This window comes from Rhizobium beringeri (assembly GCF_004306515.1).
Classification (GTDB): domain Bacteria; phylum Pseudomonadota; class Alphaproteobacteria; order Rhizobiales; family Rhizobiaceae; genus Rhizobium; species Rhizobium beringeri.
The window spans coordinates 687800-745470 of the sequence record NZ_SILG01000002.1 but is presented as its reverse complement, the minus strand read 5'-3'; the positions used below and the strand labels follow the sequence as shown (position 1 = coordinate 745470).

At 61.3% G+C, this 57671-nt stretch carries 52 protein-coding genes (1 of these 52 cut by a window edge); 32 read left to right on the top strand and 20 right to left on the bottom strand.

Going from position 1 to position 57671, the window contains the following annotated elements:
- The 5 genes from ELH03_RS27110 to ELH03_RS27090 all read left to right on the top strand — a co-directional run.
- Positions 1–572, top strand: the 3' portion of a protein-coding gene (locus ELH03_RS27110) for a type VI immunity family protein (RefSeq protein ID WP_128403409.1). The gene continues 418 nt to the left of window position 1, outside the view; the window shows 572 of its 990 coding nt (coding positions 419–990); the start codon falls outside the window, past its left edge; its stop codon occupies positions 570–572.
- Between the two features lie 60 nt (positions 573–632).
- Complete coding sequence (locus tag ELH03_RS27105) at positions 633–866, top strand: GAD-like domain-containing protein (RefSeq protein ID WP_128403408.1); 234 nt, start codon at positions 633–635, stop codon at positions 864–866.
- Entirely contained in the window at positions 757–1386 is a 630-nt protein-coding gene (locus ELH03_RS27100; RefSeq protein ID WP_165420530.1) for a hypothetical protein, read from the top strand. The genes ELH03_RS27105 and ELH03_RS27100 overlap by 110 nt, the downstream gene beginning before the upstream one ends.
- A 419-nt stretch (positions 1387–1805) precedes the next feature.
- Positions 1806–2402 (top strand): beta propeller repeat protein, encoded by a 597-nt coding sequence (locus tag ELH03_RS27095; protein ID WP_128411129.1) that lies wholly within the window; start codon positions 1806–1808, stop codon positions 2400–2402.
- A 244-nt stretch (positions 2403–2646) separates the two neighbouring features.
- The gene (locus ELH03_RS27090; protein ID WP_233943412.1) at positions 2647–3741 is read left to right on the top strand and encodes a hypothetical protein; all 1095 of its coding nucleotides are present in this window, start codon (positions 2647–2649) and stop codon (positions 3739–3741) included.
- A 156-nt stretch (positions 3742–3897) separates the two neighbouring features.
- Here ELH03_RS27090 and ELH03_RS27085 read toward each other — a convergent pair whose 3' ends face one another.
- The 8 genes from ELH03_RS27085 to ELH03_RS27050 form a co-directional block, all read right to left on the bottom strand.
- Positions 3898–5343, bottom strand: coding sequence for an aldehyde dehydrogenase (locus ELH03_RS27085; RefSeq protein WP_128403405.1), 1446 nt, complete (start codon positions 5341–5343; stop codon positions 3898–3900).
- Between the two features lie 23 nt (positions 5344–5366).
- Positions 5367–6152, bottom strand: a complete 786-nt coding sequence (locus ELH03_RS27080) for a coniferyl-alcohol dehydrogenase (protein ID WP_128403404.1) — start codon at positions 6150–6152, stop codon at positions 5367–5369.
- A gap of 40 nt (positions 6153–6192) precedes the next feature.
- Positions 6193–7230, bottom strand: a complete 1038-nt coding sequence (locus ELH03_RS27075) for a branched-chain amino acid ABC transporter permease (RefSeq protein ID WP_128403403.1) — start codon at positions 7228–7230, stop codon at positions 6193–6195.
- Entirely contained in the window at positions 7227–8141 is a 915-nt protein-coding gene (locus ELH03_RS27070; RefSeq protein ID WP_128403402.1) for a branched-chain amino acid ABC transporter permease, read from the bottom strand. Before ELH03_RS27070 ends, ELH03_RS27075 begins: the two co-directional genes overlap by 4 nt.
- Positions 8138–8866, bottom strand: a complete 729-nt coding sequence (locus ELH03_RS27065) for an ABC transporter ATP-binding protein (protein WP_128403401.1) — start codon at positions 8864–8866, stop codon at positions 8138–8140. Before ELH03_RS27065 ends, ELH03_RS27070 begins: the two co-directional genes overlap by 4 nt.
- The gene (locus ELH03_RS27060) at positions 8863–9630 is read right to left on the bottom strand and encodes an ABC transporter ATP-binding protein (RefSeq protein WP_128403400.1); all 768 of its coding nucleotides are present in this window, start codon (positions 9628–9630) and stop codon (positions 8863–8865) included. The genes ELH03_RS27065 and ELH03_RS27060 overlap by 4 nt, the downstream gene beginning before the upstream one ends.
- Complete coding sequence (locus ELH03_RS27055) at positions 9623–10942, bottom strand: ABC transporter substrate-binding protein (protein ID WP_128411132.1); 1320 nt, start codon at positions 10940–10942, stop codon at positions 9623–9625. The genes ELH03_RS27060 and ELH03_RS27055 overlap by 8 nt, the downstream gene beginning before the upstream one ends.
- A 69-nt stretch (positions 10943–11011) precedes the next feature.
- Positions 11012–12475 carry an aldehyde dehydrogenase gene (locus ELH03_RS27050; protein WP_128403398.1) on the bottom strand — a complete coding sequence of 488 codons (1464 nt, stop codon included), beginning with the start codon at positions 12473–12475 and terminating at the stop codon, positions 11012–11014.
- A 232-nt stretch (positions 12476–12707) separates the two neighbouring features.
- Between ELH03_RS27050 and ELH03_RS27045 the strand changes: the two genes are divergently transcribed.
- Both ELH03_RS27045 and ELH03_RS27040 read left to right on the top strand, forming a co-directional pair.
- Complete coding sequence (locus ELH03_RS27045) at positions 12708–13607, top strand: helix-turn-helix transcriptional regulator (RefSeq protein WP_128403397.1); 900 nt, start codon at positions 12708–12710, stop codon at positions 13605–13607.
- A gap of 248 nt (positions 13608–13855) precedes the next feature.
- Positions 13856–14389, top strand: coding sequence for an orotate phosphoribosyltransferase (locus tag ELH03_RS27040; RefSeq protein WP_130766944.1), 534 nt, complete (start codon positions 13856–13858; stop codon positions 14387–14389).
- Positions 14390–14934: 545 nt separating this feature from the next.
- On the opposite strand, the gene ELH03_RS27035 is transcribed toward ELH03_RS27040, so the two are convergent.
- Both ELH03_RS27035 and ELH03_RS27030 read right to left on the bottom strand, forming a co-directional pair.
- Entirely contained in the window at positions 14935–16341 is a 1407-nt protein-coding gene (locus tag ELH03_RS27035) for an adenylate/guanylate cyclase domain-containing protein (protein ID WP_128403395.1), read from the bottom strand.
- 123 nt (positions 16342–16464) lie between these two features.
- The gene (locus ELH03_RS27030) at positions 16465–16950 is read right to left on the bottom strand and encodes a MarR family winged helix-turn-helix transcriptional regulator (RefSeq protein ID WP_128403394.1); all 486 of its coding nucleotides are present in this window, start codon (positions 16948–16950) and stop codon (positions 16465–16467) included.
- Between the two features lie 200 nt (positions 16951–17150).
- Here ELH03_RS27030 and ELH03_RS27025 point away from each other — a divergent pair, with 200 nt between their 5' ends.
- From ELH03_RS27025 to ELH03_RS26995, 7 genes are all read left to right on the top strand, one after another.
- The gene (locus ELH03_RS27025; RefSeq protein ID WP_128403393.1) at positions 17151–18737 is read left to right on the top strand and encodes an AMP-binding protein; all 1587 of its coding nucleotides are present in this window, start codon (positions 17151–17153) and stop codon (positions 18735–18737) included.
- A gap of 42 nt (positions 18738–18779) precedes the next feature.
- Positions 18780–19604 carry a p-hydroxycinnamoyl CoA hydratase/lyase gene (locus ELH03_RS27020; RefSeq protein ID WP_128403392.1) on the top strand — a complete coding sequence of 275 codons (825 nt, stop codon included), beginning with the start codon at positions 18780–18782 and terminating at the stop codon, positions 19602–19604.
- Positions 19605–19660: 56 nt separating this feature from the next.
- Entirely contained in the window at positions 19661–20767 is a 1107-nt protein-coding gene (locus ELH03_RS27015; protein ID WP_128403391.1) for an NAD(P)-dependent alcohol dehydrogenase, read from the top strand.
- Positions 20768–20788: 21 nt separating this feature from the next.
- Positions 20789–22228, top strand: a complete 1440-nt coding sequence (locus tag ELH03_RS27010; protein WP_128403390.1) for a coniferyl aldehyde dehydrogenase — start codon at positions 20789–20791, stop codon at positions 22226–22228.
- Between the two features lie 410 nt (positions 22229–22638).
- Positions 22639–24567 (top strand): diguanylate cyclase, encoded by a 1929-nt coding sequence (locus ELH03_RS27005; protein ID WP_128403389.1) that lies wholly within the window; start codon positions 22639–22641, stop codon positions 24565–24567.
- Between the two features lie 82 nt (positions 24568–24649).
- Positions 24650–26944 (top strand): FdhF/YdeP family oxidoreductase, encoded by a 2295-nt coding sequence (locus ELH03_RS27000; RefSeq protein WP_130766943.1) that lies wholly within the window; start codon positions 24650–24652, stop codon positions 26942–26944.
- Positions 26941–27225 carry a hypothetical protein gene (locus ELH03_RS26995; RefSeq protein ID WP_130766942.1) on the top strand — a complete coding sequence of 95 codons (285 nt, stop codon included), beginning with the start codon at positions 26941–26943 and terminating at the stop codon, positions 27223–27225. The genes ELH03_RS27000 and ELH03_RS26995 overlap by 4 nt, the downstream gene beginning before the upstream one ends.
- A 27-nt stretch (positions 27226–27252) precedes the next feature.
- On the opposite strand, the gene ELH03_RS26990 is transcribed toward ELH03_RS26995, so the two are convergent.
- From ELH03_RS26990 to ELH03_RS26955, 7 genes are all read right to left on the bottom strand, one after another.
- Positions 27253–28254 (bottom strand): AraC family transcriptional regulator, encoded by a 1002-nt coding sequence (locus ELH03_RS26990; RefSeq protein ID WP_128403386.1) that lies wholly within the window; start codon positions 28252–28254, stop codon positions 27253–27255.
- Between the two features lie 999 nt (positions 28255–29253).
- Entirely contained in the window at positions 29254–30258 is a 1005-nt protein-coding gene (locus ELH03_RS26980) for an Ldh family oxidoreductase (protein WP_128403385.1), read from the bottom strand.
- A gap of 221 nt (positions 30259–30479) precedes the next feature.
- Positions 30480–31559, bottom strand: coding sequence for a quaternary amine ABC transporter ATP-binding protein (locus tag ELH03_RS26975; protein WP_128403384.1), 1080 nt, complete (start codon positions 31557–31559; stop codon positions 30480–30482).
- The gene (locus tag ELH03_RS26970; protein ID WP_128403383.1) at positions 31552–32439 is read right to left on the bottom strand and encodes an ABC transporter permease; all 888 of its coding nucleotides are present in this window, start codon (positions 32437–32439) and stop codon (positions 31552–31554) included. The genes ELH03_RS26975 and ELH03_RS26970 overlap by 8 nt, the downstream gene beginning before the upstream one ends.
- A 95-nt stretch (positions 32440–32534) precedes the next feature.
- Positions 32535–33536, bottom strand: coding sequence for an ABC transporter substrate-binding protein (locus ELH03_RS26965; protein WP_128403382.1), 1002 nt, complete (start codon positions 33534–33536; stop codon positions 32535–32537).
- Positions 33537–33603: 67 nt separating this feature from the next.
- A complete protein-coding gene (locus tag ELH03_RS26960; RefSeq protein ID WP_128403381.1) occupies positions 33604–34398 on the bottom strand; it encodes a pyrroline-5-carboxylate reductase family protein in 795 nt (264 codons plus the stop codon).
- Positions 34399–34409: 11 nt separating this feature from the next.
- On the bottom strand, positions 34410–35039 hold the full coding sequence (locus ELH03_RS26955) for a TetR/AcrR family transcriptional regulator (protein ID WP_128403380.1): 630 nt from the start codon (positions 35037–35039) through the stop codon (positions 34410–34412).
- A 147-nt stretch (positions 35040–35186) separates the two neighbouring features.
- Between ELH03_RS26955 and ELH03_RS26950 the strand changes: the two genes are divergently transcribed.
- The 18 genes from ELH03_RS26950 (at position 35187) to ELH03_RS26860 (ending at position 53955) form a co-directional block, all read left to right on the top strand.
- Positions 35187–37223, top strand: a complete 2037-nt coding sequence (locus ELH03_RS26950) for an NADH:flavin oxidoreductase (protein WP_128403379.1) — start codon at positions 35187–35189, stop codon at positions 37221–37223.
- A gap of 48 nt (positions 37224–37271) precedes the next feature.
- Positions 37272–37874: a dimethylsulfoniopropionate lyase gene (locus ELH03_RS26945; protein ID WP_128403378.1), complete on the top strand. Its 603-nt coding sequence runs from the start codon at positions 37272–37274 to the stop codon at positions 37872–37874.
- A 34-nt stretch (positions 37875–37908) separates the two neighbouring features.
- The gene (locus tag ELH03_RS26940) at positions 37909–38658 is read left to right on the top strand and encodes an electron transfer flavoprotein subunit beta/FixA family protein (protein WP_128404929.1); all 750 of its coding nucleotides are present in this window, start codon (positions 37909–37911) and stop codon (positions 38656–38658) included.
- A 25-nt stretch (positions 38659–38683) separates the two neighbouring features.
- Entirely contained in the window at positions 38684–39613 is a 930-nt protein-coding gene (locus ELH03_RS26935; RefSeq protein WP_128404930.1) for an electron transfer flavoprotein subunit alpha/FixB family protein, read from the top strand.
- A 14-nt stretch (positions 39614–39627) separates the two neighbouring features.
- Positions 39628–40323 carry a dimethylsulfonioproprionate lyase family protein gene (locus ELH03_RS26930; RefSeq protein ID WP_128405654.1) on the top strand — a complete coding sequence of 232 codons (696 nt, stop codon included), beginning with the start codon at positions 39628–39630 and terminating at the stop codon, positions 40321–40323.
- A gap of 152 nt (positions 40324–40475) precedes the next feature.
- Entirely contained in the window at positions 40476–41603 is a 1128-nt protein-coding gene (locus ELH03_RS26925; protein ID WP_130766941.1) for an S-(hydroxymethyl)glutathione dehydrogenase/class III alcohol dehydrogenase, read from the top strand.
- A 3-nt stretch (positions 41604–41606) separates the two neighbouring features.
- Positions 41607–42443, top strand: coding sequence for an S-formylglutathione hydrolase (gene fghA / locus ELH03_RS26920; protein WP_128402184.1), 837 nt, complete (start codon positions 41607–41609; stop codon positions 42441–42443).
- A gap of 55 nt (positions 42444–42498) precedes the next feature.
- Positions 42499–43071, top strand: a complete 573-nt coding sequence (gene gfa / locus ELH03_RS26915) for an S-(hydroxymethyl)glutathione synthase (protein ID WP_128402183.1) — start codon at positions 42499–42501, stop codon at positions 43069–43071.
- 498 nt (positions 43072–43569) lie between these two features.
- Positions 43570–44286, top strand: coding sequence for a GntR family transcriptional regulator (locus ELH03_RS26905; protein ID WP_128402181.1), 717 nt, complete (start codon positions 43570–43572; stop codon positions 44284–44286).
- Positions 44283–45194, top strand: a complete 912-nt coding sequence (locus ELH03_RS26900) for a dihydrodipicolinate synthase family protein (RefSeq protein WP_128402180.1) — start codon at positions 44283–44285, stop codon at positions 45192–45194. The genes ELH03_RS26905 and ELH03_RS26900 overlap by 4 nt, the downstream gene beginning before the upstream one ends.
- Positions 45187–46704: an aldehyde dehydrogenase gene (locus ELH03_RS26895; protein ID WP_128402179.1), complete on the top strand. Its 1518-nt coding sequence runs from the start codon at positions 45187–45189 to the stop codon at positions 46702–46704. The genes ELH03_RS26900 and ELH03_RS26895 overlap by 8 nt, the downstream gene beginning before the upstream one ends.
- The gene (locus ELH03_RS26890) at positions 46701–48047 is read left to right on the top strand and encodes an NAD(P)/FAD-dependent oxidoreductase (RefSeq protein WP_130766940.1); all 1347 of its coding nucleotides are present in this window, start codon (positions 46701–46703) and stop codon (positions 48045–48047) included. Before ELH03_RS26895 ends, ELH03_RS26890 begins: the two co-directional genes overlap by 4 nt.
- Before the next feature lie 77 nt (positions 48048–48124).
- Positions 48125–48976, top strand: coding sequence for a glycine betaine ABC transporter substrate-binding protein (locus tag ELH03_RS26885; RefSeq protein WP_128402177.1), 852 nt, complete (start codon positions 48125–48127; stop codon positions 48974–48976).
- A gap of 85 nt (positions 48977–49061) precedes the next feature.
- Positions 49062–50168: a quaternary amine ABC transporter ATP-binding protein gene (locus tag ELH03_RS26880; RefSeq protein WP_419150350.1), complete on the top strand. Its 1107-nt coding sequence runs from the start codon at positions 49062–49064 to the stop codon at positions 50166–50168.
- A gap of 5 nt (positions 50169–50173) precedes the next feature.
- Positions 50174–51022, top strand: a complete 849-nt coding sequence (locus tag ELH03_RS26875) for an ABC transporter permease (protein WP_128402175.1) — start codon at positions 50174–50176, stop codon at positions 51020–51022.
- Positions 51019–51870: an ABC transporter permease gene (locus ELH03_RS26870; protein ID WP_128402174.1), complete on the top strand. Its 852-nt coding sequence runs from the start codon at positions 51019–51021 to the stop codon at positions 51868–51870. Before ELH03_RS26875 ends, ELH03_RS26870 begins: the two co-directional genes overlap by 4 nt.
- 16 nt (positions 51871–51886) lie before the next feature.
- Entirely contained in the window at positions 51887–52885 is a 999-nt protein-coding gene (locus tag ELH03_RS26865) for a 4-hydroxyproline epimerase (protein ID WP_128402173.1), read from the top strand.
- A 56-nt stretch (positions 52886–52941) separates the two neighbouring features.
- Positions 52942–53955: a GlxA family transcriptional regulator gene (locus tag ELH03_RS26860; RefSeq protein WP_128402172.1), complete on the top strand. Its 1014-nt coding sequence runs from the start codon at positions 52942–52944 to the stop codon at positions 53953–53955.
- Positions 53956–53961: 6 nt separating this feature from the next.
- On the opposite strand, the gene ELH03_RS26855 is transcribed toward ELH03_RS26860, so the two are convergent.
- The 3 genes from ELH03_RS26855 to ELH03_RS26845 are packed head-to-tail and all read right to left on the bottom strand — an operon-like array spanning position 53962 to position 57624.
- A complete protein-coding gene (locus tag ELH03_RS26855; RefSeq protein ID WP_130766939.1) occupies positions 53962–55242 on the bottom strand; it encodes a M24 family metallopeptidase in 1281 nt (426 codons plus the stop codon).
- 47 nt (positions 55243–55289) lie between these two features.
- Positions 55290–56381, bottom strand: coding sequence for an FAD-binding oxidoreductase (locus tag ELH03_RS26850; RefSeq protein ID WP_128402170.1), 1092 nt, complete (start codon positions 56379–56381; stop codon positions 55290–55292).
- Positions 56371–57624 (bottom strand): aromatic ring-hydroxylating oxygenase subunit alpha, encoded by a 1254-nt coding sequence (locus ELH03_RS26845; protein ID WP_128402169.1) that lies wholly within the window; start codon positions 57622–57624, stop codon positions 56371–56373. The genes ELH03_RS26850 and ELH03_RS26845 overlap by 11 nt, the downstream gene beginning before the upstream one ends.
- Positions 57625–57671: the final 47 nt, after the last annotated feature.

Genomic DNA, 57671 nt, shown 5'->3' with positions numbered 1-57671 from the left:
TGATCTGCGCCTATTTTCCGGCATCCTTTGTGGCAGAACGCGGCTACGGCATTTTGTTCGATCTCACGAAGCGGTGGGCGTCATCGGTCGAGCTACTTCATGGCAGCGCGGGCTATAGTCTTTTGTTCGAGCATGGGGTTTTTGCGGGCAGCAATACTGTCGCAGAGACCGTGCTGCCCCCCCTCAAACGTTTCCCTGGATTGGATTTTTCCGATCCACTTCATTTCGAAGTAGAATCGGATCTCGGCGATGGCCGTCAGATCAAGTCAATCAACTGGCTGACCGTCATCAACGAAGAGATTGTCGGGAAGCTGGGAGGGCAGGGCGCCCTTGCCAAAGAACTCGGTGAGTCTTGCCCGATCCACGGGATCGACGGCGGCCTGATTATACAGGCAGGCAGCGAGCCGCAACTGGGCGATGTCAACCGCGGTCTGGTTCTCGACGATTATCGCCGCGTCGCGAAAGTCTTGGAGCCCGTTCGTTTCAACGATTATCGGCGAGGCCTTTTTGTCCTACCGGAACCATACGACAAGATCGAGGAAACGCGGAGGTGGCTTCGAAGGTTTGAATAGCTGGGTTGAAACCGGGCTTTACCATAACGGTAATCGAGATCGCGATTTCAGGAGACACGAATGACCGTAACAGAGTTTCTTGAGGCGCGAGGCAAACCCCACGAGGCAAGACGGATTTCCGAGGCCGAAGCGGAAGGCGCCGTTGGGCGCGTTCCGGAAGACTTGCGAGAGTTCTGGATGCAATATGGCGTGGGGTACTATGCAAACAGGAACTACTGGCTGTGCACACCGGGCTCTTTTCGAGGGCTTCTTCCGCCAGATCCTGGCCAATGTGCCGGAAATGAATGCCGATGACCTCGCCGCCTTCGGATATTCGAGCTTGGGAGCCGTCAATCTCTGGCACAAGACAGGACGGCACTTCACATTTTCGCTCGATGTCGCACTGCTGATGGATTTGACGAGCCGAAGCCGAACCGATCCCCCGCCCCACGATCTAGAGGAGATCTATCGCGCGGCCGGCGTGGACATGCCTCAAAACGCGGTCGAGCTGATTCTGGAAGCCAGGTCTGCGCCGGAGGACATCTGGAACATATTGTTGGCGGCAACCAGCACGGATTCATACAAGGCAATTTATGACGATAGCGGTAAAGCCCTCACGCCGCAGCTCCGGCGAGGCCTCGGCGAGCTTTCTCAGAACGAGATCTATTTTCGAGATAGGAATGCGGGGAAAAATACCGCTGATCATTATCAAAAACTGAAAATTTCGGAGGCTGTCTCGCACATGCCTGACGAGATTTACTATTCATTCGCAGTCGAAGTCGGAGGGCAGCAGCAAATTGTCTCCCAAACGATCCCCGCTGGTGGCGTCCGGTAAATTTGCCTCGGCTTACGGCTGGCCTGCAATGGGCGGGAGCATATTTGCGCAGCGTTCGCCGGCGCTCGGCAGCGCCGGTTCGCGCTAAGGAGAGCTAATGGTCGTACCCATCAAATTTGTTGTCGCTTGCGCTGCAGCCGACGACATCTTCGTTATTGCGACGATCCCTGACGAACTGCCGAAGGATGCGGAATTTACCCGTCTTTACTACCTGTGCCCAGAAACGGAAGACGTGTGGCACTACCGGGATTGGCCCAGCGAACAGGTGGTGTCGCTATGCCTGCGCAGGGAACGGCAAGGGGTGAGACGCGCAGCCTGTGCCCTGACAGGGGAAGGGGACATCGAGATCGCGAACTCCGTGAATGAGACCTATGAAAAAATCTCCGGCGCAGGTCTGATGGGAGCGCGCTCTGGGCGCGGTGACGCGGATCAGAGAGATAGGCTCTACTTTGTTTGTCTGTGGCAATTACGGACAGGTCTATCGGCGCGACGAGACCAATTGGACACCTATCGATGGAGAACTGGCGAAACTTGGCAAAAGCGCTCTCAGCCCGCCGTTTCCAGATGCGGCGTCGATTTCCGACGACATGTTGCGCCAGTTCACGCAATCGATGCGGCAAGCACCTAACTTCAACGATATTGGCGGCATAAGCGAGACAGACATCTATGTTTGCGGCAACGGCGGAAATCTCTTCCCCTACGACGGAAAGGCCTGGGCCAAGATCGACATCAGAACAGATGCCATCCTGACCGCCATGCATTGCGTCTCAGCCGACGAAGTGTTGGTCGTGGGCGAGAACGGCACCGTTTTGACCGGCAATGCCCGGGCTGGCTTCCGTAGCTTGGGAGAATTTTTCCCCGGCGATTACATCTGGTCGGTCCGCAGCTTCCAGGGGAGGACCTATTTGGGAACCTTACACGGTCTTTATGTGCTCGAAGGTTTCTCGTGTGAGACTGCTCACGAATGGACAGTTGGACGACAAGACACAGGTCATCAGCCTCGACAGTGTGTCTGATAACGCTCTGTGGATAGCGACCGATCGTCATGCGTTCCGTTACGACGGCAACGCATTCACGTTCTATGAGCATGGCGACAATGTCGCGTACTAACGGCTTTGGTATGCTTTCCTATTATTCCGCTTGCCGACGCGCCATTGAACTTCGATAGGGGCACACCATGACCGACACCGACGCAAAGCTGCTGCGGACATTCATTGCCGACGAGAACGAAGCCTTTGCCGATCGGCGCCAGGGGAAATTTTGGCCTGCCAATCATTATCGCATCGGCCTCTGGCGACCAAAGTTTCCGGGCTGCTCGATCCGAACGAGCAGATCGATTTCTATTTCCATTTCATGCGCATTGCCGGCGGCGCACCCTTGGTCGGAGACAAGGAAATGCCGCTGCTGCTCGAGGCCTATCGGCGCATGCTGCCGTTTCTCGATCTTGGCGGCGTCATCCAGATGTCGCGGCGGCACAAGCTTCTGTTCGTGTTCGGTTTCGACGATACCGGCGCCCTGCCGAGCGGCGAGACGATTTCGGCCAAGGCGCTGAAGGCGCGGCTCAAGCTCATCGCGCAGGTCGGCAATTATACGACGATGCCCGCCCAGCGCGACAAGAAGGCAAAGTTTGTTCCCTTTGCCGACGAGGCGGTGCGCATTCTCGAGGTTTTCCAGCATCTGGGCTATCGCCACGACCGACGTTATGGCGAAGATCTCTATAATGTCACCAATCTCAGCTTCTGGGGTATGGTGTTTATCTGCCTGCTCAACAAGGCGACTCGCGCCGAGCTTGTTGCCGATATGATTGAGGGCAAATATGATCTTATGCGGCGCGTCGAGCAACGTGCGATGTTGCACCGCTATGTCGAGACAGTCCTGCCGGATGCCGAGCCTGACGAAGAGCATTTCCGCTCGCTGGCGCGGCAGCTCAAGGACATTGAGCTGGCTCGCCGCAATGCCACCGAATCCGTCGCCCTGGCGCAAAAGCTGGGCCGGCCATTTGGCGATGACGAGGACTGGGAAATCCATATTGCGGTCCCGCTGCGTGGCACCGAAGGCCATCCGTTGATCGCCAAGAACGTCGTGCGATTGCAGATCCGGCCGAACCCGGACTGGCAGTGGGAGCTGAGCGCGCGCATGGCCGAGCGCGGAGAGTTCTCGGAAAGCGAAACAAAGAACTACCGGAACGATCGCGGTTTCCCAGTTCTCGGGCGCGGAAATCTTCATGCCTTTCCGACATGGCTGAGGCAGGTGCGCGAGAAAAACGGCCTGGATTTCGACACCGGCGCCGCCGACACTCGTGTGGGGCGCAAGCGGGCGGCGGCCAAGCTTATCGTTCAATGGCTGGAGAGCTGAACTCGGATCGATCGCAGTCGCGGGTCGCCGCCCACGCCATATCGAAGCGCTGAAGCATCTTTTTAAGGGCGGTGCGAAATCCCTTTCGCCTGTCTGAGCATAGGCCGTGTCACGACCGCAATGGCGTCGTGACACGGTGACGTCTGTCAAACCAGCTCAGAAGGGATAGTGTTGGGCGGAATCCTCTACCGTAATCCAGCGCAGGTCGGTGAATTCGGCGATCGCCGCCTTGCCGCCAAAGCGGCCGTAGCCGCTGCCCTTGACCCCTCCGAAGGGCATTTGCGCCTCGTCGTTCACCGTCGGGCCATTGATGTGGCAAATGCCGGATTCGATCCGCGCCGCAACTGCCATTGCCCGCTGGACATTCCGGCTGAAGACGGCGGAGGACAGGCCGTATTCGGTGTCGTTGGCGATGCGGATGGCTTCGTCCTCGCCGGAGACGCGAATGATCGGCTTCACTGGGCCGAAGGATTCTTCCGCATAGACACGCATCTCGGGCGTGACATGATCGAGCAGCGTCGCCTCGACCACGGTGCCCGAGCGCTTGCCGCCGGCCACGAGTTTTGCACCCTTGGCCGTCGCATCGGCAATCAGCTCCTCCATTTTCTTCGCGGCGTCGAGGCTGATCAGTGAGCCGAGAACGACGTGGCCACGTGGGTCGCCGGCCGGCAGCTGGCTGGCGCGGGCGGCCAGTTTGGCGACGAACTGATCGGCGATCGTCTCGTCGACGATGATCCGCTCCGTCGACATGCAGATCTGGCCCTGGTGCATGAAGGCCCCGAAAATAGCGGCATTGACGGCACCGTCGATATCGGCGTCGTCGAGGATAACAAGCGGCGCCTTGCCGCCGAGCTCAAGAAGGGCGGGCTTGAGATGTTTGCCGCAGGTCTCGGCGATGATCTTGCCGACCTTGGTTGATCCGGTGAAGTTCACGCGCCTGACGGCCGGATGGGCAATCAGCGCGGCGACGATCTCAGGCGCATCCTCCGGCGCGTTGGTGAGGACGTTGATGACGCCGGCCGGCAGGCCCGCTTCGGTCAGCGCAGTGGCAATCAGCCGGTGCGTGCCGGGGCATTGTTCGGATGCCTTGAGGACAACGGTGTTGCCGCAGGCAATCGGCATGGCGATGGCGCGGGTGGCGAGGATGACGGGCGCATTCCAGGGGGCAATCGCTAAACAGACGCCCGCAGCTTGGCGAACGCCCATGGCGAGCGTGCCGGGTTTGTCGGAAGGGATGATTTCGCCTGATATCTGCGTCGTCATCGCACCGGCCTCGCGCAGGATGTTGGCGGCGAGCATGACATTGAAACCGGCCCAGGGTGCGGTTGAGCCGGTCTCCTCGATCATCAGCCGGGTAAACTCGCCGACTTTGGAATCCATGATATCGGCAGCCTTCATCAGGATTGCGCGGCGCTGGCCGGGGCCGGTCTTCGACCAGGCGCCGAAGGCAGCGGAGGCGGCATTGACGGCCGCGGCAACGTCGTCCAGGTCTGCCGCTGCGGCGCGGCTTGCGAGCTTTTCGGTGAAGGGATCGATACGATCAAAGGTCCGGCCGCCGGAGGCTGCGCGGTCGGCGCCATTTATGAGGAGGGAAATATTCATCGGAGATCTCCTGGGGACAAGAACTAGAAGCCGAGAACTTCGGCGTTGATGGAAGCTTCGAGGCCGCCGTCGACGGCAATGTTGGCGCCGTTGATCCAGCGCGCGCCATCCGAGCAGAGGAAGAGCACGGCGGGCGCGATATCGGCGGAGGTGCCGGCCCGGCCGACGCGGGTGATGTCGCTGTCGACCCTGGCGTCGCCGAGCACGGCACGGAACTGCTTGAGGATCGGCGTTTCCACCGGTCCGGGGCTGACGGCATTGACGCGGATGCCACGGTTTTTGAACAGCGGCTGATGGGCTGCCCGCATGGTCCACAGCAGCAGCAGTTCCTTGGAAAGCGGGTAGCCTTCCTCGTCCTTGAGGCCGTGTTCGGCGACAACCGCCGCCACTTCGGGAAAGCCGTCTATGCCGGCGAGCGACTTTGCCCGCTCGAGATTGGCGCGCCAGCCGTAGCCGGCGATCGAGGCGACGTTGACGATGGCGCCGCCTTCGCGCAGGCGGGGTGCCACGGCTTCGGAGAGGGCGCGAAGCCCGTAGAAATTGACGGCGAGCGTCGAGACGACGCCGGTGCTGCCGGAAAGGCCGGCGACATTGGCGAGCGCGTCGAGGCGCGCTGGAAGCTGCGCGACGATGTCGGCAACGCCTGATGCGGTGGACAGATCACCTTTGATGAAGGTGGCACTTCCACTGGCAGGCTCGCGCACATCGACGCCGATGACCTCGGCGCCCATCTGGCCGGCCAGTTCCGCCGTGCGGGCGCCGATGCCGGAAGCCACTCCGGTCACCAGGATCGTTTTACCAAAAAGCATGAACGTCACCTTTCGCAAGAGAATCTGGGAGCAAGCCGGCTCATTCTTCCCATTTGATTTTATGCGGACCGGGCAATTTCAGCCGATAGCCGACGGGCAGAAGTTGAAAATCGAAACGGCGCTCGATTTCGCCCCAAAGGCCGCGCGGCAGGTAGAGCGAGAAAATCACGGCGGTGGCGCCGAGGCCGATCAGGTACCAGACGCCGGCTGCGCCGAAGAAGGTCTCGATCACGAAGAACAGGATGGCGCCAAGGATCGCGCCTTCGAACTTGCCGATCCCGCCGACCAGCACCATGAAGATCATGTAGGCCGTCCATTGGACGCTGAAATAGGTCTTCGGCTGGAAGGTGGTGGCGGTCGCCAGCCACAGGCCCCCAGCGACCGCGATGCCGAAGGCGGCGAGCACGAAGAGCAGCCTCTTGGTGGCGATCACGCGCACGCCGAGCGAGGTCGCCGCCTCCTCATTGTCGCGGATCGCCTGCATGGCGGCACCGGCGCGGCTGCGCATCAGGAGGAAGAGAGCGCCGAGCAGGGCGGCCATGGCTATCAAGGCCAGCCAGTAGATCGTTGCCCGCCGCGTGTTGCCGTCATAGACATTGAGCGAAATCAGCGAGGTTCCCGTTTCTCCCTGGATTAGCCGGTCGAGATTGACGAGCAGATGGGCGAGTTCGGCTATGACCCACATGCCGATCGCGAACTCGCCACCCTTCAGGCGCAGCATGAACAGCGAAAGCGGGATCGACAGCGCGCCGGTCACCACCGCGGCGGCAAACAGCGAGACGAAGGGATTGAGCCCCGCATCGGCCAGCCGGATGGTGAAATAGGCGCCGAGGCCGAAGAACACCTGCTGGCCGACCGAGACGAGCCCACCGAAACCGGCAAGCGCATTCCACATGGCGGCAAGGATCACGTAGATGAACAGGGCTGTCATCCGGTCGATCGCACCGGCGCCGAGCACGGCGGGGGCAAACATCAGCAGGGCGAGCACCGCGGCCATGCAGCCAAGCGCCACCCGCGACGATTTCGTCCAGCGCTCTATCGATATTCCGGTGGAGGCAAGGGTCGCGTTGGGGCTCATGTCGGGCTCCGGAGACGGGTGCGCAGTTTGAGAGAGGCGCCAAATTTATCGAGAACCGGCATGCCGAACCGGGACAGCCTGACGAAAAGCACCAGCAGGAACACGGCATGGCCGCCGATCAGGAAGCCTTGCGGATGCAATTGCGCGCCGAGCGATTGGGCAAGACCGAGAACGATGCCGCCGGCAAGCGTCCCCCATAGTGATCCCGCTCCTCCAATGACGGCCGCCTCGAAGGCGAAGAGAAGCTGTGGGCCGCCGGCATAGGCGCTGAAGGTGGCCCGCATCCCGAGAAAAGCACCGGCGATCCCGACCGTGACCATGGTGATCGCCGTGGCGATGGCGTTGACCCTGCGGGCGTCGATGCCGACCAGCCCGGCCGTATCGGGATCTTCCGCCGTGGCGCGGATGGCGCGACCTAGCGCAAAGCGGCTCAGGAAGAACTGCAGCCCGCCGAGAATGAGGATTGCCGTCACCATCATCATCACGGCAAGCTTGCCGACGAAGATGTGGCCCGGCAGTTGCCAGGAAGCATAGGACAGGTTGCCGATGAACGGTGCGAGCGAGCGGGTGTCGGCGCCGAACTGCTCGAACAGCAGGTTATCGATGACGATCGACAGGCCGAAGGTCGTCAGGATCGGCAGCAGCGTGCCGCCGCGGGCGCTTTGTTCCAGGATGAAGCGCTGCAACAGCCAGCCGATGGCCGCCATGACCGGCAGCACGATCAGCAGGCCGGCGAAGGGCGGAATGCCGAATTTGGCGGCGAGCAGCCACAATCCGTAAGCGGCTGCAACCGCCAGGCTGCCATGCGCAAGATTGATGATCCGCATGACGGAGAACATAAAGGACAGTCCGCAGGCTATGACGGCGTAGTAGCCGCCCAGCAGGATGCCCTGGAGCAAGGTATTGATCACGATGCGCTCCTTTCGCCGGCTGCCCGGTGCAATCCGAAATAGGCCTGGGTGACGTGCTCGCGCGTGACGGCCGCCGCCGGCCTGTCGAGGACAATGCGTCCTTCCAGCATGCAGATGACCCGGCTTGCCACGCTCATGGCGCGGGCGAGATCCTGCTCGACGAGCACGATGGTCGTTCCCGAGGTGAGCAGTGCCTGCAACTGGGCATAGACGCGATCGACGACCAGAGGCGAAAGCCCGAGCGAGACCTCATCCAGGAGAAGAATATCGGGATTGCTCATCAGCGCCCGACCGATGGCGGTCGCCTGCTGTTCCCCGCCCGAGAGATGTCCTGTTTTGGCATGACGGCGGGGTTTCAGGTTCGGAAAGGCGTCGAGGACACGATCGATGTCCCACTCGCCCTTGCGGCCGGAGGTCTTTCCGAGAAGCAGGTTTTCCTCCACCGTCATCTGTGAAAACAGGCGCCGGCCTTCCGGCACCAGGGCGATGCCCTTGGCGATCCGCTTGTGGGACGGGACGGCGGCCAGATCTTCGTCGTCGAGAAGGACGCGGCCGGAGGATGGCAGATGGGCCCCGGCGATCGATCTGAGCAGCGTCGTCTTGCCGGCGCCGTTCGCACCGACCAGCGCCAGCACTTCGCCTTTGGCAAGATCGAAACTGACCCCGCGCACCGCCTGAAGCAGGCCGTGGCGGACGTCGAGGTCGCGGATGGAGAGAAGGCTCATGCGGGTGTCCCTCCGAGATAGGCCTTGACCACCTCCGCATGGCTCATGACCATTTTCGGTTCGCCATCGGCGATGATCCTGCCGGCGTCCATGCAGATCAGCCGCTCCGCCACCTGCAGGAGGATATGAACGATATGCTCGATCCAGACGATGCCGATGCCCCGGCGGCGCAATTCGAGGATGGTTTCGACGAGCTCGCTCGCCTCGCCGTCGGTCAGGCCGCCGCCGATCTCGTCGAGCAGCAGCAACCTCGGCTGCGTGGCAAGCGCACGGGCAAGCTCCAGGCGTTTGCGATCCAGCAGGCCGAGCGTGTCGGCGGGCCGGTTGGCGACGCCAAGCATGCCGCAGAGCGAAAGCGAATCCACCACGCGCTCATAGGCCTCGTCGCGGCTTGCGGCATTGCCGTGCGATGCGGCGACGAAGACATTTTCGAAGGTCGTCATGCCGCTGAAGGGTTTGGGAATCTGATGGGTCCGGACGAGCCCGGACCGGCAGCGTTCCGCCGCCGTCCGGCGCGTGACGTCGGCGCCGTCGAAGGTGATGCTTCCCTCACTCGGCGGGAAGGCGCCGGCGAGCACGCTGAGCAGGGTCGTCTTGCCCGCGCCGTTCGGCCCGACAATGCCGACCGCCTCTCCCTCGCCCATGGAAAAATCCAGATTCTCCAGCACCACGAGCGCGCCGAACCGCTTGTAGATCCCCTTGGCCGAGAGAAAGGCTCCCCCCGGCCGTCTTTGCGCTTCCTGTCGCTGCACTTGGTTATCCATTGTAAGCGGTGAGCTTGGCGCCGACCGGGACATTGGGGTCGGTGGCGTTTTCGGTGACGACGTAGTCGAGCGCGAATTTCGAGCCCTCCGGCGCTTTCACCCATTGCGTGCCGATGATCGGTCCGGGAGAGACGTTGGCGACGGGGCCGCTGGTGAAATCGACCTTGCCGGCGATCGTGGTGGTCTTCAGCGTGCTGATTGCCTTGGCGACGGCCTCCTTGCTCTTGACGTCTGAGCTGGCCTTCAGCGCATCGAAGCCGGCGTCGAGAAGCGCAAGGCTGGCGCCGAGCTGCTGCGTCCACTGCTTGCCGCTTGCGGTCTCATAGCCGTCGGCGAGTTCGGTTCCCGATACGCCCGTCAGCGTGGATTTGTAGGGGAAGGCCTTGTGCCAGTAGGCGGCACTGCCGATGTTCAGGCCGAGGTCGCCGAGCGCCTCGATGTCGGACGGAAACAGGCCTGTCTTGGCGATCTGGCAGATCTTGATCTGCTGGGTGAGGCCCTGCTGCGCGGCCTGACGCCAGAAGGCGGCGAAGTCGGGCGGTATCGGGAACGAATTGAAGATCTCCACGCCCTCCTGCCTGAAGAGAGCGATCTGGGCGGTAAAGTCGGTGGTTCCGGTTTCATAGGCGCCGGGATCGACGATGGTGAAGCCCTCCTTGGCGAGCGCCGGCGCCAGATGGGCGCGGATCGCATTGCCGTCGGCGTCGTTGGGATACATGACACCGACCTTCTTGTTGGTCTCGATCAGGTTCCACTGCGAAACATAGGCCTTGTGGAACTCTTCGACGCCGAAGCCGAAATGGTAAGTCCACTTGAACGGCGAGGGCGCGCCCGGCTTGGCGCCGCGGCCGAAATACCAGGCTTCCCAGGGCATGACCGTCGAGAGGCAGGGAATGCCGGCCGCTTCGCAGGCGTCGGCCACCGGATTGATGGTTTCGGGCGTCGAGACGGCGAGCATCAGGTCGATCGCCTGGTTGTTGATCAGGTCCTTCGCCAACTGGCCGGCGCGCGAGGGATCGGACTGGGTGTCCTGGTCGAGAATGTCAACCTTCCAGGTCTTGCCGCCCGCCTGCAGGCCGTTCGCCAGCGCCTTGCGCGCCAGTTCCAGCACATAGCCGTCCGTCTCGCCGAAGCCGCCGAGAGGGCCGGTGCGCGGGCTGATGAAGCCGACCTTCAACGTATCGCTGCTTTGAGCAAAGGCCGTGCGGCCGGAAAGCGCCAGCGCCGCGCCACCCGCCACTGTCGATGCGATGAAAGAGCGGCGGCTCAGCGATGCCGCGTTGAATTTACCGTTGCGGAAAATGCCGTTCATGAAATCATTCCTCCCTCTTGATGCGGGCCTCCCAGCCCGGTCCCAGTGTTCATGTCGGCCGATCTGAATTCAGATCGGGTAGTGCCGTTTTCCCGATGCCATGGTGATCCATCTGAGCTCGGTGAATTCATCGATCGCGGCCTTGCCGCCGAAGCGGCCGTAGCCGCTTGATTTGACGCCGCCGAACGGCATTTGCGGCTCGTCGGAAACTGTGGCTTCGTTGATGTGGCAGATGCCGGATTCGAGCCGCATGGCAACGGCAAGTGCTGCATTGACGTCGGCGCTGAAAATGGCGGCCGAAAGCCCGTATTCATTGTCGTTGGCAACCGTGATGGCCTCGTCGACGCTGCCGACCCGGACAATCGCCGCGACCGGTCCAAAGCTCTCTTCGCGGTAGATGCGCATGGCAGGCGTCACGTGATCGATGACGGTCGCGTCCATCAGCGTGCCGTTGGCTTGGCCGCCGCAGACGAGCACCGCGCCCTTCTGCAGGGCATCCTCGACGAGCGACCGGACACGCCGGATGGCCTCAGTGTTGATCAGTGTGCCGAGCGGCGTGTTGCCGTCCTTGGGGTTGCCGGCGACGAGGGTTGCTGCTTTCGTGCGGAACTTGCCGACGAAGCCGTCGGCGATCTCGTCCATGAGGATGATCCGTTCGGTCGACATGCAGATCTGGCCCTGGTTCATGAAGGCGCCGAAGGCGGCCGCACTGACGGCCTCGTCGATATCGGCGTCGGCAAGGACGATGAACGGCGCCTTGCCGCCGAGTTCAAGCAGGCAGCGCTTGAGATGCCTTGCCGCGGATTCGGCAATGATCCTGCCGACACGGGTGGAGCCGGTGAAGTTGATGCGGCGGACGGCCGGATGGGCGATCAGCGCATCGACGACGGCGGCGGCATCGCTCGGCGCATTGGAGACGACGTTGATGACGCCGCGCGGAAAGCCGGCGTCACGCAGGATGTCGCCGATCAGGCCATGGGTCTTCGGGCAGAGTTCTGAGGCCTTCAGGATGACCGTATTGCCGCAGGCAAGCGGCATGGCAACGGCGCGGGTGCCGAGGATAATAGGTGCATTCCAGGGGGCAATGCCGACGCAGACGCCCGCCGGTTGGCGGACCGCCATGGCGAGGCTTCCCGGAATGCCTGAGGGAATGAGCTCGCCTGATATTTGCGTGGTCATCGCCGCCGCCTCGCGAAGAATATCCGCGCCGAGCCCGCAATTGATCGCCGCCCATTGCGCGGTGGCGCCGGTTTCGCCGGTCATGGCGGCGATAAGTTCGGGCGTGCGGGCCTCAAGGATATCGGCTGCGGCATTCAGGAGCCTGCGCCGCTCGCCCGGACCGGTTTGCGACCAGTTCGGAAAGGCTGCCGCGGCCGCATTGGCTGCCCTTGTCATGTCGGCAACGGATCCTGCCGAGGCGATCGTTGCGACATCGCCGGTCAGCGGATCGATGCGTTCGAAGGTGGCCCCTTCGGAAGCATCCATCGGCTCGTTGTTGATCATCAGCTTTGCCGCGAACACTGTTCCACCCATTCCCCACGCGTGGCGCCACATGCTGGCGCTTGCGTTATTGCCGTGGGAGAAACGAGCGGACGCGGCGCCACGAGGGCGGCCTGACGTTCCTGCATCTGTGAAGAGCCTCCTCCCAAAGGCTGTTGGAGAAAAGGTTACGCCGATCTGGCGCGGATGGAATGCGATTTATTGGGTTAATATTGTAATTATCCGGCGATTGCCGCATGTTTGACTAGGGGAATGGAGGAGAAGCTTGGCAACGGACGGAGGGATTCATCACTATGCCAGGGGCGAGTGGCACGGGCCGTCGCTGTCGCACCGGCGTATCCGTTTTCAAAAAGGTCTCTATGCCGATTTCCACCATTTCCTTCTGCTCGGGGAGGGGAGTGGGGAGCTTCATTTCGACAATGGCGAACATCGGCCGCTGCACGGACCGCTGCTTGCCTTCCTGCCGCCACAGGCGCGATGCGACCTGTCGATATCAGCCGGAACCGCGGCCCATCTGGTCGGGGCTTCGCCGCAGATCATGGTCGATGCGATCGGCGACAAGGTGGAATCCTATTCGCTGCGCATCTTCACCGAGCAGCGCAAGCTGGTCGAGGCATTGGATCCCTCAGCAGTGGCCGAAATCAGCCCGCTGATTTCTGGCTTCGTGCGGGAACTGGGCGATCCCTCCCGCTCCTCCTGGATGGTCGCATCCGCCTATATCAGGCTCATTCTGATGGCGCTGTGGCGCGGCTCCGATGGCGAAAGAAGCGAGCAGCGCGGGCAGGGCGAAACCGGATCGATCCTGCAGAGATACCGCCAACTCGTCGAAGCCGGTTTCCGCCAGCACCGGCCGATCAGCGATTATGCCGCGGAGCTCGGCGTCACGGCCGACCGGCTGCATTCCACCTGCCAAAGGGCGCTCGGCCGCTCGCCGATCCAGCTCCTGCACGAGCGTGTGGTGCAGGAGGCAAAGCTGAGATTGGAGCGATCGGCCCGCAATATCCAGGAAATCTCCGACAGCCTCGGCTTTCGCGACCCGACCTATTTCAGCCATTTCTTCAAGCGCAAGACCGGCCTTTCACCCGCCGGCTACCGCGAGATCGCCCGCGCTGCGGCCGGCTCGGAAAACACCATGCTGTCCTCGGGCTATGCCGACTGGCCTTAGGCTCGGGCTTATTGGGGAAAGCTAGAATTTGCCGGTCTGTCGAAGCATCACGCCAGCTCTGCGCCCCAGGAGCGGACATCACTTCAAGTGCATGCTGAACGACACGAGTGCGACGGACGCTCACGGTAGTTTTGGGCCGATAGCGGAAGGTGGCTCTCGTCGGGATCCGCCAGGTAGAGGTTTAGGGGCTTTAGCGCTTGTCGGTTTGTTGCGTTCGTCCTACTGCTCGGCCGCTTCAATTTAGGGAGATGGCAGATGACGGATGGAGTTACACAGGCCTTGGCGGGTCAGCGGCTGCGACGCTAGACGGCGAGTTTGTCCTTCGCTCTGGACAGGTGTCCCATCGCTACTTTGATAAGTACCGTTTTGAAGGTATGCCCGCCCTGTTGAAGCCGCTCGCCCGCGCCATGTCCGATCTCTTGCCCGCCAATACAGAGATCATTGCCGGGCTTGAGCTTGGCGGCATTCCTCTCGTCACTGCAATTTCGTTGGAAACCGGGTTACCCGCAGCATTCGTCCGCAAAGAGGCCAAAACGTATGGCACCTGCCGCGCCATTGAGGGGCAAGACGTTGCTGGGCGTAGTGTGACGTTCATTGAGGACGTGATTACGACTGGCGGTGCAGTAGCGGACGCCTATCTACTGGCCGCTGCCGAAGGTGCCAATGTTCTCGCAGTCGTGTGTGCAATATGGCGCGGTGACGGTATTCCGCGCATCCACCGCGTGCCTACCTTACCGGTGTTGCCGGTGTTTTCGAGAGCCGATTTAGAACGCGCTGGATGACTACGATAGGTTCGAGACGACTGAATCGTTCGAACTAGCTCTTGAGCCAAAGCGTATATGCCGCTCAGACCTGGCCGGGTTGGTTCCAGGATTGGTATCGCATGCCACCAGCCGTGGAGCGTTTTCCGAAGGCGGCCATCGATTGCATTTGCTGCCAACTCCCATCATCTCTCCAGTCATCAGGACTCTGTTGCGCGGCTCATTCCGAAAAGTGCAGCGCAGTTGGGGGCTGAAAGCAGGTTAGACCCGCGCTATCAGTCCGTAACCGGTGGGTGCCAATCGCTCGGTCACGTTAAGGACGGTCCACATTGCGGCCGATTCCGCCCAGGCGGTCATATCGGCATTGGGTATACCTAATTATGGCGCTGCCCAGAGCAGCCACCCTAACAGCGATATGTCCGCGATCAAGGCGATCAGGAGAGCCCAAACGATAAGCGCTTGGTGTGTTGCCTTTTCCATTGCGGGAACCGCTGTGGCGCAGATAACAGAAACTCGCTTTCTCATTGCCATCCGCCTTGGAAGACTTTTCCAGAGCAGACGAAACCTCACGATAGGGCGAAGATTCTGACTTCCCTCCCGATGCCCTGAAGCTCCGCCATCCGGGAGGCCGATGTGATGCCGCTGTCGCGGAGGATCTCTGAAACTTGGGCATCTTCGACGATCGCCTCCGTCGTCATGATCACATTGGGATCGGCAAGGCCCTGGACGCGGGAGGCGATATTGACGGTTTGGCCGAAGTAGTCCTGCCGGTCGTTCAGGTTGACCGCGAGGCACGGCCCCTCATGGATGCCGATCTTCAGGAGGAGATCGTCGCTGCCGTGTTCGGCATTTAACCGAAGCATCGCCTCCCGCATCTTGAGTGCCGCCGCCACCGCGCGGTCCGGGCTCGGGAAGGTGGCCATCACGGCATCGCCTATGGTCTTGACGACCGCTCCGGCCTCTGTGGCGACGATCTCGTGAAGAACCCGGAAATGCGCTCGTACCAAATCGAAAGCGGCAAGATCTCCGACGCGCTCGTAAAGCGCGGTCGAGCCCCTTAAATCGGTGAAGAGGAAAGTCAGGCTGGTGATCTTGAGGCGCTGGTCGACGTCGAGCGTGTCGGTCCGATAGATGTCTCGGAAGCTCTGGTTCGTCAGCAGGCGCTTGGCTGTCAGGAAAGGCCGCCTGCGGCCCAGCAGGTCGTGCAGCTCGTCTCCTGCGATGCAGACATTCGGTACCACTCTGCGATCGGTGTGGTTCTCGAGGGTGAGCCGCAGTGAGCCGGGGCGCAGGGTCAGCGTTTCGTTCAGCGCATGCGTCCGACTGATGATCATCGAGAGGGTTTGACGTTCGTCGGTGGGCTCACCCTGCACGTCGATGAACTGCGCCGAGTGTGTCACCGGATCGAAGATGATGACGAACTGCGCCGGCAGTTGCAGGGAGACGAAGGCCTTCTCGCCCGGAGCCAACTCGATCATCTCCAGCTGGATGCGCGAAAACCTTGCTTCGAGATCGTCAGGTAGGTCGACCCCGGAGCTAAAGAAGATCTGGCGGTAGTACTCAAGCGGCGGCAACAGATCGGGATCGTGACCAGCAATCCTGCGCACGCGCGGACTGACCGTAAACGTGACCTCGACCATCTCGTCGAGGGTCGGTTCGTATCCGGCCGCGCAGAGCGCGCAATGGTACGTCTCGTGGACGACGGTTTTGAGGGTTGCGCCGCTGTCGAGGACGCCGCCGCATCCCGGGCAAAGGACATTCCAGGTCATCTCGAATGCGCCTATGCGGGCTGCATGCAGAAACGCTGCGATGGTTTTCTCTTCATCGAGATGGTGTTTATCGGCGAAAGCGAGCGCATTGATGCGGTTGAGCTCGCGATCCGAGCCATGCGTTACGACCTTTTCGATGCACTCGACCGTCTGCGGGTCAGCCGCCTGTCGCAGGGAGGCAAAAAGTACGTCCACTTCGCTCATGAGACAAGTCTCCGTGTGCAGAACCCACGGCGGACGACGCCAGGATGGGGATCATAACACGAGGGTTACCCAATAGAAATCTAAAGGCTTGGATGCTGCTTGTTTCCCGAGCGAAGGCGGGTTTCAGTTCCCCTTGTATATCCGCTTCAGTGCCGTCAGCAGCGCATCCAGTTCGTCGCGCGAAAACAGGTCGATGAAACGCTGCTCGTGCCTATCGATCAGCGCACGCGCCTGGGCGAGCATTGCGTGTCCCGCCTTCGTCAGATGAAGTTCCTGGCGGCGGCGGTCGGCCGCGGAGGGGCGGCGCTCGATCAGGTCGCGGGCTGCCAGCCGGTTGACGAGGGCCATCATTGTCGCCCGGTCGGTGCCGAGCGTATTGGCAAGGTCGATCTGCGATGCGCCCGGATTGCCGGCGACGAGTTCCATCACCGCCAGCTGCTTCTGCGTCAGCGCCAGCTCCTCCATGGTTTCGGCGAAGTCGCGATAGACTGCGACATGCGCCATGCGCAGGTGAAATCCCAGCAGATCGCCAAGCCGGCCGACGTCGAGGCCCGGCGTCGCGGGAGCATCTTCGCCCTCGAAATCGTCCTGGGTTGGTTTTGTGCTCATCGTTGGTTCTCGCCTTATCCAGGCGCCATAACCATCAATATCAGCAGGTTAGTCAATATCCGTAGTGCGGATTTCCCCGCGCCATTCGAGCGATCGGATTTGCCTTAAACAGCCTCTTGCATCACAGGAAAAAGATATTAGTATGTGTTGCATACAAATTTGATGCCTGCCGCGGGGAGCGGTGGGCATGGGAGGAGAAAATGGCGCATTCCTTTTCCGGGATGGCTTCGTCGGCGGATTGCGGACTGGTGACGGATGATCCGATCCTTTACCGCGCCCGCGTCGCGCCAGGCCGTCCGGCTCTGTTCGAGATCGCTACCGGCCGGCAGCTCACCTATGCCGAGCTCGATGCGCGGATTGCCCGCTGCGCCGGCTTGCTGAGCGATGTGCTCGCAGCGCGCCGCGATGGGGCGCGTGTCGCCATGCTGGCGCGCAACTCGATGGATTCGATCGTGCTTGCCTTTTCCTGCCAGCGTGCCGGCGCCATCTACGTGCCGCTCAACTGGCGCCTCAACGCCGCCGAGCTTCGGCCGATCCTTGCCGACTGCGCGCCGGCTCTGCTCGTTCACGACGAGGAGTTCGCTGCAACCGTCGCCAGCATTGTGAGCGCCGATCCCGAGATGGCGGTGATATCGACGGCGGACGGTCCGGCCGGCCTGGCTGCACGGATCGAGGCAAGTCTTCCGGTCGCTGCGGTGACCGGCGATGCCGACGCACCTTGCGTCCTGCTCTACACCTCGGGCACGACGGGACAGCCGAAAGGCGTCGTCATCACCCGCCGCAACGCCTTTTTCGCCGCCATCAATTTTTCCGTCGTCGGCGAGATCGGTCCGGGATCCGTCGCCCTGTGCGACCTGCCATTTTTCCACACGATCGGGCTGATCGCGGTGGCGCGAACCACATTGATGCTGGGCGGCACGCTCGTCGTTTCCGACCGCTTCACGCCGGCGCGCACGCTCTCAGCCCTTGCCGACCGGCAGCGTGCCATCACCCATTATTTCGCCGTGCCGCAGATCGCGCTCGCCTTGCGCAACGACCCCGCCTATAGCGCCGCGGCGCTCGCCGGCCTGCATGCGCTCTTCGTCGGCGGCGCGCCGCTGACGCAGGCGCTGATCGAAAGCTATCTCGACGACGGCGTTGCGCTGGTCAACGGTTACGGCATGAGCGAGGCGGGAACGGTGCTGCATATACCGATCGACCGGCGCGCCGTGCAGGATAATCCCGGCAGTGTCGGTCTTCCCGCGCCATTGCTCGACATTCGTATCGTCGGCGAGAACGGCCAGGAGGTGAGCGACGGCGAGATCGGCGAACTCTGGCTGCGCGGGCCGGCGGTGACGCCGGGCTACTGGAACAAGCCTCAGGAAACCGCTGCCGCCTTCACCGACGGCTGGTACCGCACCGGTGATCTCGGCCGACGCGAAGCAAACGGCTTCTATCGCATCGTCGACCGGCTGAAGGACATGTACATCAGCGGCGGCGAGAATGTTTATCCCGCCGAGGTCGAGGCAGTACTCGCAAGTCATCCCGATATCCTCGACGCCGCGGTCGTCGGCATTCCCGACATCCGATGGGGCGAATGCGGCCTCGCCTATGTCGTGCTGCGGCAGGGCGCTGCGGCAACGGGCGATGAGATCGCCGGCCATTGCGCGGCAAGGCTCGCTGCCTTCAAGCGCCCGGCGCGCATCCTCTTCGTCGAGGCCATTCCCCGCACCGCCTCCGGCAAAGTGCAGAAACATGTTCTGCGCCAGTTCCATTCCGATGAAACCCTTCAACGACAGGCCCTGTGAAGCGGCCCCCGGCATTCACGCCGAAACCCATGGAGTAACCTCATGACCGATATGCAATCGCCGGTTCTGGTCGAGTTCGATAATGGCATCGCCTTCGTGACCCTCAACCGTCCGGAAAAGCGCAACGCGATGAACCCGGCCTTGAATGCCCGGATGCTCGAAGTGCTCGACGAACTCGAGGGCGACGAGCGCTGCGGCGTCCTCGTCCTGCGCGGCGCCGGCGAATCCTGGTCCGCCGGCATGGATCTGAAGGAATATTTCCGCGACAATGACGACAAGCCGCGTGACGTCACGCTGAAGGCGCGGCGCCAGTCCGGCAACTGGTGGGGCCGGCTGATGTATTTCGAAAAGCCGACGATCGCCATGGTCAACGGCTGGTGCTTCGGCGGCGCCTTCACGCCGCTGGTGTCCTGCGATCTCGCCATCGCCGCCGAGGAGGCGAATTTCGGCCTCTCCGAGATCAATTGGGGCATTTTGCCGGGCGGCAACGTCACCCGTGCGGTCGCCGAAGTGATGCGCCATCGCGACGCCCTCTACTACATCATGACCGGCGAACTGTTCGGCGGGCGCAAGGCCGCCGAAATGGGTCTCGTCAACGAGGCGGTGCCGCTGGCGGAGCTTGAAATCCGGGTCCGCAAGATCTGCGCCAGTCTGCTCGAAAAGAACCCGGTGACGCTGAAGGCTGCCAAGGACACCTACAAGCGGGTGCGCAACCTGCCGTGGGATCTCGCCGACGATTACATCTACGCCAAGCTGGAGCAGATGCTGTTTCTCGACAAGACCAAGGGGCGCGACGAGGGGCTGAAACAGTTCCTCGACGACAAAACCTATCAGCCGGGGCTCGGCGCCTACAAGCGCGGCCGCTGAGGACAGTCCCGGCTCGCCGGGCCGTTCACGAGCCGATTATCGGGAGGAGGAAAGCAATGAAAATCCATGCTGCGGTGGCGCGTGCGCCCCATACGCCGTTTTCGCTGGAAAGGCTCGATCTGGAGGAGCCGCGCGAGGGTGAAATCCTGGTTCGCGTCGTGGCAACAGGCGTTTGCCACACCGATATCGTCATGCGTGATCAGCACCTGCCAGTGCCGCAGCCGGTCGTGCTCGGTCATGAGGGCGCCGGCATCGTCGAGCGTGTCGGGCCGGGCGTTGCCAAAGTGGCGCCCGGCGATCATGTGGTCATGACCTTCAATTCCTGCGGTCATTGCCCGAGCTGCAACGATCACGAGGAGACTTATTGCCACGAATTCTTCCCGCGCAACTTCTTCGGTGCGCGCGCCGATGGTTCGAGCGGGCTCTCATGCGAGGGCGAGCGGGTTCACGGCAATATTTTCGGGCAATCCTCTTTCGCCAGCCACGCGCTGTGCCATGAGCGCAATATCGTGAAAGTGCCGGAGGATGCGGATCTGGCGCTGCTCGGGCCGCTCGCCTGCGGCATCCAGACCGGCGCCGGCGCGGTCATGAACGCGCTGAAGGTCGAACCGGGAAAGGTGCTCGCGGTTTTCGGCATGGGCTCGGTCGGTCTTGCCGCGGTGATGGCAGCACGGATCGTCGGCGCTTCCCGGATCATCGCCGTCGATGTCAACGAGACGCGGCTGGCACTTGCAGCGGAGCTCGGCGCGACTGATATCGTCAACGGCAGGGCGAACGATGCGGTTGCCGCGATCATGGCGCTGACCGGCGCCGGCGTCGATTATTCGATCGATGCCTCCGGCGTGCCCGCGGTCATCGATCAGTGCGTGCGTGTGCTGGCGCCGCGCGGCACCTGCGGCATCGTCGGGGCCTCGCCCCATGGCGCGACGCTGACGCTCGACCTCACCCATATCCTGTCCGGCGGGCGCCGGGTCCGCGGCATCGTCGAGGGCGATTCCAATCCCGACGTGCTGATCCCGTTGTTGATCGAGCTGCATCGGCAGGGCCGCTTCCCCTTCGACAGGCTCGTCACCTTCTATGATTTCGCCGACATCAACCAGGCGGTGGAGGATTCGGAAAAGGGCATCGTGCTGAAACCGGTCGTGCGTCAGCCGGCCGTCTGACACCGTTCAAGGGAGGAAACAATGAACACCGTCACCCCAATCGCCCCCGATACCAATGCCAATGTCATGAAGGCGCTGCTTGGCCGGCAAAAGGCGTCTTTCCTGAGGGAAGGGCCGCCCGGCATCGACACCCGTATCGATCGCATCGACCGTGTCATCGCCCTTCTGGTCGACCATAAGGATGCGATCGCCGCCGCCCTGTCGGAGGATTTCGGGAGCCGCAGTGTCGAGGCGAGCCTGCTTCTCGACGTCTTTACCTGCGTCGGTTCGCTCAAATATGCCAAGGCCCATCTTGCCGAATGGCTGAAGCCCGAGCAGCACGAGGCATTGTTCCCGGACGCGGTGGCCGAAGTGGTCTATCAGCCGAAGGGAGTTGTCGGAGTCCTCAGCCCGTGGAATTTCCCCTATCAGCTCGCCCTTGCGCCGCTTGCCGGCATTCTCGCCGCCGGCAACCGCGCCATGATCAAGCCGTCGGAGGTGACGCCGGCCTCTGCCGAATTGATGGCGAAACTCATTGCCGGCGCCTTCGACGAAACGGAAATCGCCGTCGTTCAGGGCGGACCGGCGACGGGCACGGCCTTTACATCACTTGCCTTCGACCATCTGATCTTCACCGGCGGAACTGCAATCGCCCATCACGTCATGCGCGCGGCGGCGGAAAACCTGACGCCGCTGACGCTTGAGCTCGGCGGAAAATCGCCCGTCATCGTCGGTCGCTCGGCCGACCTCGCAGACGCGGCGCGCCGGGTCATGACCGTCAAGACCCTGAACGCCGGCCAGATCTGCCTGGCGCCGGACCATGTCTATGTGCCCGAGGAAAGCGTCGAAGCCTTTGCCGGCCACGCGGTCGCGGCGGTCGGCGCGATGTATCCGGCGCTGAAGGAAAATCCTGACTACACCTCGATCGTCAATGCCCGCCATCACGCCCGCATCCAGGGCCTGATCGACGATGCCAGGGCCAAGGGTGCGAGGATCGTCGAGATCAACCCGGCGGCAGAGAATTTCTCCCAGCAATCGGCCCACCGCATGCCTCCGACCCTGATCCTCGATCCCACGGAAGAGATGCGCGTACTGCAGGAGGAAATCTTCGGACCCGTGCTGCCGGTCCTTCCCTATCGCGATATCGCCGACGTCATCGATCGCATCAATGCCAGGCCGCGCCCGCTCGCTCTCTATTACTTCAGCCAGGATCAGCAGGAGGAGGCCCGCGTGCTCGACAATACCACCTCCGGCGGGGTGACGGTCAACGACTGCATGAGCCACGTCACGGCGGAAGGCCTGCCCTTCGGCGGCGTCGGCCATTCGGGCATGGGCGCCTATCACGGCAAGTTCGGCTTCCTTGCCTTCTCGCATCCGCGCGCCGTCTATCACCAGAGCAGGATGGTGGAGGCGGAATACATGATGCGGCCGCCCTATGGCGAGGCGATGCGTGGCTTCTTGGCGGCGGCGATCTGCAAGTAAGAGAGAAGCGTTGGACGATGCCGTCGGCAGCTGCGGCTGCTGGCGGCATGGGATGGCTGCTTGCAACGAATGGCCCGATTGCGCAGGCTTATCCGGATAACGCTATATTGTGTCATTGGGATATGTGTCCCGACGCAGAGGATGCTGTTGTTAAATATGCCTTATGCAGCGGCTGCTGGGCGTTGAACCGCAGGGCGTTGCGGACTTGATGTCTCTTGCCGTGCTGGAGCACGACCTTTCCATAGATGTTGCCAAATCTGGCAGCGGGCCTGGGTGCCCATACCTGATCGTCGGGGCGGACGCCTGCTTTCCTGTCATCGCATTGCTGCCGACCGGCCGGGAGACGCGTCTGCGAAGGAATATGGCTTGATAGGTCTTTGATTTAACGAAGCTCAAACCAGTGTTGCCCTATGATTGGTTCGGTACATGTATTGGAAGGTGGATCCAACGCAGTGAATGGCATCTGGACGCAATTCGGTGGCAATCTGTCATTCGTGTGCCTGGCGATTTCGCTCTGGGCGCATTTCTCGATCCAATTTCAGCGTCGTTCGGTCACACACGAAAAAATCGCCTTCGGAATCATAGCCGGCGGCGCCTCCATCGGGTCCATATTGCTGGCCGTCGAAGTCAATCCCGGCATTTATATCGACATCCGCTTTTCGCCGCTTGCTTTGGCGGGCATGTTCGGCGGACCGATCGCGGCGGCCTTCGCGGCGTCGCTGGCAATGGTCTTCCGCTTCTGGGTCGGCGGCGCGGCAATGATCGACGGTCTGATCGCAATTGCTGTCGCGACCGGTATCGGCCTGGCTGCCAACGTCTGGATCCGCAAGAGATCTCCCGAGCTCACAGACGTTGCGCTGCTGAGCCTCGCGCTCGGCGGTGCACTTATTGTTTTGATGGCGGTGCTTCCCACCCTGGTGCACGCCCGCGTATTGGCCATCATCGGTCTGCCGATGACAGTATTGAACTGCCTGGCGACGGTGCTGTGTGGTTTCGTTCTGTTGAAGACGCAACAGTGGGAGCTGGAGCGAAGCATCCTGGTGACCGCATTTTCGCAGTCGCCCGACTATCTCTACGTGAAGGACCGAAACAGCCGGTTCATCACCGTCAATGAAAATATGATCCGCCTCTTTCGTTTCAGAACCACGGCGGAGATGACCGGATTGTCGGATTTCAATCTTATCTCGCGGCCGCGCGCCGAAGAATTTTATTATCTCGAACAGCAGGTCATGGACACCGGGGTGCCCCTGATCGACTCCGTCGAGCGTATTGAAGACAGATACCTGCTCGCCTCCAAGGTGCCGCTGAAGGATAGGCAGGGACGGGTGATCGGCCTGGCCGGCGTCACGCGTGACGTGACGGAGCGGACTGCTCTGGAGCGGGAACTGCGCAAGAGCAAGAACCTGCTGTCACATGCGATGGCCGGCATGTCCGATGGCATCGCCATGTACGACAGCAAGGGTTTTCTCGTTTTTTGCAACGACCAGTATCGCGCCGCCTTTCCGCTATCCGGAGACGCCCGCGTGGTTGGCGCTCATATCAGCGACATCCTTCGCCGCGTTGCCGAAACCGGCGAGCGCACGGGTATCCCGGACGCTGACCGCGAAGAGTGGATCAGGTCCGTCAGTGCTACGTTGCACAGCAACAAGGACGAAGAGGTTCAGCTTCACAACGGCGACTGGCGCAGCATCCGGACAAGGTTAGCGGAAGACGGCACAGCGATGGCCGTTGTCTCGGACATCACGGCGACCAAGCAGGCGGAAATCGCCCTCCGGCTGTCGGCGGAGCAGCTGAAGAATCTCGCCGAGACCGATGGGCTCACCGGCATGGTCAACCGCCGGGCCTTCGACGAGGCTTTCGCCCGCGAGACCGCGGGCAGCGCCAGGAAAAACACGCCGTTCAGCCTTCTGATGGTCGATATCGACCGCTTCAAGGCCTATAACGACACCTATGGTCATCCCGCCGGAGACCAATGCCTGCGTGTCGTCAGCAGGTGTCTTCGCCAGTCCGTAAGCCGCCCGGCCGACATCGTCGCACGCTACGGCGGAGAGGAATTCGTGGTTCTGCTGCCTGCAACCAGCGCGAAGGGGGCAATGATCGTTGCCGAGCAATTCGCGCGTCTCCTAAGCCAGGAGAATATCGTTCATACCGGCAGCGAATTTGGACGGGTGACCGCGAGCATCGGCATATCCTGCGCGACGGGAGCCACTTTGAGGGTCAACCCAAACCGCCTCCTGAGCGAGGCCGATGCCGCGCTCTACGACGCCAAGACGCAAGGCCGCAATCGCATCCTGGCACATTCGCCCGAGGAGCGGCACGCCATCAAGGACGTTGGTTAGATCGAATCCTTGATAGGTTTTTCCTATCGAGCCATCGCGCGTGCGCCCTTGATGTTTTCCCCGCTTCGACAATACAGGGCGCATGGACACAAAATTCATTGGTAAGAAGTCGGCAGCAGCCGGCGGCTGGGGCGCTTTGAAGAGCTGCGGCAAGCGTTTGCTGCAAAGCGGCATGCCGATTTCAGGGGCGCGGACGATGCTGAAGGCGAACCAGCCGGATGGGTTCGACTGCCCGGGCTGCGCCTGGGGCGATCCGGAGCACGGATCGTCGTTCGAGTTCTGCGAAAACGGCGTGAAGGCCGTCGCCTGGGAGGCGACGGAAAAGCGGGCAACACCCGCCTTCTTCGCCGAAAACACTTTATCGCAGCTTCGCCAGCTGACGGACTATGAACTGGAACTCAACGGCCGCCTCACGCATCCGATGCGCTATGACGCGGCGAGCGACCGTTACCTGCCGGTCGCATGGGAGGATGCCTTTGCCGAGATCGGCAGCATTCTGAGGGGGTTCGATAGCCCCAACCGGGCGGAATTCTACACGTCGGGCCGGGCGAGCAACGAGGCCGCCTTCCTCTACCAGCTGTTCGTGCGCGTCTACGGCACCAACAATTTTCCCGACTGCTCCAACATGTGCCACGAGGCGAGTGGCATCGCCATGCGCCAGGCGGTCGGCGTCGGCAAGGGTACCGTGCTGCTGGAGGATTTCGAAGAGGCCGATGCGATCTTCGTGATCGGGCAGAACCCGGGCACCAACCATCCGAGGATGCTCGGCGACCTGCGCCGGGCGGCGATCCGCGGCGCGCGCGTCGTCGTCTTCAATCCCATCCGCGAACGCGGCCTGGAGCGCTTCTCCGACCCGCAGGACAAGATCGAGATGCTGAAGGGCGGTTCGACTGACATCGCCAGCCTTTATCTCCAGCCGCAACTCGGCGGCGACATGGCCGCGGTGCGCGGGATGGCGAAGGCCGTGCTGGCGGCGGAAGACGCAGCCGTCGCCGCCGGCCTGCCCTCCGTTCTCGACCACGCGTTTCTCGCCGAACATTGCGCGGGTTTTGCAGAATACCGGACGGCGGTCGAGGCGACCAGCTGGGCTGACATTGAGGACCAGTCGGGACTGAGCCGGCAGGAAATCGAACGTGCGGCCGATGTCTATACCAAAGCCGAGCGGGTCATCTGCACCTGGGCGATGGGCGTGACCCAGCATCTACATTCCGTGGCGACGATCCGCGAGATCGCCAACTTCATGTTTCTGCGCGGCAATATCGGCCGGCCAGGTGCGGGCCTTTGCCCGGTTCGCGGCCATTCCAACGTGCAGGGCGACCGCACCGTCGGCATCAATGAAAAGCCATCGGACGATTTCCTCGATGCACTGGAGAAGCATTTCCGCTTCACCGTTCCCCGCGAACATGGCCACAATGTCCTTGCCGCGATCGGAGCGATGCTCGACGGCTCGGCCGAGGCCTTCATCGGGCTTGGCGGCAATTTCGCCCGCGCCACGCCCGACAGCGCACTCGTTGAAAAGGCGCTGCGGCGGCAGAAGCTGACGGTGCATATCGCGACCAAACCCAATCATTCGCATCTCATGCCCGGCGAGGTGGCCTTCATCCTGCCATGCCTCGGGCGCACCGAGATCGATCTGAACGCGGCAGGCAACTCACAGCTCATAAGCGTCGAGGATTCGATGAGCATGGTGCATGGTTCGGCCGGCATCAATCGTCCGGCCTCACCGCATCTCCTCTCGGAAGTCGCCATCATCGCCGGCATTGCACAGGCGACGGTCGGCTCCGCCGTGGTCGACTGGGCAGGGCTCGCCGACGACCACGACCGCATCCGCGATCATATCGAGGCGACCATTCCAGGCTTCGAAAACTACAATACCCGCCTGCGCAAGCCCCGCGGTTTCCACCTGCGCAACACGGCCGCCCACAGGGAGTGGGATACGCCGGCAGGCAAGGCAACGTTCTCTTCGGAAGCGCTTCCCGACGAGACGGTGCATCAGCGGGCGCGAAAGGGCGAGGGGCGTTTCGCCCTGCAGACGTTCCGATCGCACGATCAATACAATACGACGGTCTACGGTCTCGATGACCGATACCGCGGCGTCTACGGGGAGCGGCAGGTCATCTTCATTCATCCAGCCGATCTGACGGCGATGAATGCCGAGGCCGGCGACCGGATCGACGTGGTCGGCGAGCATGATGAGGGTATCGAGCGCATCGCTGAGAATTTTCGCTTTGTGCCCTATGACATTCCGCGAGGAAGCATCGCGGGTTATTATCCCGAACTGAACGTGCTCGTGCCGCTTGGCAGCGCGGGCGTGGAAAGCGATACGCCCACCTCGAAATCCATCATGGTGTCCTTCCGCCGGCGACAAGCCGCGTGAGCGAAGAGGCGTCCAGGGCCGATCGCTTTCTTGCCCTCGTCGCTGCGGCGCAAGGCCGGGATATCAGGCTGACATCCATACAGGCCGGTCTCCTGGTCGCCGCGGATCTGGGGATTGCGCATGACAGCCGCGCCTTTGCGCGCAAGCTGGGGATCGCGCATTCTCTCGTGCTCAGGGAACTCAACGTCCTGGCGGAACGCGAAGGGGTTCTGCACATCGTGAAGCGGGATCTAAGGACCATGAGAGTGCATTACACATTGCCGCCGCGGGACGAGGCGTAAACACCCCTGCGCGGCAAGCCACGGCCGCTAGCGGCGGATCACGCGCTTCCTGGTGTCGGAAGGGTATTCTCCGTATGTGGTTTTATAGACTGCCGAAAACCGGCCGAAATGAAAGAAGCCCCATTTGAGGCAGATGGCCTTCATGGTCTCCTTGCTCTCGGGATCGAGCAGATCCTGGCGCGCAGCGCGCAGCCGAAGCGTCAGCAAATAGGCAGCGGGAGAGGTCCCTCTGAACGCACGAAAACCGGTTTCGAGCGCCCGGCTGGATACGCCGGCCGCTTCGGCCACCTTCGGCATGGTAATCGGCTGATCGATATTGGCGTGCATGAATTCGATCGCCCTGCGGACGTGCCGGGGAGCGATCAGGGCGGGGCCATTCTCCAGGAAATGCGACAGCCGGTGCGGCACCAGGCGCACGACCAGATCGGCGAGCGCCTGCGTCAAATGCGCCATGGCGATCGGCGACTGCAGCAAGGGGCCATCGTCGCGCATGCCTGAGATGATCGTTTCCGTGAGATTGCCAATCAACCGACCTTCCGGCTTCGACAGATCCAGTTCGGGCAGCAGGTCGAGGGACCCGCTGAACGGCATCTCGAAAGTCTGGCCGATCGTCTGCAGGATGAGAGGCCAGTTGATCAGCAACTCGTCGATGACGTTCGATCGCCCATGCATGATGACGCTGTTGGGTTCGAAATTGTTATAGAGCAGCAATTTTCCTTGTCCGGCCTCGGCGATGCGGGACGACCCATAGGTTACCCCCATGCCGCCGCTGCGCGGCACGACGATCGACAGATACTCCGCCGTATCGACGGTCGGCTCGATATTGAACTGAAACTCCGCCTCGTGATAACCCGTGAGCAGGACGGCGTTGTCACAGACGGAGAAATCCAGTCCCCAATGGAAGTCCTTGGCGCGGCCGACGGGTTCGGCATCAAATGCGCCAAAAGCGCCGCCCAGCGTCTCGACCATGTTGTCGAAGGACGAACCGCTAAATCGAAATGAAAATGGGGGAGGGCTATTTTCAGTCATGCTGCTCCCATTGTTCGATCTGGCTGTTTCGGCATGCTCTTTTCCACTGCTCGCAGGTGCCAGCGCGACGCGCGACCGACCCGAATGTCGGATTTGCGCGCGTACCTCTGCCAGCCTTGCCGGTCGTCATGGGTGGTCGTCCCCCGCCGCGGCGCTTCATCTGAGCCCGCAGACGGAATGGATGGGCGGGGCTTGGATGTATATTAGACGATTGTTGGATAAAGTGCAGCAGCTTGCAGCGGAGCAGGTGGATCTCCGCGTGTTATCGGCATCGAGGTCAGCGGCTTGCGCCAGCTGATGCAGGCCGAATCCGGGCATGGTAAACGTCAAAAAGACCAACCCGTTGAATGTATTAGTTCCCATCCAGATCAGGAACTGACAGAACCCGCGGCCATTGGCAAGGCTTCACGCTGCCAGTCATAACGACAACCGCTGGCAAAATGATCACGCTGAAGGAGCGACTTTGCAGCTGTATCCGCCATGCCACAGGTTCAGCCGCGGCGTTCTGGCCGAGATGCGCATCATCTGAAACTTATAGAGGGGACCCCCATTCGAGTGCCGCGCAGTCGCCTGCCGAAGGTTCTTAGTGGACCGCTTAAAGAGGGCCTTCGGCAGGCAGACAGGCATGCAGGCATACGCACGGGATGGGGTGCGTATGTACGATCCCTTCCATCCTTTTGGGGGTGAGGGATGGACGGGCTTGGCTTTGAGACCGCAAACCATCATGGCCTTGGTCGAGATTGATCTTACTGTTCCTTAGCTATGGAGCAATTGTCGGGCCCCGATATTGTCGGCCAACCGGCTTTTCGTGACGCAGTCTGGACTGATCTTGCGCAAAATGTATATGAGCCGGCCCCGTTGAAGCCACCTGTTGCGCGCAATGAACTGCGCAAAGTGGATAGAGATCTTTATTTTCTCATTTGGCACGAACGATGGGAACGCCGGCATGATGTCGCCGGGCGGGATGCATTCGGTTCTCTCAGTTGAGAAATGATATTCTCACTGAAGGCAAAAGCGACGGATCGTTTCCAACACGCCTATGTCGACGTCAAGACGATCGGTTTCCGTGACGCTCGCGGGCATCGTTCTGTCTCCGGGGATACGGACTCCCTTTGAACGAAGCCGTTCCAATTGAGCCTTGGCGCGCACCGGGAAATCCGAACGCACGGCCGCGGGGAATAGCGCGATCACCGTCATTCCCGCATTCACAGGGTGCTCGCCCGAGAGAAAGTGGCCGGCATCGAGCGACCACGCGGCCCCGGAAAGACCCGCCGAAAGCATCTCGACGATAAGGGCGATATTGCCGCCCTTATAGCCGCCGAAGGGCAGGAGAGCGCCGAGCATCGCCTTAACAGGATCGGTGGTGATTGCGCCGGTCTCGTCGATGGCTATGCCGTGAGCGATCGGCAATTGCGCCTTTGCCGCCTCGGCAAGGGTTATGAACGCCGTGGCGCTCGTCGCCTGGTCGATGACGACTGGCGGCAAGGGTTCCGGCAGAGGCAGGCCGAAAGCGAGCGGATTGGTGCAATAGACGCGCTCCCCGCCCTCGGCGGCGGCCATCAAGGCCGGTCCGTTGGCGGCGGCGATGGATATCAACCCGTCGTGAGCGAGGCGCCGGACGTAGTATCCCAATTCCCCGGCGGTATAGCTGTTTCTTTGCGTAAGGACTGAGATGCCGAAGGTTTTCACGCACTTTACGAAGTCGTCGTAAATGAGATCAAACCCGAGCTGCGCTATGCCGCCATCCGCGTCGGCGTGAATCAAGGCCGGCAGCACATGGTCGAAGCGGGGCTTGGCGTCTCCGTTGATCCGCCCGTCGCGCAGGCTGTTGAGATAATCGACGAAATGCGGAAAACCGAGCTCGGTGCGCCCGAAGCAGGCGGCCGACAGTGTTGCATCGACAAGCGCCTTCGCCATGGCCGGACTGCCGCCGCAGGCGAGGCAGGCGTCGAGCGCCAGTTGGCGGAGCTCGTCGATCGGCATTCTCATCCTCTGCCCGGCCATCACAGCTCCAATTCGGCTCGCCGGCCCTCATGGAAGGCAGAAGGTGACGCCATTTCACACCCAGCATCTTCAAGGTGCGCACTCGCGCAGACCGATTGCGAAAACAGACGCGGGAAGAGTTTTGACATCGTGATCCCCAGACGTCAGACGGCCGACTTCCCAGTTCCGGCGGTGGCGACGTGCCTCGCCAAGGAAACGGAAAGGCGGCCGCGTTTGGCGCGTCAAAGTGCGACCGAGAGGGCGCTGTCGCGTCGGGGAGCCACCTCCTGCGAGTTCACCATTGCGCCCGCGAGCTGGCGGAACGTGACAAGCCCCAATGCTTCCCCGGATGGTGAAACCACTCTGGCATCGTCGTGCGCCGCTGATGCCAGGATCCGAACGGCATCTTCGACGGTCGTGCCTGATGCAATCGTCAATCCGCCTGGCGCTGCACCGGAATGCAAGGATGTCATGACGGCATCGACCTGGATGACCCGGCCTCGATTGACCTCCTTGACGAAGTTCGCGATGTAGGCGTCGGCCGGACGCAGAACGATGTCCTGGCTGGTGCCCTGCTGGATGACTTCGCCATCGCGCAGGATCGCAATCTGGTCGCCCAGCCGAAGGGCTTCGTCGAGATCGTGGGTGATGAACACGATGGTCTTCTTGATCTCCTTCTGAATGTCGAGAAGGACCGTCTGCATATCGGTGCGGATCAATGGATCGAGCGCCGAATAGGCCTCGTCCATCAGCAGAACCGGCGCATCGTTCGAGAGGGCTCGCGCCAGCCCGACGCGCTGTTGCATGCCGCCCGATAACTGGTTGGGGTATTTGCTCTCGAAACCTTTCAGGCCGACCCGCTCCAGCCAGCGCATGGCGACGTCGGCGGCTTTCGAGCGCTCCATGCCCTGCACTTCGAGGCCGAAGATGGTATTGTCGAGAACATTCCGGTGCGGCAGAAGCGCGAACTTCTGAAACACCATGGCCGTCTGGTGCCGGCGAAACGTCCGCAATTCGGTCTCATTCATTTTCACCACATCGACGCCGTCGACAAGCACTTCGCCTGATGTCGGATCGATCAGGCGATTGATGTGGCGGATGAGCGTCGACTTGCCCGAACCCGAAAGGCCCATGATGACCTGGATGCGGCCCGAGGGTATCTCGATATTGATATCCTTCAAGCCCAGCACGTGGCCGTGCTTTTCGTTGAGCTCGGTCTTCGACAATCCCTTTTGGACGGCATCGACATGAGCGCCGGGATTGGGACCGAAGATCTTGTAGAGATTGCGGATCTTGATGCCGCCGAACCGATGATCAGCCATGGACGATCTCCCGATGCTTCTGGAGCCGCTTGCCATAGGCCTGGCTGACCCGGTCGAAGATGATGGCAATGCCGACGATGGCAAGGCCGTTGAAAATACCCAGGGTGAAGTACTGGTTGGCGATGGCCTTCAGAACCGGTTGGCCCAGGCCCTGGACGCCGATCATCGAGGCGACGACCACCATGGCGAGCGCCATCATGATGGTCTGGTTGATGCCGGCCATGATGGTGGGAAGCGCCAGCGGCAGCTGGACCTTGAACAGCTTCTGCGCGCTCGACGTCCCGAAGGCGTCGGCCGCCTCGAGCACGTCCTTGTCGACCAGACGGATGCCGAGGTCGGTCAGCCTTATCATCGGCGGGATGGCATAGATGACAACGGCGATCAGTCCAGGCACCTTGCCGATGCCGAGTAGCATGACGACAGGGATGAGATAGACGAAGCTCGGCATGGTCTGCATGACGTCGAGGATCGGATTGATGACGCGTTGCAGCCGGTCGGAACGCGCCATGAATATCCCCATCGGGATGCCGATGGCGATGGAGAGCACGGTACAGACGAAGATCATCGAGACCGTCCGCATCGTATCGTCCCACATGTCGAAATAGCCGATCAGCAGCAGGGTGACGAGACAGCCGAAGACGATCTTCAGGCTGCGGCTCGCAAACCATGCGATGACAAGGATGATCGCAGTAATGATCGGCCACGGCGTCTGCGTCATGAAGCGGTCGGCGGCGATCAGGAAATGCTGCAGCGGGGAGAAGAGGCTTTCGATCGTGTCGCCATAGGTGCGGGTAAATGTGCGAAAGCCGTCATCGATCGCCTTCTTCAGATTGCGAAGGGCATCGTCATCCATATGCGGGAATTTATAAAACCATTCCATTCGGTTCCCCTTTTTCTTCAAAGAGCCGTGGCAGTCTTTTTGATTTTATCGGCAGCGAGAGGCGGTGCGCATTAAGCGCACCGCAGTAGTCGGCGTTAAAGAGCAGCTTCGATCTTCGCGGCTGCCTCAGGAGAGACCCACTTGGTCCACAGGTCCTTGTTTTCTTTGAGGAAGTGCTTGGCGCCGTCCTCACCGGTCGCCTGGTTGTCGGTCATCCACGCCATCAGCTTGTTGACCGTCTCATTGCTCCAGGAGCGCTTCGTCAGGTAGTCCATGACCTCCGGCCCGGCCTTTTCCGAAAAAGGCTTGGCAACCAGGGTCACCACGTGATCGACCGGCCATGCATTCGGCTTCGGATCGGGGCAATCGGCGACGGTATTGCAGCGCTTCCATTCGGCGGCGTCGTTCGGCACGCCGGCTTCCAGCTTGACCATCTGGTACTTGCCGAGCAGAGCGGTCGGCGCCCAGTAATAGCCGGCCCAGCCTTCCTTGCGTTCGTAAGCCTTGGAGATCGAACCATCGAGGCCGGCAGCCGAACCGGTATCGACGAGGGTGAAGCCCGCCTTGTCGGCTTCGAAGGCCTTGTAGAGCTGCGTGGTCACCACGGTGCCGCCCCAGCCCTGCGGCCCGTTGTAGATGGCGCCCTTCTTCGAATCCTCAGGAGCGGGGAAGAGTTCCGGATGCTTCAGCACATCACCGATGGTCTTGATGTCGGGATGGGCGTCGGCCAGATATTTGGGAATCCACCAGCCCTGGACGCCGCCATCGGGCAGCGGAGAGCCGACCTGGACGATCCGGCCTTCATCCGTTCCCTTCTTGACCACGTCGGGCAGCAGGTCGATCCAGGCTTCCGGCGCGATATCAGGCTGGCCCTTTTCGGCCATCGAGGTAATCGTCGGGACGGTATCGCCGACGGTGATTTCGGCATCACAGCCATAACCTTCGTTCAGGATGAACTTGTCGAGGTTGGAGAGAACCTCTGCACTCTGCCAGTTCATGCTGGCGATGGTCACCGTGCCGCATTCGGCGGCGCTGGCGAAAGACGCCCCGCCGATCAGGCCGAACGTCAGACATGTCGATGCGAGTAGTTTTTTCATTCTCGTTCCCTCTGTTTAGCGGCCGGTTTTGCTGAGCGGGGCGCCGCAGAACCCACTCCAACGGTTGTCAGGAAGCGTCTCCCATACTCACCGATTTCTTGAATGCTGCCGATAGTCCCTCCGCAACGGAAGCGTCGAACCCGGCAGCGCGCATGCCTTCGATGGCCGCCGCAGTGGTTCCTCGATAGCCGACAAAGGTTTGAACGACCTCATCGGGACATTCGTCGCGGCGCTCCAGCAGGCGACCGGCGCCCGTGATCACCGTGTTGACGGCGCGCCGCGCAATCTCCGCCGGCAGGCCATTTGCAACGGCGTCGCGCATCATGGCGGCGGCCAGCAGCGCCGGGAAAGCCGGTCCAGACCCGGAAAGGCCGGTGAGGTAATCGATGTCGCTTTCCCTTGCGACCTCGTCCTCAGATCCGCATGCCTGAAAAATCGCGCGGACGAGTGCCCGGTCGTCTTCGGTGACATCGCGCGTGCCAATCCAGGGTGTATAGGACTTGGCCACTTCGGCAGCGGCATTCGGCAAAGCGCGGACGACCCGACCGGTGTTGTGGCGCTCGGAAAGTGCGTCCAGGCGGATGCCCGCCATGACCGAGATGACCAGCTTGCCGCCGGCATCGACATCAAGAGCATGCCAGTCATCAGGACGGACGGAGAGAACGATCACGTCCGAGCGGTCGGCAAGCGCCTGATTGTCGGTGGTCAGGAAAGAATTCGGGAAGCGGCGCGGCTCTTCACTACGATAGGAGAGGGAGAGATTTCGAGCATCGACCAGGCCAGCATCAAGGATCGAGCCGGCGATTGCTCCGCCAAGCCAACCACCGCCACCAATGATACCGATCCTCAAGGAAACGCTCATCTCGACCTTCCCTAACCGGGCCTATAGCCATGCCGGGAGAAGAAGCGATCGAGCTCCCTCTGCTGCGGCACTTCGCCGGTGTAGATCGCGATATATTCGGGGATCCGTTTCATGCGGACGGCGAGTTCCTCCCTGGCTTGCATGGAGATGTATCCGATCTGCACGAGGTAAGTTGTTCGCGCTCGGACATCTGATGTCGCTTCTGGTAGCCCGAAGCGGATAAACATCCGCTTGAGCGCATCAAGCCGGAGCTGATCGGCTTGCCGGACCTCGGCGAGAATCTCGTCTGACTGCAGCGCCCAGCTGCGCACGGCGAATTCAAACCTGGCGTCGAACAGATCATTGTTGAGCCAGCAATCGAAGACGTTGAGCATCGCCTCGGCGAGCGATTCCGCGTAAGCTTCGGACTGCTTGATGATGTTGCCGGTGTTTTTGTCTCGCCACCTTGCCACGAGCCCGGCCAACAGCTCCTCCCGATCCTTGAAGAACCAGTAGAAGCTCGTGCGCGAGAGATTGAGCCTCTTCGCCAGCGGCAGAATTTTCACCGAATCCACGCCGGAATCCAGCAGCGAGTGGTAAGCTGCTTCCAGCCATCCCTCCTGTGATCCGCGCCAGCCAGTGTCGTTCAGAGCCTGATCCATAGGCTATCTCCTATCAAATTATGCAGCGGCGCACAAGAAAAATGTACACGAGTGTCGAAAACAACGACCCGCATGTTTTCAATGTTGACACATATGTACATTACCCTTAGCGTCTCCTCTGACGTTTTTAATCCGGAACCACGGCCCATGTCGAACGATCCCCTTCTTCAGCCCTACCAGCTCAAGCATTTGACGCTGCGCAACCGTATCATCGTGACCTCCCACGAGCCGGCCTATCCGGAAGACGGCATGCCGAAGGAGAGGTATCGCGCCTATACGGTGGAGCGGGCAAAGGGCGGCGTGGCCTTGACGATGACGGCCGGCTCGGCCGCGGTTTCCAGGGACAGCCCACCGGTCTTCAACAACCTGCTTGCTTACAAGGACGAGATCGTGCCCTGGATCAGGGAGATGACCGATGCCGTGCATGAAGAGGGTGCGGCGATCATGATCCAGCTCACCCATCTCGGCCGGCGCACACGCTGGGACAAGGGCGACTGGCTGCCTGTGGTGGCCCCATCGCATCAGCGCGAGGCGTCCCACCGCGCCTTCCCGAAGAAGCTGGAAGATTGGGACATCGAGCGCATCATCAAGGATTTCGCCGACGCTGCGGAACGCATGAAGGCGGGTGGCATGGACGGTGTCGAACTGGAGGCCTACGGCCATCTGATCGACCAGTTCACGTCGCCGCTTACCAACGAACTCGACGGTCCTTATGGCGGCTCGCTCGATAACCGTTTGCGCTTCTGTTTCGACGTCTTCAAGGCGATCCGGCACAGGGTGGGGAACGACTTCATTCTGGGCGTGCGCTATACCGCCGACGAATGTCTTCCCGGCGGTACCGGCAAGGCCGAAGGCTTGGAAATCTCCAAGCGCCTGAAGGAAAGCGGCCTCATCGATTACCTGAACGTCATTCGCGGCCACATCGATACCGATGCGGGCCTCACCGACGTGATTCCGATCCAGGGCATGGCGAATTCACCGCATCTCGATTTCGCCGGCGAAATTCGTGCCGCAACCAACTTCCCGACCTTTCATGCGGCGAAAATCCCTGACGTCGCCACCGCGCGCCACGCGATCGCCTCCGGCAAGGTCGACATGATCGGCATGACCCGCGCCCACATGACCGACCCGCATATCGTCCGCAAGATCATCGAAAAGCGGGAAGACGATATTCGTCCCTGCGTCGGCGCCAATTACTGTCTCGATCGCATCTACCAGGGCGGTGCGGCCTTCTGCATCCACAATGCCGCCACCGGCCGCGAACTGACCATGCCGCATATCGTGGCGAAGGCCGACACCAAGAAAAAGGTGGTCATCGTTGGCGCCGGCCCTGCCGGTCTGGAAGCGGCGCGCGTCGCCGGAGAGCGCGGCCACCAGGTCGTCGTTTTCGAAGCGGCGAACAATCCCGGCGGTCAGATCCGGCTCACCGCTCAAAGCGAGCGCCGTAAGGAGATGATCAGTATCATCGACTGGCGCATGAGCCAGTGCGAGAAATACGACGTCACCTTCCACTTCAACACCTGGGCGGAAGCGGACACCATCGAGGCGGAAAATCCCGATGTCGTCATCATCGCGACCGGCGGCCTGCCGCATACCGAGGTCCTTGCGAGCGGCAACGAGCTGGTGGTTTCGTCATGGGACATCATCTCCGGTGACGTGAAGCCTGGAACCAACGTGTTGATCTTCGACGACGCCGGCGATCATGCCGGCCTGCAGGCGGCGGAGTTTCTCGCCAAGGCAGGCGCCAAGGTCGAGATCATGACGCCGGACCGGTCCTTCGCGCCCGAGGTCATGGCCATGAATCTCGTGCCCTATATGCGGTCTCTCCAGAAGCATGACGTGACCTTCACCGTCACCTATCGTCTGGAAGCCGTCGAAAAGAGCGGCAACCAGCTCGTCGCTCACGTCGGCAGCGATTACGGCGGGATTGCCAGGCAGCACAGCTTCGACCAGATCGTCGTCAATCATGGGACCATTCCGCTCGACGAGCTCTATTTCGAACTGAAGCCCAGCTCGAGCAATCTCGGCGAGATGTCGCACGACCAGCTTCTTTCCGGGGAACCTCAGTCCGTCATTCGCAATCCTGACGGCAAGTTCCAGCTGTTCCGGATCGGCGATGCGGTTGCCGCACGCAACACGCATGCAGCCGTCTATGACGGCCTGCGCATCGCGAAAGATATCTGATCGCAAGAGTGGACCGCTTGTCGGCCGATCGTCTCGGGAGGTGATGACATGAGTTTACGCAATGAAAGCCTCCAGATTTTCCTGGATGCGGCTTTCGTGGCTTTCGACCAGTTCACGAAAACCCCGGAGGCTCGCCGCTCGATTCGTCAGATTTCTGCGGCGCTGGAGCGCCCGGGAACCGCACGTGCGGGCGAGGGAAGCCGATTGCCGGTGTGCGCTCTCCTTGATGTGGCGCTTTCCGTCGATACGTCCTATCCTTCGCTGACGCGTTTGATCGAGGGGTTCAAAGGCATCGAGCCAATGCTTGAATGGCATCGGCGCACCAAGTATGACCACACGGCCAGCGACAATTTTGTCGATGGGCATGCCAACGCGATGATTATCGGCCCGGGAGGATTGGAGGAGCGGAGCGACCTGTGGATCGGCGTGACGTTGATGGCGCCTCACGTGCGCTATCCAGATCACGACCATGCGCCCGAGGAAGTCTATCTCGTGCTTTCCGAGGGAGAGTTCCAGCAGGGGGAAGGGGAGTGGTTTTCGCCAGGTATCGGCGGATCCTTTTACAATGTCCCCGGCATCAAGCATGCGATGAGGTCGCTCGACACGCCGTTCTTCGCCTTCTGGGCATTGCTTGCCGAACGGCCGAACTGACGGCCAGCAGTTTAGAAATAAAGGGGGGTTGCCCATGAAAATTCTCGTCCCAGTCAAACGGGTTGTCGACTACAACGTGAAGATCCGGGTGAAGCCGGATGGCACGGGTGTCGAGCTTGCCAATGTGAAGATGTCGATGAACCCGTTCGACGAGATCTCGGTGGAAGAGGCGCTGCGGCTGAAGGAAGCCGGCAGGTGCGAGGAAGTGGTGGTCGTCTCGATCGGTCCTGCCAAGGCCGAGGAGACGCTGCGGACCGCACTTGCGATGGGCGCCGACCGGGCGATCCTGGTCGAGACCGACGATGCTGTAGAGCCGCTCACGGTTGCCAAGATCCTCAAGGCTGTGGCGGACGTCGAACAGCCCGGTCTGATCATCGTCGGCAAGCAGGCGATCGATGACGATTCGAACCAGACCGGCCAGATGCTGGCGGCACTGCTGGGCATGCCCCAAGCGACCTTCGCCTCGAAGATCGAGATCGGTGATGGCAAGGCTCAAGTGACCCGTGAAGTCGATGGCGGCCTGCAGACGATCGAGATCAAGCTGCCGGCGGTCGTCACCACCGATCTGCGCTTGAACGAACCGCGCTATGCCTCGCTGCCGAACATCATGAAGGCGAAGAAGAAGCCGCTCGACAAGAAGACGCCGAGCGACTTCGGTGTCTCCACCACACCGCGCCTCAAGGTGTTGAGGACGGAAGAGCCGTCGGGCCGCAAGGCCGGCGTCAAGGTCAAGTCGGTCGCCGAACTCATCGACAAGCTCAAAAACGAAGCCGGCGTGCTGTAATCAGGTTGGAACAGGAACCATCATCATGACCATTCTTCTTCTGGCTGACCACGACAATGCAAGCCTTTCCGACCAGACCGCCAAGACGCTGACGGCAGCCGCAAAGATTGGCGGCGACGTGCATGTGCTGGTTGCTGGCAAAGCTGCCAAGCCCGCTGCCGAACAAGTGGCAAAGCTTGCCGGCGTCTCCAAGGTGCTGCTGGCCGAAAGCGACGAACTCGCCAACAATCTGGCCGAACCGCTGGCCGACCTGATCGTCTCGCTGGCGGGAAGCTACGACACGATCATCTCGGCTGCCACCTCGGTCGGCAAGAACGTGCTGCCGCGGGTGGCCGCCCTCCTCGATGTCGCCCAGGTCTCGGAGATCATCGAGGTAATTTCCTCAGATACCTTCAAGCGGCCGATCTATGCCGGCAATGCCATCCAGACGGTGCAGGCGACCGATGCCAAGAAGGTGATCACCGTGCGCACCGCATCCTTTGCCTCTGCACCGGAAGGAGGCTCGGCCGCTGTCGAGGCGATCCCGGCGGTTTCCGATCCGGGGTTGTCGACCTTCGTCAGGGACGCGCTGTCGGCCTCCGACCGTCCGGAACTGACGTCTGCGAAGATCATCATCTCCGGCGGCCGCGCGCTCGGTTCTGCCGAGAAGTTCAGGGAGGTCATCCTGCCGCTCGCCGATAAGCTCGGTGCCGCCGTCGGCGCATCGCGTGCCGCTGTCGATGCCGGCTATGCGCCGAACGACTGGCAGGTCGGCCAGACCGGCAAGGTGGTGGCGCCGCAGCTTTACATTGCCTGCGGCATTTCAGGCGCCATCCAGCATCTGGCCGGCATGAAGGATTCGAAGGTCATCGTCGCCATCAACAAGGACGAGGAGGCGCCGATCTTCCAGGTCGCCGACTACGGATTGGTCGCCGATCTCTTCGACGCCCTGCCGGAATTGCAAAAGGCGCTCTAGCGGGGAGACCGAACGTGGCGCGCGTCGTGGGACGTCCAATCAAACCTGGTGCCGACCTTCTTCTGAACGATGACGAGAAGCCGGCATATATACGGCTGCACGACATCGGGAGGGAAAGACGTTCTCGGCCGTTGCAGGAATTCCTCAACGATGTCGGCGGGCTGATGTTGTCGGCGGAGGCTCCTGCCGTCGCCAGCTTCGTCGCGGGCAAGGTTCTCCAAAGACTGCTCAAGACCGGCAAGGTGCGCCCGGAGAGCGGGTCTCTCCCTGGCGCGCCGGAGGGGCTTGATGACGCCATCGGCCATCTTGCGAAATCGGGACGGAAATACGAGGCGATCGCCAGCCAGTTCCGTAGTCTCGCCGACAAGCTGCTCTGGAGACGCGGTCGCTCCGGTCCGTTTGCAAGCCTCAATTTTGGCGACACGCATTCCCATGCGGTTGTGGTTGGACCCGGCGGCTTGGAGGAGCGCGCCGATCTGAGGGTCGGCGTGATCTACATGGATCGCTACACCCGTTTCCCGGACCATGTTCAGAGCCAGCCCCGCGCCTTCATTCTGCTTTCGCCGGCCGAAATCCGCCTTGGCGATTCCGAGTGGTTCTCTGCCGGTGTCGGCACGGTCTTTGCGAACGACGCCGGCCAATCTTTCGCGATAAGATGCACAGCCCGGCCACTGCTTGCGGTCTGGTGCCAGGTTGAACCGGAGACGTGATAGGCCCTTGGTAACGACGAGCCTGAGATGAACGAAAAGGCCGAAGGCGAGAGCTTGAAGTCTCGGCGGTGACGCAGCGAAGCAGATCGGTGAGAAGCCGGTTCCTTCGAATATGTAGTATCAGAATTTAATTTAAGAGGAAGGATATCAAGATGGACGTTCGCGCCGCCGTTGCCGTTCAGGCAGGAAAACCGCTGGAAGTGATGATCGTGCAGCTGGAGGGGCCGCGGGCCGGCGAAGTGCTGGTCGAGGTCAAGGCGACGGGCATCTGCCATACCGACGATTTCACCCTGTCGGGCGCCGATCCTGAAGGCCTCTTCCCTGCTATCCTCGGCCATGAGGGCGCCGGCATCGTCGTCGATGTCGGCCCCGGCGTCACCTCGGTGAAGAAGGGCGACCATGTCATTCCGCTCTACACCCCGGAATGCCGCGAGTGCTATTCCTGCCTTTCCCGCAAGACCAATCTCTGCACTTCGATCCGCGCCACCCAGGGCCAGGGGCTGATGCCGGATGGAACGAGCCGCTTCTCGATCGGCAAGGACAAGATCCACCATTATATGGGGTGCTCGACCTTTTCGAACTTCACCGTGCTGCCGGAGATCGCCCTTGCCAAGGTCAATCCCGACGCGCCGTTCGACAAGATCTGCTACATCGGCTGCGGCGTCACCACCGGCATCGGTGCGGTCATCAACACTGCCAAGGTGGAGATCGGCGCCACGGCAATCGTCTTCGGTCTCGGCGGCATCGGTCTCAACGTGCTTCAGGGTCTGAAGCTTGCCGGTGCCGACATGATCATCGGCGTCGATATCAACAATGATCGCAAGGCCTGGGGCGAAAAGTTCGGCATGACGCATTTCGTCAATCCGAAGGAGGTAGGTGACGACATCGTGCCTTACCTCGTCAACCTGACCAAACGCAACGGCGACCTGATCGGCGGCGCCGACTACACCTTCGACTGCACCGGCAACACCAAGGTGATGCGCCAGGCACTGGAAGCCTCGCATCGCGGCTGGGGCAAGTCGGTTATCATCGGCGTTGCCGGCGCCGGCCAGGAAATCTCCACGCGTCCGTTCCAGCTGGTCACCGGCCGCAACTGGATGGGTACGGCCTTCGGCGGCGCGCGCGGCCGCACCGATGTGCCGAAGATCGTCGAATGGTACATGCAAGGCAAGATCCAGATCGATCCGATGATCACCCACACCATGCCGCTCGAAGACATCAACAAGGGCTTCGAGCTGATGCATTCAGGCAAGAGCATCCGCGGCGTGGTGGTGTACTGAGTCATGAAGACGATCTCGACCGAAAATTCTCATGGCGGCACCCAGGGCGTTTACGTCAATCGCTCGGATGTCTGCGACTGCGACATGACCTTTGCGGTATTCCTGCCGCCGCAGGCCAAAGGACGGAAGCTGCCAGTTCTATGGTACCTTTCCGGTCTGACCTGCACCCATGCGAACGTCATGGAAAAGGGAGAGTATCGGCGTCTTGCCGCAGAACTCGGTATTATCATCGTCTGCCCCGACACCAGTCCGCGGGGCGATGCCGTCCCGGACGAACCGGATAATTGGCAATTTGGCAAGGGTGCCGGCTTCTACGTCGACGCCACCGAACCGCCGTTCGCCCAGAACTATCGGATGTACAGCTACATCGTCGACGAATTGCCGAAGCTTATCGAGGCCGAGTTTCCGGTCGACATGACGCGACAGGGAATCTTCGGTCACTCGATGGGGGGACATGGCGCGATCACGATCGCGCTCAAGAACCCCGAACGCTTCGGCAGCTGCTCGGCCTTCGCGCCGATCAGCCATCCCTCGGTCTCCGGCTGGTCAAAGCCGGCATTCCAGAAATACCTCGGATCGGATGAAAAGAACTGGCGGGCATACGATGCCTGCTCGTTGATCGAAGACGGGCACCGGTTCCCGGAATTCCTCGTCGACCAAGGCACGGCGGATAGCTTCCTGGAGGATGGATTGCGCCCCGAAGAGCTCAGGCAGGCCTGCGAGACGGCCGGCATCAGCCTGCGGCTTCGCATGCAGGAAGGCTACGGCCACTCCTACTTCTTCATTTCGACATTCATGGAAGACCATCTGCGCTGGCACGCGCGGAGATTGGGAGAATGATTGCAGAGCTTGGCCGGGCATATCGCAAACGGCCCAGAAGGGGAGGAGAAAACCCATGACCAGCATAGCCATACATCCGGCAGTGGATTCAGGCTTTCGGGCGACTGACGCTGCTTTTGCAGGCGGGACGCTCGTCTGCAAGTGCGCCAGCAATCCCGTGAAGGTAAGGATCAAGAGCGATATCGCCCACAATCACGCCTGCGGCTGCACGAAGTGCTGGAAGCCCGACGGTGCAGTCTTTTCGGTCGTGGCGGTCGCTCCGACCGAAAGCGTCGAAGTCCTGGAGAACGGCGATAAGCTCGCTGTCGTCGATTCCGCTGCCTTGATCCAGCGCAACGCCTGCAAGGAATGCGGTGTCCATATGTATGGGCCGGTCGTGCGCGAACACCCGTTCCAGGGATTGTCGTTCATCCATCCGGAACGCTTCCAGGAAAGCGGCTGGGCGAAGCCGGGCTTTGCGGCCTTCGTGTCGTCGATCATCGAAAGCGGCTTCGACCCCTCAAAGATGGACGCCGTCAGAGCGCAGCTGAGGGCGTCCGGCCTCGAGCCTTACGATTGCCTAAACCCCGGCCTCATGGACTACATGGCCACCTGGACCGCCAAGAAGAGCGGCGTCCTGGCCTCGTGATCGGCTAAAGCAATTCCCAGCAAAAGTGCGCAGCGGTTTTGCGTCCGGGATTGCGTAAAAACAAAAGAGAGCATTTCCGTGACCTGAGAGAAAGCGGAAATGCTCGGGGAGCGCCGACCCGGCGCTCTCCGACAAAACCGCCGCCACCGGACATCGAGATAGTCCGTGATGGCCGTGCACCGGCTCGCCGGCGGCCAGGCTTCGACGCCTGATGATCGAGGTTGATGCGCATAAAGCCGCATCAACCTCGACTGCACAGAAATTCTCACAGACTTGTCACGACAATCCGCCTGGGAAACTCCGCGATGGCTGCCGCCGCGGAGCGCTGATCCTGGACAGCGCTTTGAAATGATGCCTGACGCGCATGGCGACGCTTTGCTCGGCATCATTGTGTATTTTAGAAATACTAAGTGTGTACGCAGTGTACACAATTATTGACTCGCCTTGAGAGGCGTGCCATCTTCACGGCGTAGAGCAACCAGCGGCCGGAGAGCGACGATGGCGAAGACACCCAAGAGCAATCTCTACGAAGATCTGAAACGGCAGATTCTGACGATGGAGCTGGACCCGGACGCCGATCTGGACGAGGCCAGTTTGAGCGAAAGATACGGGCTCTCCCGGACGCCGGTCCGCGACATATTCCGGCGCCTTGCCGGTGAGGGCTATATCGATATCCGCGAGAACAGGGGTGCACGGGTCATCCCGATGAACCACTCCACCCTGCGGAATTTCTTTCTCGTCGCGCCGATGATCTATGCGGCAATCGGCCGTCTCGCCGTGCAGAACTTCAAGCCTAGTCAGCTTTCAGACTTGAAGCAGACCCAGGAGCGGTTCCGCGCCGCCAGCGAGAACATGGACGCTCTGGCGATGGTCCTCGAGAACAATCGCTTTCACGAAATTTTCGGCGAGATGTCGGGCAACGTCTATCTGCAGCCGAGCCTGGGCCGGCTGCTCATCGACCACGCGCGCATCGGCCACACCTTCTTCCGGCCGAGGAACCAGGACATGAAGCGGCGGCTTCAAGTGGCCGTCGGCCATCATGACAGCTTCATCGATGCACTCGGCGCTCACGACGAGAATGCCGTCGTCGACCTCGTCTTTGAACACTGGGAATTGTCCCGCGAGAACATGGAAATGTTCATCGCCCCGCAAGGCCTCAAGGCGGACGCCTTCCTCGGCGGCCCCGCCACCCAACTCTTGGAGAAATCGTCGTGAAGTTTGAGGGGATCTATACGCCGGCGGTGACGCCGCTCGACCAAAATGGCCAGATCGACAGGGCTGGATTTGCAGCCGTGCTCGAGTCGCTGATCGAAGCGGGTGTCCACGGCATCATCGTCGGCGGCTCGACGGGCGAGTACTACGCCCAGAGCAGCCAGGAACGTTTCGAGCTTGCGGCCTATGCGAGGGAAGTCATCGGCACACGTCTGCCGCTCATTATCGGAACCGGCGCCACGCGGACCGAAGATTCGGTCGAATACGCAAAGGCGGCGAAGGAAGTCGGCGCAGATGCGATCCTGGTGTCGTCACCGCCATACGCGCTGCCGACCGAGCGCGAGAATTCGGTCCACGCCCTGACCGTCGACCGCGCGGCGAACCTGCCGATCATGCTCTACAACTATCCGGCCCGCATGGGCGTGATGATGGGCGAGGAGTATTTCTCCCGCCTCGGCAAGTCCAGGAACGTGATCGCCATCAAGGAAAGCTCCGGCGACATGGGCAATCTGCACCTGCTTGCCCGGAAATTTCCGCATATTGCGCTGTCCTGCGGCTGGGACGACCAGGCGCTCGAATTCTTCGCATGGGGCGCGAAGAGCTGGGTCTGCGCCGGCTCCAATTTCCTCCCGCGCGAACATGTCGCCCTTTATGAAGCCTGCGTGCTCGAAAAGAACTTCGACAAGGGCCGCGCGATCATGACGGCGATGCTGCCGCTGATGGATTTCCTGGAATGCGGGAAGTTCGTCCAATCGATCAAGCATGGATGCGAATTGATCGGGCTGAATGTCGGATCGGTCCGCGCGCCGCTGCGTCCGCTCAACTCCGAAGAAAAACGAACCCTCCAGACTGTCGTCGCGACGTTGAAGCGCACGGTCGGCCAGATCACCTCGGGAGCAAATCATGCATGAACCTTTGACCGCCTCCGAATACAAGGCGATCGCCGCCGGCCTTCAGTTTCCGACGAATGCATTCGTCGACGGCGCATTTCGTCCGGCCAATTCCGGGCAGACCTTCACCTCGACGAATCCCGCAACGGGCGAGGTTCTCGCCGAGATCGCCGCATGCGACGCCACCGATGTCGACGCCGCCGTCGCCAAGGCAAAGCAAGCCTTCGACGACGGCCGCTGGCGGCTGCGTTCGCCGGGTGAACGCAAGGCGGTTCTCCTCAAGCTCGCCAGGCTGATCGAGGACAATCGTCACGAGCTCGCCGTCATGGAGAGCCTCGACAGCGGCAAGCCGGTCGGCGAATGCCAGACGGTCGATGTTCCCGATACCATTCATACGATCCGTTGGCACGCCGAACTGATTGACAAGCTCTATGACAACACAGCGCCTGTCGGCGCCAACGCGCTGACGATGATCGTGCGTGAGCCGGTCGGCGTCGTCGGATGCGTGCTTCCGTGGAATTTCCCGCTTTTGATGCTGGCCTGGAAGATCGGCCCGGCGCTCGCTGCCGGTTGCTCGGTGATCGTCAAGCCTGCGGAGCAGACGACGCTCACAACCCTGCGCGTCGCCGAGCTTGCCCATGAAGCGGGCATTCCAGCTGGCGTGTTCAATGTCGTGACCGGCGGCGGCAAGGAGGTCGGCGAACCGATTGGCATGCACATGGATGTCGATATGGTGGCCTTCACCGGATCGACGCCCACCGGCCGGCGCTTCTTGCGCTATGCAGCGGATTCGAATCTCAAGCGCGTCGTGCTCGAATGCGGCGGCAAGAACCCCGCGGTCGTTCTCGACGACGCCGAAGACCTGGACCTCGTTGCCGAGCAGGTCGTCAACGGCGCCTTCTGGAACATGGGCGAGAACTGCTCGGCCACGTCGCGTCTGATCGTTCATTCCAAGATCAAGGACGAACTGCTGAAGCGCATCGGCGCCTACATGCGCGAATGGAAGACGGGCGATCCGCTCGACCCTGCAAACCGCATCGGCGCGCTTGTCAGCAAGGCCCATTTCGAGAAGGTGAAATCCTTCCTCGACGACGCCAGGAAGGAGAAGCTGACGGTCAGCCATGGCGGTGAAACGCATGGCGGCATCTTCATCGAACCGACAGTGGTCGAGGGTGTAACGCCTGCCAGCCGTCTTTTCCAGGAAGAGATCTTTGGGCCGGTGCTTTCGGTCACGACCTTCAATTCGCTCGCCGAAGCAATCGCTCTTGCCAATGACACGAATTACGGTCTGACGGCGTCCGTCTATACCGGCAGCCTGAGGAACGCCATCAAGCTCTCGCGCGAGATCCGCGCCGGCGTCGTCACCGTCAACTGCTTCGGAGAAGGCGACGCCAGCACGCCGTTCGGCGGCTACAAGGAGTCCGGGTTCGGCGGTCGCGACAAGTCGGTCTTCGCCCACGACAACTACTGCGAACTCAAGACGATCTGGATCGACGTCTCGGATCGCTCGGTCGACGAGACGATCCGATGACCCGCCATGTGATCAAGCGCTTGCCGATCGACACCGGCGTTTCGGGATGGGAGGCGATCAGCGAACGCGCCTTTCCCGCAACAGCGCTTGAGCACGACATTACTGCGGACTGGCTAATCGTCGGCGGGGGGTTCGCCGGCCTGTCGGCGGCGCGCCGCCTTTCGCAATTGCGCCCTGAGGACAAGATCGTCGTCCTCGAGGCTCGCGAAGTCGCCAAGGGACCGGCCGGGAGGAATTCCGGCTTCATGATCGACGTGCCGCACAATCTGTCCTCAGGCGAATATTCGGTGGCCGACGAAGAGGCGACCAAGGACGAGATCAGGCAGAACCGTCTGGCGATTTCCTTCGCAGCCGATGTCGCGGCGGAATACGGCCTGTCCAGGGAAACCTTCGATCCGTCGGGCAAGGTGAATGCGGCCGCCTCCGAGCGGGGGCTCGGGCTTAACGACAATTACCGGAAGTCGCTCGAAAAGATCGGCGAGGAGCATCGCGTTCTCGATGCCGATCAAATGCGGGAGATGACCGGCTCGCGCTATTATCGCGGAGGGCTCTATACGCCAGGCGCCGTGATGATCCAGCCCGCCGACTATATCCGCGGCCTGGCGCGGGGACTTAGCTCAAAGGTCTCCATCCACGAGCATTCGCCGGTGCTGGAGCTTTCGCGCGAGGGCAGGTCCTGGAAGGCGAAATCCGGTCGAGGATCTGTTTCCGCGCCGAAGGTCATTCTTGGTGTGAACGGCCATATTCAAAGCTTCGGCCATTTTCGCGGACGGCTGATGCACATCTTCACCTACGCGTCGATGACATCAGCCTTTTCCCAGAATGAGTTCGGCGGCGATGTGACGGGCGCAGATCGTTGGGCGCTGCTGCCGGCCGACCCGATGGGAGCGACGGTGCGAAAGATCACCACCGATGGTCGTTCGCGAATCGTCATCAGGACGAGGTTCACCTACGACCGGAGCCTCCAGGTGTCGGAGAAGCGGGTCGCCGGCGTGGCGGCCGAGCAACGCCGGTCGTTCGACGCGCGGTTTCCCGGACTGGAAAGCCTGCCGATGGAATATAGCTGGGCGGGTGCTCTCTGCCTCAGCAGAAACCATGTGCCGGCATTCGGCGAGGTCGAAGAGGGGCTTTTTTCCGCCTGCTGCGAGAATGGCCTCGGCACGGTCAAGAGCACGCTCGCGGGGATGATGGCGGCCGATCTGGCTGCCGGCGCGGGTAGCCCCGAACTCGACCGATACAGGAACCAGCCGGAACCGAGCAAATTACCTCCCGAGCCCTTTGCGTGGCTGGGGGTCAATTCGGTTATCCGCTTTCAGGAATTGCGTGCAGGCCGCGAGGGATGATCTCTCGCCGCGCAATATGAAGACTGCCCGCTCGCAGACTTCAATGACAATGGGAACGAAAAACAGGAGTAAGAACAATGAAGACTTTGTGGAAGGCGCTCTGCGCTGCTGCGATGATCGGGGTCAGCATCCTTCCTGCTCGCGCGGAAGAAAAGACGATCACCATGGGCACGATGTCGTGGGAGGACCTGACGCCCATCACCGGTATCACCAAGAAGGTTCTCGAAGACGCCGGCTATACGGTCAAGGTGACCGAGTTCTCAGAATGGGGCATCGCCTATGCCGCTCTCGCCAAGGGTGACATCCAGGTTCTCACCTCGCAGACGGACTACGTTGCGCAGGACTACTGGGACAAGAACAAGAACCGGCTCGAGAAGATTTCGCCCGTGTCGCACGGCCTCTATCAGGGCGTAGCGGTTCCTAAATATGTCCCGATCGACTCGCTGGAACAGCTCAACGAAAACGCCGATAAGTTCAGCGGCAAGATCATCGGTATCGAACCGGGCGCCGGCCTGATGCGCGATACTTCGAACGCGGTCAAGGATTATGGCCTCAAGTTCCAGCTCGTCGAGGGCAGCACCGCCGCGATGACGGCGGCGCTGAAGTCCGCCTATGATCGCAAGGAGTGGATTGCGGTGACGATCTGGGAGCCGTCCTGGATGGTCCAGAAGTACGAGGTCAAGTACCTCAAGGATCCGAAGGGCGTATTCCCGCCGCCGCAGAGCTATTACTGGATCGGCCACAAGGGCTTCTCTGCAGAGAACCCGCATGCGCGCGAAGTGATGGCCAGCGTCTACGTGCCGATCGCCGACATCACCGCCATCAACGGCGCAGTCAATGAAGGCAAGACGATGGACCAGGCCGTGCAGGATTGGATCGGCGCGCATGCCGACCTGATCAAGCGCTGGGAAAACATCAAGAAGAACTAAACGCGTCGTGGCCGTCCGATCCGTCGGGCGGCCACCCTGAAACCTAATGAAGAAGCCAGCGCCGAATGGCTCAAAGGGGATCGCTATGAAAACCGTAAATGCCGATATCAATGACGTCCTGATCGACTGCCAATCCCTTTGGAAAGTCTTCGGCGACAAGTCCTCTGCGGCAATGAAGTCGATCAAGGAGCGCGGCCTCGGCAAAAAAGAGGTCCTGAAGGAGTTCAACTGCGTCGTCGGCGTGTCCGACGCGAGCATTGAGGTCCGGCGCGGCGAAATCTTCTGCATCATGGGCTTGTCGGGAAGCGGAAAATCGACGCTCATCCGCCTTCTCAACAAGCTGATCACGCCGAGCTCCGGCAAAGTCTTCGTCAAGGGACGCGACCTCGCCGCTCTGTCGCCGGTCGATCTCCGGCAGATGCGCGCCAGGAACATCGGCATGGTGTTTCAGAGCGTCGCTCTGTTGCCGCATCGGACAGTCCTGGAAAATGCTGCCTTCGGCCTCGAGGTTCAGGGAATTGCCAAGCCGGAGCGAAACAAGACCGCCGTTGCAGCGCTCGAGAAGGTCGGCCTCGCCGACTGGGTGAATCGATATCCGAACGAGCTTTCCGGCGGCATGCAGCAACGCGTCGGGCTCGCCCGCGCGCTTGCTTCCGACCCCGAGATCATTCTGATGGACGAGCCGTTCAGCGCTCTCGATCCACTCATCCGGCGGCAGCTTCAGGACGAATTCCGGCAGTTGACGAAAGCCTTGGGCAAATCCGCAGTCTTCATCACCCATGATCTCGACGAGGCAATCCGGATCGGCGACCGCATTGCGATCATGAAGGACGGCGTCATCATCCAGACCGGCACGGCCGAGGAGATCATCCTCAACCCGGCGGATGCCTATGTCGCCGAATTCGTCGCCGGCATATCGCGCCTCCATCTGATCAAGGCGCATTCCGTCATGCGCAGCGTCGCCGAATTCCAGCAGAGCCAGCCGAATTCCGACATCGCGTCGCTGGCGCGCACGACGCCGGACGCCGACATCGACGAACTCATCACGCTGACGATGCAGTCGGAACGCGACGCCATTGCCGTCGTCGACAACGATCAGATCGTCGGCGTGGTGACGCCACGCAGCCTGCTGATGGGCGTCAAGGGAACGTCTACCCACGATCTCACGGCGGCGTCCCACAACTGGAGCTGATTGACATGGATAGTTCAGGCTTCACCGATCTTTTTGATGAATGGACGGACTCGGCGCTCGAGTGGGTGAGCGACAACGGCGAATTCCTCTTCGATTCCATCAGGCAGCTTCTCGAAGGGCTCTATGACGGGATCCTCTGGCTCCTGCAGCTTCCGCCTTTCTACCTGGTCGCGCTGATCGTGGCGCTCATCGGCTGGCGGCTGGTCAATGTCTGGTTCGCCGTGCTCAGCGGCGTCGCGCTGGCGCTTTGTTTTTCCATGGGGCTCTGGCCGGAGACGATGAGCACCCTGGCGCTGGTATTGACCGCAACCGCACTCGCCCTGGCGATCGGTATCCCGATCGGTATTGCCGCCGGCTTCTTCACCGCTCTCGATCGATTCATCGAGCCCGGCCTGGATCTCATCCAGACACTTCCGCCATATATCTATCTGCTGCCGGCGATCGCCCTGCTCGGCTACGGACCGGCGACGGCGCTGATCGCGACGGTGATCGTCGCCGTGCCGCCGGCAATCCGCCTGACATCTCTCGGTATCCGGATGACGCCCAGGGAGTTCATCGAACTTGGTGAGGCGCTTGGAATGAGACCGGCGCAGATGTTCTTCAAGATTCGCCTTCCCTTCGCGCTGCCGAGCATCATGGCAGGGATCAACCAGAGCCTGATGATGGCGTTCGGCATGGTCGTCATCGCAGGCATCGTCGGTTCCGGCGGGCTCGGCGAGACGATCTACGGCGCGATCAGGACGCTCGACATCGCGACATCCATCAATGGAGCGATAGCCATCGTGGTTCTGACCATGGTGCTTGACCGGATAACCCAGAGCGCGGCTCGCTTGGGAACGGGGAGGAAATCATGAATCCGTCCATCCTGCAGTTTTCGCCCGGTGCTTTCCTGGCGCCGTCAGTCGATTGGCTCAACACCAACCTTCATCCGCTGTTTGCGGCGATCACCTATCTGATTGAAGCGGTTCTTTCCGGATTCGAGGCGGCCCTCCTCTTCGTGCCGCCCTATGGGCTTATCGCGATCGTCGTCATTCTGTCATTCGCCGCCGCCGGTCTGCGCGCCGCGATCCTTGCGGGACTTTGCCTGGGGTTTTGTCTCCTCATGGGGCTGTGGACGGCATCGATGCAGACCCTTTCTCTGGTCACTGTCGCGGTTCTGATCTCCGTGCTCATCGCCTTCCCGATCGGCGTCCTGTGCTCGCGCCACAAGACATTGGAGGCGATGGTTCGTCCGGTTCTCGACGTGATGCAGACGGTACCGCCATGGGTCTACCTCATTCCTGCGGTGATGATCTTCAGCCTTGGACGCGTGCCGGCAATCATCGCCACCATCGTCTATGGCATTCCGCCGATGCTCCGCTTGACCACCCTGGCGTTCAACCAGGTGCCGAGAGAATTTGTGGAACTCGGCAGCGCCATCGGCGCGCCGCCTCGTTCGGTGCTTTGGAAGATCGAGATCCCCTTGGCCAGGCAGACGCTCCTGGTCGGGCTCAACCAATGCATCCTTCTGTCGCTGGCGATGGTGGTATTGGCCGGGCTCGTCGGCGCCGGCGGTCTCGGCGCGGAGGTGACGCGCGGCCTGACGCGCATGGAGATGGGGCTTGGCCTGCGGGCGGGCCTGGCGATCGTTGCCGTGGCCCTTCTGCTCGACCGGCTGTCCCGCGGCCTGCTCGACCGTAACAGGCTGCCGAAGACGAGATGAGCAAGGATTTGAAAAGATGAGAAACAGCTTCTTCTGCATCGACTCCCATACATCAGGAAATCCCGTGCGCCTTGTCGTCGGAGGCGGTCCGCTGCTTCCGCATGCGCCAATCAGTGAGCGACGGGAGATTTTTGTCCGGGACCACGACTGGGTGCGCAAGGCGCTGATGTTCGAGCCAAGGGGGCATGACATCATGTCGGGGGCGATCATCTATCCGGCCTACCGAGAGGATTGCGATTTTGCCGTTCTTTTCATCGAAGTGAGCGGCTGCCTGCCGATGTGCGGCGCTGGCACCATCGGCGTCGTGACCGCCGCGATCGAGGAGGGGCTCGTCAAGCCGCGGGAGCCGGGAAGGGTTGCCATCGAGACGCCTGCAGGAAGGGTTGACGTCACCTATGAGGAGAAGGCCGGATATGTCGAATCCGTTCGTCTCCACAATGTTGCGAGCTATCTGCACGACGCTGATGTCGAGGTCGATGTACCGGGAATGGGCCGTCTGCGCGTCGACATATCCTATGGCGGCAACTACTATGCAGTCATCGAACCGCAGGAAAACTGGAGCGGGCTCGACGGCATGACCGCGTCGGACATCGTCGGCTGCAGCCAGAAGCTCAGGTCAGCGCTTGCCGATATCTGCGATCCCGTTCATCCCGACGATCCCAGGATCCGCGGCGTGCATCATGCCATCTGGTGCGACCGGCCTGTGAACGACACCTCGGATGGGCGTTGCGCGGTCTTCTATGGCGAGAAGGCTATCGATCGCTCGCCGGGCGGCACCGGCACCTCCGCCCGCATGGCCCAGCTCTATGGGAAGGGACGGCTTACCGTCGGATCGAGATACCGGCATGAAAGCCTGATCGGAACCGTCTTCGAGGGCCGGGTCGAAGCCGAGGCACGCATTGGGCCCTATAGCGGTATTCTTCCAAGCATCGGAGGCTGGGCACGCGTCATCGGGCACAACACCATTTTCGTTGACGATCGGGATCCGCTAGCGCATGGCTTTCAGATTCGATGAGCGCGTTTTCGTCTGAAAAGACGGGCGGCGCGGTAAAAGGCGGCAAGGAGATGACTATGCGACCTGAGCAGCATCGACAGGCAGACGCCGCCGCGAAGTCGGCTGGCCGGCTCAAGGTCGGCTTCGTTCTGGCGCGATCGTTCACGCTGTCCGCCTTCGCGCTCTTCGTGGACACGCTGCGACTTGCCAGCGACGAGCAGGATCGTTCCGGAAGGGTCCTTGCCGACTGGCAGGTGATCGGCAGCACGCGGCACCTGATCACCGCGAGCTGCGGCGTCCAGGTTGCGCCGACCTCCGATTTCGTCGATCCGTCGAAGTTCGATTACATCGTGGTCGTCGGCGGCCTTCTGACGGTGGAGAACCCTGTCGACCAGCAGACCATTACCTTTCTCAAGCAGGCGGACGCCAAGAAGGTGCCGCTGATCGGCGTGTGCACGGGTTCGTTCATTCTTGCTGCGGCAGGCCTGATGAAGCGGCACGAATCCTGTGTGAGCTGGCTGCATTACAAGGAGTTTCGGGAGCGATTCCCCGAGCTTAGCGTTCGTTCCGACCGGCTCTTCAATCTCGATCGCCAGCGCGGATCGTGTGCAGGCGGCAGCAGTGCCGCCGACATGGCGGCGTTGCTGGTCAGGAAATGTATCAGCCGCGACGCTGAACGAAATGCGCTGGAGGTCCTTCAGATCGAAAAGGCCCGGACTCCAGCGGACATACAGCCCCGGCGTCCTCTCTACGACGACTATGACGACGCCCGCGTCAAGGCGGCGATGATTACGATGGAACAGTTCGTCGATGGCAGCATATCGATTCAGAAGCTTGCCGCCACGGTTGGCCTGTCTCGGCGGCAACTGGAGCGGATCTTCATCGACAAGACGGGAATGTCTCCTGCCAAGGCCTATAATCGTGTTCGCATGGAGCGGGCGAAATCGATCCTGGCCCAGTCGAAGGCGCCACTGATCGAAATCGCGCTGGATGTCGGCTTTGAAAATGCCTCGCAGTTCACGCGAACGTTCAAGCGCACATTCGGGCAAACGCCATCGCAGCATCGTGCAGCCGCTTCGAGAGCACACTGAGCCTATTCAGATCTCTTCCCACGGAAACGTGTCGAGCCGCTCCGCTCCCTTGGCAGTGATCAGTGCCTGGGTTTCCAGCTTGATGCTCTCGGATCCAGCCTCGGCGACCAGGCTTTCGACGTTGAGCACCATGCCCTCCTCGATGATGCCACTGAAGTCAGGATCGAAATCCGGATGTAGAAGGATCCCCGGCCATTCGTCCGCCATTCCGGTTCCGTGCAGAGCAAGCGTGTATCGATAAGGCTGGTATTTCTCCGGAATCCGCCACGACAGCGCATTGAACTCCGCGAAGGTCATCCCGGGCTTCAGGATTGCGAGATTGTGCTCGATCTGATCCCTGGCTGCCGCGTAGAGTTGCTTCTGCCTGGCGTTCATCGCGACGTGCCCTGCTGTCCACGACCGCGAGAGGTCGGCGCAATAGCCGTATGGTCCGATCATATCGGTGTCGAAGGATATCATCTCCCCGCGTTTGACCACGTAGTCCGAGCATTCCTGATACCAGGGATTTGTTCTCGGGCCTGCGGTCAGGAGCTTGGTCTCGAGCCACTCGCCGCCGCTGCGTGCGTTTTCGAAGTGAAGCTCGGCCCAGATCTCTCTTTCGGTCCGGCCGGGCTCGGATACCTCGTACATCCGCGCCATGCCTGCTTCGCAGACACGGATCGTCCATCTCATCAGCTCGATTTCGTCAGCGCTCTTGATGGCTCGCGCCCGCTCGGCCAGTTCCTGGCCGTCCATGAGTGTGAATCCGCGTTCCCGCAGTTCGAACGCGCCCGCCGGTTCGAGCCTGTCCACCGCCACGCGCCTGTTGCCGCCATGGCTGTTCAAGAGATCCGCGACTTCGTCCGCCCAGGCTTTCAGGCGGGGTTCCATAAGGCTGCCTGATGTGAAGAATATCCACGACTTCGCCGGCCGGATCTCGTCGATGCCTGGAAGCCCGTCATTGACATGTTCAGCGCCCTCGAATTCGAAGAGTATCGCCGGACCATCGGCCAGGATCAGAGCGTAGCGCGAGGCGTTGTGCATCGTCCAGATGCTCATATTCGATGAATCGAAGGCATATCGGATGTTGACGGGATCATAGAGGAGCAGGGCGCCGCAATCCCATTCGCGCATCTTCGTTCGCAGGCGCTCCAGACGATAGCGGCGAGCCCGATCGAGCGTCGTGGCCGGCAAAGGACTGATAAGAGGCCGATCCGCTCCCTGAGGATTGAGATATGCCTGCTTTCGCTCATCCTTGAAGACCGTCGAGCCGGTCAGCTCAGCGGAAACGCTTTCCTCGCGCAACATTTCAGTGAGTCCCTGTTGTCGGTGAATGACGCGACGTTACCGGGCGCTCAGCGCTCGATGACAAGATCGCTGAGCGGCTTCGAGCAGCAGGGCAGAAAGAGGCCGGCGTCAATTTCCCTCTGACGAATTCCGCCATTGTGGTTCATGTCGACGGTTCCGGAGGCGAGCTTCGACTTGCAGGTGCCGCAGACGCCGTTCGCACAGGACGACGGGATCCTGACGCCCGCCTTCTTCGCGCAAGAGAGCACGCTCTGGTCGCCGGAGACGTCGATGCTGCGGGCCTGTTTCGAGAAGGTGACCTGAAAGACCTTGGCAGCGGCCTCCTGAACCGCGGGGATCTCGGGCTCGTCGATGACCGCGGCATCGAAGCTTTCCTCCAGGTAGTTCGGGCCGGCGACGCCGAGCTCGGCGGCAATACCGCGCGCAGCGGCCATGAATGGGGCGGGGCCGCAGCACATCACGGTTCGCTCGGCGATATCGGGAACTGCAAGCCCGATATAGTCTTTCGAAATGCGACCGGTCAGACCCGGCCAGGATGGCTCGCCGGCCACGGTCTCCGGGAGGAAATGGAGGCGAAGGCCTTTCAGCCTGTGGGCGATGCAGGCCAGTTCGTCGCGAAAGATCAGATCCTGTGGTGTCCGGCCAGCATGCATGAAGACGACGTCGGCGGGCTCGCAACTGTCGGCGATCTCACGCAGAATGGACATGACGGGCGTAATGCCGGAACCGCCGGACAAAAGCAGAAGCTTCGGTCTCGACGTCTCGGGCCTGACGAAATGGCCGAGTGGGCCGCTCGCCTTAACGGTTGCCCCGGGAACCAGGGTGTCATGAAGCCAGTTGGAGATCTTTCCGCCGGGAACGCGCTTTACGGTCACCGAGAAGGCGTTCGTCCGATGTGGCGAGGAGGAGATGCTGTAGCACCTGTTTTCAGCCTCTCCATTGTGTTCCAGGTCGAACAGAAAATACTGTCCTGCCTTGAACGCAAACCGCTTGCCCTCACGGGATGCGAAGGTGAATGTCTTGACGTCGTGGGTCTCCTGCTGAACGTCGAGGCAGACGAGCGCGTCGTCTTCTTCAGGGTTCCAGACGGCGTCAAGGGCGGCCCTGGCTGCAGGCGCCTGCGGGCTCCTAGTATCCATGGGCGCGCATCCGGTCGATGTACCAGGTGGCAAACTTGTCGAGGTTCGTCTCCGAGAAGCGGGAGTACGGGCCTGGCTGGTAAGCGGGGTCCGTCGCGCCGGCATGAGAGCGGGCAACCAGATCGGCGTCCTGGTCGGTCGTTGCGACCCAGACATCCGTCAGCTTGTCGAGATCGTAGTCCACGCCTTCGACGGCATCCTTGTGGACCAGCCACTTGGTTCTAACCAGCGTCTTGCCCGCGGAGAGCGGAATAACGGTTGCCACCACCGCATGGTCGCCCATGAAGTGGTTCCAGCTGTTGTGGCCCCAAAGATGCATGTCGCCGAGATCCTTGCGGGTCATGTGCCCAAGCAGCTTGGAGGATGCGGCGGTGGCATCGTGGGTCTGGGATTCACCGGCGCCTGATATGATCAGCCGCTGGGTGCGGAAGTTGGTGGCGCAGTCGGCGAGCTGCTCGACGGCAGCCGAGGGAAAGCCGTCAGCCTCCCACGCCTTTGTCTGTTCTTCATACAGCCTGAAATGCTCCTCGGCCTGCTCGCGATCCTCCGGGCTCAGCGTTTCGGGGTCGAAGCCGAAGTCGAGATCGACGAAAGAGACGCAAAGCTCCGGGTGGTTTGCGGAGCAGTGGTAGCATTCGCGATTGTTCTCCATCGTGAGCTTCCAGTTGCCATCCTCGATGACATCCGTCTGGAAAGCAATCTTTGCGTTCGGGATGTCGTAGGGGACGAGGCGCTCGGTCATGGCTTGCTCGAGGATAGCAATGTCCTCGGGCGGATTGTCGGAGAGACAGACATAAATCAGCCCGCCGATCGACTTGAACGTGACGGGCTTGAGGCTCCGGCACTCCTTGTCGAAGTCTTTTCCCATGTGAGGCGCGTAGCTGAGCTCACCCGTCAGTTCGTATGTCCAGGTGTGATAGGGACAGACGAGTTTTGAGACGATCGTCTTGCCCGGATCGAGAAGGCGGGAGCCGCGATGGCGGCAGACATTGTGCAGGACGCGAATTTCTCCGTCGTCGTCGCGCAGAAGGATCAGGCTCGTCTTGCCGATATCGATCACCGTAGCGTCGCCGGGCTCGGGAACATCGCAGTCCAGACCGACGCAGATCCAGTGATTGTGGAAGAAGACGTCGATGTCTGCTTCGAACACGTCTTCTCTGACGTAAAGGCCGGCCGGCAAAGAGTGACCGTCGGCTCGAGCGTCGAGAAGGGCTGAAATGGAAGATGGAAGTCTGTTTAGCATGAGAACCTCTTATGCGAGAGTTTCCCCAGATTGCGCTTGCAGCGCAG

What these genes read in the sequence shown, in the direction of transcription:
- ELH03_RS27105 (WP_128403408.1), top strand. Translation starts at nt 633, where the DNA reads ATGACCGTAACAGAGTTTCTTGAGGCGCGAGGCAAACCCCACGAGGCA.
- ELH03_RS27100 (WP_165420530.1), top strand. Translation starts at nt 757, where the DNA reads ATGGCGTGGGGTACTATGCAAACAGGAACTACTGGCTGTGCACACCGG.
- ELH03_RS27085 (WP_128403405.1), bottom strand. Translation starts at nt 5,343, where the DNA reads ATGAATATTTCCCTCCTCATAAATGGCGCCGACCGCGCAGCCTCCGGC.
- ELH03_RS27080 (WP_128403404.1), bottom strand. Translation starts at nt 6,152, where the DNA reads ATGCTTTTTGGTAAAACGATCCTGGTGACCGGAGTGGCTTCCGGCATC.
- ELH03_RS27075 (WP_128403403.1), bottom strand. Translation starts at nt 7,230, where the DNA reads ATGAGCCCCAACGCGACCCTTGCCTCCACCGGAATATCGATAGAGCGC.
- ELH03_RS27065 (WP_128403401.1), bottom strand. Translation starts at nt 8,866, where the DNA reads ATGAGCCTTCTCTCCATCCGCGACCTCGACGTCCGCCACGGCCTGCTT.
- ELH03_RS27060 (WP_128403400.1), bottom strand. Translation starts at nt 9,630, where the DNA reads ATGGATAACCAAGTGCAGCGACAGGAAGCGCAAAGACGGCCGGGGGGA.
- ELH03_RS27055 (WP_128411132.1), bottom strand. Translation starts at nt 10,942, where the DNA reads ATGAACGGCATTTTCCGCAACGGTAAATTCAACGCGGCATCGCTGAGC.
- ELH03_RS27050 (WP_128403398.1), bottom strand. Translation starts at nt 12,475, where the DNA reads ATGGGTGGAACAGTGTTCGCGGCAAAGCTGATGATCAACAACGAGCCG.
- ELH03_RS27040 (WP_130766944.1), top strand. Translation starts at nt 13,856, where the DNA reads ATGGCAGATGACGGATGGAGTTACACAGGCCTTGGCGGGTCAGCGGCT.
- ELH03_RS27035 (WP_128403395.1), bottom strand. Translation starts at nt 16,341, where the DNA reads ATGAGCGAAGTGGACGTACTTTTTGCCTCCCTGCGACAGGCGGCTGAC.
- ELH03_RS27030 (WP_128403394.1), bottom strand. Translation starts at nt 16,950, where the DNA reads ATGAGCACAAAACCAACCCAGGACGATTTCGAGGGCGAAGATGCTCCC.
- ELH03_RS27025 (WP_128403393.1), top strand. Translation starts at nt 17,151, where the DNA reads ATGGCGCATTCCTTTTCCGGGATGGCTTCGTCGGCGGATTGCGGACTG.
- ELH03_RS27020 (WP_128403392.1), top strand. Translation starts at nt 18,780, where the DNA reads ATGACCGATATGCAATCGCCGGTTCTGGTCGAGTTCGATAATGGCATC.
- ELH03_RS27015 (WP_128403391.1), top strand. Translation starts at nt 19,661, where the DNA reads ATGAAAATCCATGCTGCGGTGGCGCGTGCGCCCCATACGCCGTTTTCG.
- ELH03_RS27010 (WP_128403390.1), top strand. Translation starts at nt 20,789, where the DNA reads ATGAACACCGTCACCCCAATCGCCCCCGATACCAATGCCAATGTCATG.
- ELH03_RS27005 (WP_128403389.1), top strand. Translation starts at nt 22,639, where the DNA reads ATGATTGGTTCGGTACATGTATTGGAAGGTGGATCCAACGCAGTGAAT.
- ELH03_RS27000 (WP_130766943.1), top strand. Translation starts at nt 24,650, where the DNA reads ATGGACACAAAATTCATTGGTAAGAAGTCGGCAGCAGCCGGCGGCTGG.
- ELH03_RS26990 (WP_128403386.1), bottom strand. Translation starts at nt 28,254, where the DNA reads ATGACTGAAAATAGCCCTCCCCCATTTTCATTTCGATTTAGCGGTTCG.
- ELH03_RS26980 (WP_128403385.1), bottom strand. Translation starts at nt 30,258, where the DNA reads ATGGCCGGGCAGAGGATGAGAATGCCGATCGACGAGCTCCGCCAACTG.
- ELH03_RS26975 (WP_128403384.1), bottom strand. Translation starts at nt 31,559, where the DNA reads ATGGCTGATCATCGGTTCGGCGGCATCAAGATCCGCAATCTCTACAAG.
- ELH03_RS26970 (WP_128403383.1), bottom strand. Translation starts at nt 32,439, where the DNA reads ATGGAATGGTTTTATAAATTCCCGCATATGGATGACGATGCCCTTCGC.
- ELH03_RS26965 (WP_128403382.1), bottom strand. Translation starts at nt 33,536, where the DNA reads ATGAAAAAACTACTCGCATCGACATGTCTGACGTTCGGCCTGATCGGC.
- ELH03_RS26960 (WP_128403381.1), bottom strand. Translation starts at nt 34,398, where the DNA reads ATGAGCGTTTCCTTGAGGATCGGTATCATTGGTGGCGGTGGTTGGCTT.
- ELH03_RS26955 (WP_128403380.1), bottom strand. Translation starts at nt 35,039, where the DNA reads ATGGATCAGGCTCTGAACGACACTGGCTGGCGCGGATCACAGGAGGGA.
- ELH03_RS26950 (WP_128403379.1), top strand. Translation starts at nt 35,187, where the DNA reads ATGTCGAACGATCCCCTTCTTCAGCCCTACCAGCTCAAGCATTTGACG.
- ELH03_RS26945 (WP_128403378.1), top strand. Translation starts at nt 37,272, where the DNA reads ATGAGTTTACGCAATGAAAGCCTCCAGATTTTCCTGGATGCGGCTTTC.
- ELH03_RS26940 (WP_128404929.1), top strand. Translation starts at nt 37,909, where the DNA reads ATGAAAATTCTCGTCCCAGTCAAACGGGTTGTCGACTACAACGTGAAG.
- ELH03_RS26935 (WP_128404930.1), top strand. Translation starts at nt 38,684, where the DNA reads ATGACCATTCTTCTTCTGGCTGACCACGACAATGCAAGCCTTTCCGAC.
- ELH03_RS26925 (WP_130766941.1), top strand. Translation starts at nt 40,476, where the DNA reads ATGGACGTTCGCGCCGCCGTTGCCGTTCAGGCAGGAAAACCGCTGGAA.
- fghA (WP_128402184.1), top strand. Translation starts at nt 41,607, where the DNA reads ATGAAGACGATCTCGACCGAAAATTCTCATGGCGGCACCCAGGGCGTT.
- gfa (WP_128402183.1), top strand. Translation starts at nt 42,499, where the DNA reads ATGACCAGCATAGCCATACATCCGGCAGTGGATTCAGGCTTTCGGGCG.
- ELH03_RS26905 (WP_128402181.1), top strand. Translation starts at nt 43,570, where the DNA reads ATGGCGAAGACACCCAAGAGCAATCTCTACGAAGATCTGAAACGGCAG.
- ELH03_RS26895 (WP_128402179.1), top strand. Translation starts at nt 45,187, where the DNA reads ATGCATGAACCTTTGACCGCCTCCGAATACAAGGCGATCGCCGCCGGC.
- ELH03_RS26890 (WP_130766940.1), top strand. Translation starts at nt 46,701, where the DNA reads ATGACCCGCCATGTGATCAAGCGCTTGCCGATCGACACCGGCGTTTCG.
- ELH03_RS26885 (WP_128402177.1), top strand. Translation starts at nt 48,125, where the DNA reads ATGAAGACTTTGTGGAAGGCGCTCTGCGCTGCTGCGATGATCGGGGTC.
- ELH03_RS26880 (WP_419150350.1), top strand. Translation starts at nt 49,062, where the DNA reads ATGAAAACCGTAAATGCCGATATCAATGACGTCCTGATCGACTGCCAA.
- ELH03_RS26875 (WP_128402175.1), top strand. Translation starts at nt 50,174, where the DNA reads ATGGATAGTTCAGGCTTCACCGATCTTTTTGATGAATGGACGGACTCG.
- ELH03_RS26870 (WP_128402174.1), top strand. Translation starts at nt 51,019, where the DNA reads ATGAATCCGTCCATCCTGCAGTTTTCGCCCGGTGCTTTCCTGGCGCCG.
- ELH03_RS26865 (WP_128402173.1), top strand. Translation starts at nt 51,887, where the DNA reads ATGAGAAACAGCTTCTTCTGCATCGACTCCCATACATCAGGAAATCCC.
- ELH03_RS26860 (WP_128402172.1), top strand. Translation starts at nt 52,942, where the DNA reads ATGCGACCTGAGCAGCATCGACAGGCAGACGCCGCCGCGAAGTCGGCT.
- ELH03_RS26855 (WP_130766939.1), bottom strand. Translation starts at nt 55,242, where the DNA reads ATGTTGCGCGAGGAAAGCGTTTCCGCTGAGCTGACCGGCTCGACGGTC.
- ELH03_RS26850 (WP_128402170.1), bottom strand. Translation starts at nt 56,381, where the DNA reads ATGGATACTAGGAGCCCGCAGGCGCCTGCAGCCAGGGCCGCCCTTGAC.
- ELH03_RS26845 (WP_128402169.1), bottom strand. Translation starts at nt 57,624, where the DNA reads ATGCTAAACAGACTTCCATCTTCCATTTCAGCCCTTCTCGACGCTCGA.